Source organism: Tenacibaculum finnmarkense genomovar ulcerans, assembly GCF_900239495.1.
In the GTDB taxonomy this organism is placed as follows: domain Bacteria; phylum Bacteroidota; class Bacteroidia; order Flavobacteriales; family Flavobacteriaceae; genus Polaribacter; species Polaribacter ulcerans.
On record NZ_OENE01000004.1, the window covers coordinates 129,842 to 187,512 of the forward strand.

General features: G+C 32.2%; 48 protein-coding genes (1 of these 48 cut by a window edge). 22 read left to right on the forward strand and 26 right to left on the reverse strand.

Annotation, left to right across the window (positions count from 1 at the left end; genetic code table 11):
• The first annotated feature begins 866 nt into the window (after positions 1-866).
• The 5 genes from DPIF8902391_RS01470 (at position 867) to DPIF8902391_RS01490 (ending at position 8,769) form a co-directional block, all read left to right on the forward strand.
• The gene (locus DPIF8902391_RS01470; RefSeq protein WP_172504830.1) at positions 867-2,063 is read left to right on the forward strand and encodes a hypothetical protein; all 1,197 of its coding nucleotides are present in this window, start codon (positions 867-869) and stop codon (positions 2,061-2,063) included.
• Between the two features lie 29 nt (positions 2,064-2,092).
• Positions 2,093-2,791: a hypothetical protein gene (locus tag DPIF8902391_RS01475; RefSeq protein ID WP_172504831.1), complete on the forward strand. Its 699-nt coding sequence runs from the start codon at positions 2,093-2,095 to the stop codon at positions 2,789-2,791.
• Between the two features lie 227 nt (positions 2,792-3,018).
• Positions 3,019-4,200: a hypothetical protein gene (locus DPIF8902391_RS01480; RefSeq protein WP_172504832.1), complete on the forward strand. Its 1,182-nt coding sequence runs from the start codon at positions 3,019-3,021 to the stop codon at positions 4,198-4,200.
• A gap of 220 nt (positions 4,201-4,420) precedes the next feature.
• Positions 4,421-7,591: a hypothetical protein gene (locus tag DPIF8902391_RS01485; RefSeq protein WP_172504833.1), complete on the forward strand. Its 3,171-nt coding sequence runs from the start codon at positions 4,421-4,423 to the stop codon at positions 7,589-7,591.
• 20 nt (positions 7,592-7,611) lie between these two features.
• Positions 7,612-8,769: a gliding motility-associated C-terminal domain-containing protein gene (locus DPIF8902391_RS01490; protein WP_172504834.1), complete on the forward strand. Its 1,158-nt coding sequence runs from the start codon at positions 7,612-7,614 to the stop codon at positions 8,767-8,769.
• A gap of 106 nt (positions 8,770-8,875) precedes the next feature.
• Here DPIF8902391_RS01490 and DPIF8902391_RS01495 read toward each other — a convergent pair whose 3' ends face one another.
• From DPIF8902391_RS01495 to DPIF8902391_RS01520, 6 genes are all read right to left on the reverse strand, one after another.
• On the reverse strand, positions 8,876-11,101 hold the full coding sequence (locus DPIF8902391_RS01495; RefSeq protein WP_172504835.1) for an NADP-dependent isocitrate dehydrogenase: 2,226 nt from the start codon (positions 11,099-11,101) through the stop codon (positions 8,876-8,878).
• A gap of 269 nt (positions 11,102-11,370) precedes the next feature.
• Positions 11,371-11,718 carry a 50S ribosomal protein L19 gene (rplS, locus tag DPIF8902391_RS01500; protein WP_058886240.1) on the reverse strand — a complete coding sequence of 116 codons (348 nt, stop codon included), beginning with the start codon at positions 11,716-11,718 and terminating at the stop codon, positions 11,371-11,373.
• A gap of 221 nt (positions 11,719-11,939) precedes the next feature.
• The gene (gene trmD, locus DPIF8902391_RS01505; protein ID WP_058884741.1) at positions 11,940-12,617 is read right to left on the reverse strand and encodes a tRNA (guanosine(37)-N1)-methyltransferase TrmD; all 678 of its coding nucleotides are present in this window, start codon (positions 12,615-12,617) and stop codon (positions 11,940-11,942) included.
• The gene (locus DPIF8902391_RS01510; protein WP_172504836.1) at positions 12,608-13,480 is read right to left on the reverse strand and encodes an RluA family pseudouridine synthase; all 873 of its coding nucleotides are present in this window, start codon (positions 13,478-13,480) and stop codon (positions 12,608-12,610) included. Before DPIF8902391_RS01510 ends, trmD begins: the two co-directional genes overlap by 10 nt.
• A 39-nt stretch (positions 13,481-13,519) precedes the next feature.
• Entirely contained in the window at positions 13,520-14,119 is a 600-nt protein-coding gene (locus DPIF8902391_RS01515; protein WP_172504837.1) for an acyl carrier protein phosphodiesterase, read from the reverse strand.
• 64 nt (positions 14,120-14,183) lie between these two features.
• Positions 14,184-15,647, reverse strand: coding sequence for an aminoacyl-histidine dipeptidase (locus tag DPIF8902391_RS01520; RefSeq protein WP_058884744.1), 1,464 nt, complete (start codon positions 15,645-15,647; stop codon positions 14,184-14,186).
• Positions 15,648-15,739: 92 nt separating this feature from the next.
• Here DPIF8902391_RS01520 and recR point away from each other — a divergent pair, with 92 nt between their 5' ends.
• Positions 15,740-16,357: a recombination mediator RecR gene (gene recR / locus DPIF8902391_RS01525; protein ID WP_058884745.1), complete on the forward strand. Its 618-nt coding sequence runs from the start codon at positions 15,740-15,742 to the stop codon at positions 16,355-16,357.
• Positions 16,358-16,426: 69 nt separating this feature from the next.
• On the opposite strand, the gene DPIF8902391_RS01530 is transcribed toward recR, so the two are convergent.
• The 6 genes from DPIF8902391_RS01530 to DPIF8902391_RS01555 form a co-directional block, all read right to left on the reverse strand.
• Positions 16,427-16,843 carry a putative periplasmic lipoprotein gene (locus DPIF8902391_RS01530; protein WP_172504838.1) on the reverse strand — a complete coding sequence of 139 codons (417 nt, stop codon included), beginning with the start codon at positions 16,841-16,843 and terminating at the stop codon, positions 16,427-16,429.
• A gap of 69 nt (positions 16,844-16,912) precedes the next feature.
• Positions 16,913-17,494: a CopD family protein gene (locus tag DPIF8902391_RS01535; RefSeq protein WP_101915468.1), complete on the reverse strand. Its 582-nt coding sequence runs from the start codon at positions 17,492-17,494 to the stop codon at positions 16,913-16,915.
• A 70-nt stretch (positions 17,495-17,564) separates the two neighbouring features.
• Positions 17,565-18,254 (reverse strand): Lipl32 family lipoprotein, encoded by a 690-nt coding sequence (locus DPIF8902391_RS01540; protein WP_172504839.1) that lies wholly within the window; start codon positions 18,252-18,254, stop codon positions 17,565-17,567.
• Between the two features lie 55 nt (positions 18,255-18,309).
• Complete coding sequence (gene hemH / locus DPIF8902391_RS01545) at positions 18,310-19,323, reverse strand: ferrochelatase (protein ID WP_172504840.1); 1,014 nt, start codon at positions 19,321-19,323, stop codon at positions 18,310-18,312.
• Between the two features lie 63 nt (positions 19,324-19,386).
• Complete coding sequence (locus DPIF8902391_RS01550) at positions 19,387-19,896, reverse strand: TrmH family RNA methyltransferase (protein WP_172504841.1); 510 nt, start codon at positions 19,894-19,896, stop codon at positions 19,387-19,389.
• A 5-nt stretch (positions 19,897-19,901) separates the two neighbouring features.
• The gene (locus DPIF8902391_RS01555) at positions 19,902-20,795 is read right to left on the reverse strand and encodes a helix-turn-helix transcriptional regulator (RefSeq protein ID WP_172504842.1); all 894 of its coding nucleotides are present in this window, start codon (positions 20,793-20,795) and stop codon (positions 19,902-19,904) included.
• Positions 20,796-21,004: 209 nt separating this feature from the next.
• Here DPIF8902391_RS01555 and hemA point away from each other — a divergent pair, with 209 nt between their 5' ends.
• From hemA to DPIF8902391_RS01600, 9 genes are all read left to right on the forward strand, one after another.
• Positions 21,005-22,273, forward strand: a complete 1,269-nt coding sequence (gene hemA / locus DPIF8902391_RS01560; RefSeq protein ID WP_172504843.1) for a glutamyl-tRNA reductase — start codon at positions 21,005-21,007, stop codon at positions 22,271-22,273.
• Positions 22,257-23,843, forward strand: coding sequence for a hydroxymethylbilane synthase (gene hemC / locus DPIF8902391_RS01565; protein WP_172504844.1), 1,587 nt, complete (start codon positions 22,257-22,259; stop codon positions 23,841-23,843). Before hemA ends, hemC begins: the two co-directional genes overlap by 17 nt.
• 73 nt (positions 23,844-23,916) lie before the next feature.
• The gene (gene hemB, locus DPIF8902391_RS01570) at positions 23,917-24,882 is read left to right on the forward strand and encodes a porphobilinogen synthase (RefSeq protein WP_058884753.1); all 966 of its coding nucleotides are present in this window, start codon (positions 23,917-23,919) and stop codon (positions 24,880-24,882) included.
• A 140-nt stretch (positions 24,883-25,022) separates the two neighbouring features.
• A complete protein-coding gene (gene hemL, locus DPIF8902391_RS01575; RefSeq protein ID WP_172504845.1) occupies positions 25,023-26,312 on the forward strand; it encodes a glutamate-1-semialdehyde 2,1-aminomutase in 1,290 nt (429 codons plus the stop codon).
• A gap of 74 nt (positions 26,313-26,386) precedes the next feature.
• Positions 26,387-27,412 (forward strand): uroporphyrinogen decarboxylase, encoded by a 1,026-nt coding sequence (hemE, locus tag DPIF8902391_RS01580; RefSeq protein ID WP_172504846.1) that lies wholly within the window; start codon positions 26,387-26,389, stop codon positions 27,410-27,412.
• A gap of 29 nt (positions 27,413-27,441) precedes the next feature.
• A complete protein-coding gene (locus tag DPIF8902391_RS01585) occupies positions 27,442-28,059 on the forward strand; it encodes a TlpA family protein disulfide reductase (protein ID WP_058884756.1) in 618 nt (205 codons plus the stop codon).
• Between the two features lie 104 nt (positions 28,060-28,163).
• The gene (locus DPIF8902391_RS01590) at positions 28,164-28,910 is read left to right on the forward strand and encodes an EI24 domain-containing protein (protein ID WP_058884757.1); all 747 of its coding nucleotides are present in this window, start codon (positions 28,164-28,166) and stop codon (positions 28,908-28,910) included.
• A 59-nt stretch (positions 28,911-28,969) separates the two neighbouring features.
• Positions 28,970-29,872, forward strand: coding sequence for an oxygen-dependent coproporphyrinogen oxidase (hemF, locus tag DPIF8902391_RS01595; protein WP_172504847.1), 903 nt, complete (start codon positions 28,970-28,972; stop codon positions 29,870-29,872).
• Between the two features lie 213 nt (positions 29,873-30,085).
• The gene (locus tag DPIF8902391_RS01600) at positions 30,086-31,402 is read left to right on the forward strand and encodes a dihydrolipoamide acetyltransferase family protein (protein WP_058884759.1); all 1,317 of its coding nucleotides are present in this window, start codon (positions 30,086-30,088) and stop codon (positions 31,400-31,402) included.
• 70 nt (positions 31,403-31,472) lie between these two features.
• Here the strand turns inward: DPIF8902391_RS01600 and DPIF8902391_RS01605 are convergent, their stop codons facing one another.
• From DPIF8902391_RS01605 to DPIF8902391_RS01625, 5 genes are all read right to left on the reverse strand, one after another.
• Positions 31,473-32,366, reverse strand: a complete 894-nt coding sequence (locus tag DPIF8902391_RS01605) for a TIGR01777 family oxidoreductase (RefSeq protein ID WP_172504848.1) — start codon at positions 32,364-32,366, stop codon at positions 31,473-31,475.
• A 572-nt stretch (positions 32,367-32,938) separates the two neighbouring features.
• Positions 32,939-34,747 carry a DUF885 domain-containing protein gene (locus DPIF8902391_RS01610; protein WP_172504849.1) on the reverse strand — a complete coding sequence of 603 codons (1,809 nt, stop codon included), beginning with the start codon at positions 34,745-34,747 and terminating at the stop codon, positions 32,939-32,941.
• 13 nt (positions 34,748-34,760) lie between these two features.
• A complete protein-coding gene (locus tag DPIF8902391_RS01615) occupies positions 34,761-35,531 on the reverse strand; it encodes a phospholipase D family protein (protein ID WP_172504850.1) in 771 nt (256 codons plus the stop codon).
• An 85-nt stretch (positions 35,532-35,616) separates the two neighbouring features.
• Positions 35,617-35,961: a tRNA-binding protein gene (locus DPIF8902391_RS01620; protein ID WP_172504851.1), complete on the reverse strand. Its 345-nt coding sequence runs from the start codon at positions 35,959-35,961 to the stop codon at positions 35,617-35,619.
• A 192-nt stretch (positions 35,962-36,153) separates the two neighbouring features.
• A complete protein-coding gene (locus DPIF8902391_RS01625) occupies positions 36,154-36,801 on the reverse strand; it encodes a DUF2459 domain-containing protein (RefSeq protein ID WP_172504852.1) in 648 nt (215 codons plus the stop codon).
• 282 nt (positions 36,802-37,083) lie between these two features.
• Here DPIF8902391_RS01625 and cysS point away from each other — a divergent pair, with 282 nt between their 5' ends.
• Genes cysS through lgt form a run of 3 tightly spaced genes read left to right on the forward strand, consistent with a single transcriptional unit; the run spans position 37,084 to position 39,713 of the window.
• The gene (cysS, locus tag DPIF8902391_RS01630; protein WP_172504853.1) at positions 37,084-38,565 is read left to right on the forward strand and encodes a cysteine--tRNA ligase; all 1,482 of its coding nucleotides are present in this window, start codon (positions 37,084-37,086) and stop codon (positions 38,563-38,565) included.
• A gap of 6 nt (positions 38,566-38,571) precedes the next feature.
• Complete coding sequence (gene yidD / locus DPIF8902391_RS01635) at positions 38,572-38,823, forward strand: membrane protein insertion efficiency factor YidD (protein WP_172504854.1); 252 nt, start codon at positions 38,572-38,574, stop codon at positions 38,821-38,823.
• Between the two features lie 38 nt (positions 38,824-38,861).
• Positions 38,862-39,713, forward strand: coding sequence for a prolipoprotein diacylglyceryl transferase (gene lgt / locus DPIF8902391_RS01640; RefSeq protein ID WP_172504855.1), 852 nt, complete (start codon positions 38,862-38,864; stop codon positions 39,711-39,713).
• A gap of 196 nt (positions 39,714-39,909) precedes the next feature.
• On the opposite strand, the gene pip is transcribed toward lgt, so the two are convergent.
• From pip to fumC, 4 genes are all read right to left on the reverse strand, one after another.
• A complete protein-coding gene (gene pip / locus DPIF8902391_RS01645; protein ID WP_172504856.1) occupies positions 39,910-40,836 on the reverse strand; it encodes a prolyl aminopeptidase in 927 nt (308 codons plus the stop codon).
• Between the two features lie 422 nt (positions 40,837-41,258).
• Positions 41,259-41,732: a nucleoside deaminase gene (locus DPIF8902391_RS01650; protein ID WP_058884769.1), complete on the reverse strand. Its 474-nt coding sequence runs from the start codon at positions 41,730-41,732 to the stop codon at positions 41,259-41,261.
• A gap of 88 nt (positions 41,733-41,820) precedes the next feature.
• The gene (locus DPIF8902391_RS01655; protein ID WP_172504857.1) at positions 41,821-42,687 is read right to left on the reverse strand and encodes a YkgJ family cysteine cluster protein; all 867 of its coding nucleotides are present in this window, start codon (positions 42,685-42,687) and stop codon (positions 41,821-41,823) included.
• Between the two features lie 146 nt (positions 42,688-42,833).
• Positions 42,834-44,234: a class II fumarate hydratase gene (gene fumC, locus DPIF8902391_RS01660; RefSeq protein ID WP_172504858.1), complete on the reverse strand. Its 1,401-nt coding sequence runs from the start codon at positions 44,232-44,234 to the stop codon at positions 42,834-42,836.
• A 147-nt stretch (positions 44,235-44,381) separates the two neighbouring features.
• Here fumC and DPIF8902391_RS01665 point away from each other — a divergent pair, with 147 nt between their 5' ends.
• Positions 44,382-44,555 carry a hypothetical protein gene (locus DPIF8902391_RS01665; RefSeq protein ID WP_058884772.1) on the forward strand — a complete coding sequence of 58 codons (174 nt, stop codon included), beginning with the start codon at positions 44,382-44,384 and terminating at the stop codon, positions 44,553-44,555.
• A 738-nt stretch (positions 44,556-45,293) separates the two neighbouring features.
• On the opposite strand, the gene DPIF8902391_RS01670 is transcribed toward DPIF8902391_RS01665, so the two are convergent.
• From DPIF8902391_RS01670 to DPIF8902391_RS01680, 3 genes are all read right to left on the reverse strand, one after another.
• Positions 45,294-47,753: a TonB-dependent receptor domain-containing protein gene (locus DPIF8902391_RS01670; RefSeq protein ID WP_172504859.1), complete on the reverse strand. Its 2,460-nt coding sequence runs from the start codon at positions 47,751-47,753 to the stop codon at positions 45,294-45,296.
• A 304-nt stretch (positions 47,754-48,057) separates the two neighbouring features.
• Positions 48,058-49,938, reverse strand: coding sequence for a membrane protein insertase YidC (yidC, locus tag DPIF8902391_RS01675; RefSeq protein ID WP_172504860.1), 1,881 nt, complete (start codon positions 49,936-49,938; stop codon positions 48,058-48,060).
• A 210-nt stretch (positions 49,939-50,148) separates the two neighbouring features.
• Positions 50,149-51,762 carry a CTP synthase gene (locus DPIF8902391_RS01680; protein WP_172504861.1) on the reverse strand — a complete coding sequence of 538 codons (1,614 nt, stop codon included), beginning with the start codon at positions 51,760-51,762 and terminating at the stop codon, positions 50,149-50,151.
• A gap of 228 nt (positions 51,763-51,990) precedes the next feature.
• On the opposite strand from DPIF8902391_RS01680, the gene rpmH reads away from it, so the two are divergent.
• Positions 51,991-52,152 (forward strand): 50S ribosomal protein L34, encoded by a 162-nt coding sequence (gene rpmH, locus DPIF8902391_RS01685; RefSeq protein WP_058884776.1) that lies wholly within the window; start codon positions 51,991-51,993, stop codon positions 52,150-52,152.
• 119 nt (positions 52,153-52,271) lie between these two features.
• Positions 52,272-55,124, forward strand: coding sequence for a carbamoyl-phosphate synthase large subunit (carB, locus tag DPIF8902391_RS01690; protein WP_058884777.1), 2,853 nt, complete (start codon positions 52,272-52,274; stop codon positions 55,122-55,124).
• Between the two features lie 328 nt (positions 55,125-55,452).
• Here the strand turns inward: carB and DPIF8902391_RS01695 are convergent, their stop codons facing one another.
• Entirely contained in the window at positions 55,453-56,022 is a 570-nt protein-coding gene (locus tag DPIF8902391_RS01695) for an acyl-CoA thioesterase (protein ID WP_058884779.1), read from the reverse strand.
• Between the two features lie 11 nt (positions 56,023-56,033).
• Complete coding sequence (locus DPIF8902391_RS01700; protein WP_058884780.1) at positions 56,034-56,432, reverse strand: hypothetical protein; 399 nt, start codon at positions 56,430-56,432, stop codon at positions 56,034-56,036.
• Positions 56,433-56,531: 99 nt separating this feature from the next.
• Between DPIF8902391_RS01700 and DPIF8902391_RS01705 the strand changes: the two genes are divergently transcribed.
• Positions 56,532-57,671, forward strand: partial view of a GlmU family protein gene (locus tag DPIF8902391_RS01705; RefSeq protein ID WP_058884781.1) — the 5' portion only. The gene runs 36 nt beyond the window's last position; 1,140 of the gene's 1,176 nt are visible here — the first part of the coding sequence; it begins with the start codon at positions 56,532-56,534; the stop codon falls past the right edge of the window.

Sequence of the window (57,671 nt, forward strand, 5' to 3'; positions counted from 1 at the left end):
TAGTATCAACAAAAAACAATTCAAATTCTCGATACTATTTTAATTTCTTTCAGTCATTAAAATCACTCGAATTGACAAGGGTTATCAAAATAACTGTCAGTTCGAGTGTTTTTTTCCTTCAAAAAAATGTATCGAGAACTTTTTTAGTATCAAAAGAAAACAATTCAAATTCTCGATACAATTTTAATTTCTTTCAGTCATTAAAATCACTCGAATTGACAAGAATTATCAAAATAACTGTCAGTTCGAGTGTTTTTTTCCTTCAAAAAAATATATCGAGAACTTTTTTATCATCAACAGAAAACAATTCAAATTCTCGATACAATTTTAATTTCTTTTAGTCATTAAAATCACTCGAATTAACAAGAATTATCAAAATAACTGTCAGTTCGAGTGTTTTTTCCTTCAAAAAATGTATCGAGAACTTTTTTAGTATCAACAAAAAACAATTCAAATTCTCGATACTATTTTAATTCCTTTCAGTCATTAAAATCACTCGAGTTGATACTATTTTAGCAAATAAAGATACTAAATTGAATTAATTTTTTTTGAGTGATACTGTTTCTTATTTTTCTGTTACAAAACTTTTTTTAGCTAAAATTTAAACAGGTGCTATGAGTCATAAAATTTTTTATCTTTTTACCTTAGAGTGTTTTAACGTTAAGTTAACAAAGATGTGCCTGCTTGTATATAATTTTTTCAACAAAGATGAATAGCTTCTTTTTATGTGAAAAAACAGGCATGATTATTGTTATTTCTTTTATATATAAACACTTAACGTGTTTATATTGAAAAAAAAATATACAAGAAATTTGTTTCATTTTATTTAAATAAAGATTAATATTGTAAAAAATTAACACAAAAGTATGAGATTAAAAATTTCTTTAATACTTGTTTTACTAACGAATATCACTCTTTTTGCGCAGGTAAAAATTGGCGATAATCCTAGTGATATCAACCCGACTTCTATTTTAGAGCTAGAAAGCACTGATAAGGTTTTCGTTTTAACTCGTATGGATAATGCGGTAATGCAAAGCTTGCTTTTAAATCCCGATCCTAATAAACGTCCTTTACAAGGTGCGTTGGTTTATAATACGACTGATAAATGTGTTTTTATGTATAACGGTGCTGCATGGGTTAGTTTATGTAATTTAGCGACGAGTTCTATAAAAGTAACACCAGCTCCTACTGCTCCTACATTAAATAATAATTTAGGAGATTTCTGGATTAACACAACAACCAATCAAACAAGTCTTTTTGACGGTACGAATTGGGTTTTATTAAACTCGACAACGAATACAGGAAGTTCTGTAAAGATTACAACAGATCCTACTGCTCCTACAAATCCTAATAATGGAGATTTTTGGGTTACAAATAACGAAACAAAAATTTGGGACGCTACAACTTCATCTTGGGTTTTATTAAACTCGACAACGAATACAGGAAGTTCTGTAAATATTACAACAGATCCTACTGCTCCTACAAATCCTAATAATGGAGATTTTTGGGTTACAAATAACGAAACAAAAATTTGGGACGCTACAACTTCAACTTGGGTTTTATTAAATCCGACAACGAATACAACGAGTACTGTTGAAATTACAAAGCAACCTGCTGCTCCTGCAAATCCAAATAAAGGAGATTTTTGGATTAACACAACAACCAATCAAACGAATATTTATAATGGTACATCTTGGGTTTTATTAAATGAAAATCCGAAGAAAGGAACTGGAGTACCTACTAATATAACAGCTCCAAATTCAGTTGCTGGTGATATTTATGTAGATACCGCAACAGGAACAATTTATGCCCATAACGGAACAGCTTGGGTTACACAAACAAGCACAAGTACAGGAATTAAGCAAGAGGAAACGGTATTAACAGCTGCGACACTAAATCAAGTAGAGTTTTTAGTAACTTTAAAAACCGAAGATAAAATAAACGTTTATAGAAACGGTGTTCGTGTAGGTTTTACGGTAAACGCTGCTAAAACTGGTATTACATTAGAGCCTGATGCAAAATGTTATACAGGCGATCAAATAAGAATAGTACAAATTTATTAAATAAAGAACCCCAATTAAAACCAAAAATGATGAAAAAAACAAACTCGTTCAAATTAGCAATGGTTGCTGTAGGAATGTTAACTATCGGAACTGTTAGCGCACAGGTAACAACTACTACTGATGCACTTTTAGACAAAAATTTAGATGCAACTAAAGTTGTGAAATCTGTAGACAACAAAGGTACAATTAAGTACATACAAGGTGCTAATGGTATTACTACTGTTACTTCTACAAATGCAGGTAACGAAACTGTTACAACTTTCCAATTAGGTGGTGAATTAATTTCTGCTACTGCTATTAAAACAACTGCAACTAATACTTTTGCTGTTGAAGGAATTCAAAAGATCGATATAACTGATTTAGCTGATCCCAAAAACAAGCTTGCAGCAACTTATGACGGTGCTGGTTTCTCTATTCTTGTAAGAGATGAAATTTCTGGAGAAGTTAAAAAAATATTAGCTGACGACCTTTCTAAGTTTGTAGTAGCTATTAGAGCAGAAGATACTATTGCTGCTAGTGTTACTGCTGGTACAGATCATTCTATAACTGTAGCTAACTTACCTATTATTACTCCATTAAACTCAGGTAAATTATTCGTTTACAGAAATGGTGTAAAATTACGTTTTAATACTGATTTTACTGCTGCTGTTGCTGGTACAGTTGTAATAAACAATACTGATTTACCTTTATATAAAGATGATATTATTGAAATTCAATTTACTAGATAATATTACTGCTTAAAAGCAACAATATATTTTTAACCTTAGGCATTGGTTTTATAATTAAAACCAATGTTTAACGGTTATTTTTAAGATATTACAATTACTTTTTCTGTTTTTAGCCCCAAAACCACCTTCTACTACAAGGGTTTAAATTTTAAGATATACTTACTCTTCTATAAATAGCTTATAAATTAGTAATGATTATAATAAAATATAAAATAAATTTATACCGTATGATAAATTATAAATTACTTTTTGTTTTTAGCCTTTTTTTTATCTCTTTAAAAATAAATGCACAACAATTTAAAGTTGTTGATAATAAAGGAACTATAAATACGGTAAATAATAACACAGTTACTTCGGCTACAACTGCTCCTTTAAATCCTTTAGAAGGAGATATTTGGATTGATACAAATTCGCCAAATGATGTTATTAATATTTATGATGCTTTACCTACACCTGTTTGGAAACAATTTTCTAATCAAAATATTTATACAGAAAATGGAACTATTACTACCGATAGGGATGTAAATGGAAATGGAAAAAGTTTACGGTTTTATGGTTTAGGTTCATTTCATATTTATGACGTTTTTGATGTGCAATTGAATTCTACTGCTTATTTCCAGATAAATAGCCCAATATCTCTTGCACTTACAAGCGCTAATATTTCATTAAGAGGTAATATCACAGCTGATAATGACTTTTATTTAAAGGGAGCTTTTAAAGATGCCACTAATAATACCGGTACAACAGGGCAAGTTTTATCATCAACAGGAGCAGTTACTAATTGGGTTGATAATACAGCAGTAAGCACTTGGCTTGCTTTAGATGATAATTTAACTGCGGATAAAAACGACACTGAAATATATAAAAACGATAATGTTGGTATTGGCGATTTTTCAGGAACAACTATTGATGCGAAATTACACGTAAAAAGCACCGATGTTCCTTTTAAAATTCAACCAAACACCACTACGCCTACAGGAACAAGTGGCGGACAGATGTTTGTTGATAGCACAAATGGTATTTTATATATCTATGACGGCACAAGAGCGAAATGGCTTAGTGTTGATCGTACTATGGTTGGCTGGGGTGTAAATAATGCTAATACTGGTAATGAATATTTAAGGCAATTTAATGGTGCACAGTCTAATAGAAATGGTTGGCGAATGATTAGAAATGCTACTATTACAGCAATAAGTGCCCAAACAGACATAAACCAAACCTGGACCTTAGAAATTCGTAAAAATGATGGTACAACAGCAATAGCATCATTAACAATAACGAATCAGCAAGGAAACCATAATAATACTCTTAATATTGATGTTAACGAAGGTGATTTTATACAAGCATATTGTAATGGTACTAATGTTAGTCATCCTGAAACTTTAATAGAAATTGCTTGGCGAAAATAATTTGGTAATACTATTTAGTAATAAGTGGAATACCTGTAAAAAATCAGTTAAAAAACCTTTAAATAGTAGTGTTTTATAGTTGAAAATGCTTAGCAACAAATGAATTAATATATTTTAGAATGTTTTATTCTCAAATATATTTCAATTATCTTTACGCAAAAAATTGATATAAGGCTATTTGATAAAAATAGTGTTACTTTTATTGCTAATTGTTAAACAAATGAGAAACTATAAACAGCGTTTATTTACCTTAATTATTACTTTTATTTTAACCTCTTTAAATACAAATGCACAAGAATTTAAAGTTGTTGATAATAAAGGAACTATAAACACGGTATTTAAAAATAACGTGACTACAACGACAACATCAACCCCACCTTTAAATCCCGTAGAGGGCGATGTTTGGTTTAATGATGTTGATAGCGAAATTAAAATTTATGATGGTGCTATTTGGAAAAAATTATCAGATACCAATAACCTTACTACAAATTTTTACAATGCAAATGGAGCCTTAACTTCTCATAGGGTTTTAACAGGAAGCACAGGTCTTGGCGGAAAATACGACCTTTCTTTTAACGATATTGGAAACTTTACCGTACATACTGATGTAACTGAAATACTTAGTTCAGGCAAAACAAAAATTGGTTCTAGTGCAGGTGATGTAACAATTACATCCTTTGGAAAGATACTATTAGATAACAACACGAGTATTGCTAAAAATCTTACTGTAGATGAAAATTTTCAAGTAAAAAAACAATTTATAGACGCTAGTAACAATGCAGGTGCAAATGGGCAAGTTTTATCATCAACAGGAACAACTACAAAATGGGTTGATAATATCAAAAACAAGGTAACTGCTACTGCAACATCAATTGAGCCTAGTAATTCAATAGAAGGCGATGTTTGGTTTGATACCGTAAATAATGAAATAAAAATTTACGATGCCGATGAGCCTATAGTTGCTAATCAATGGAAAAAACTTTCTGATATTACCGCTGCTGCCAATAATATTTATACTACAAATGGAACTATTACTTCTGATAGAACCATATCGGGGAGTAATACGAATAGATTTGATATTGGTTATTTTAAAGGTTTTATGGTTTCCAATACTGAATTTATAACTTTTGATGCCACTAGATCTATTAATTTACAAGCAACTGATGGTGTTAATTTACGTAGTAATACCATTGCTGATGAAAGTTTTCAAGTAAAAAAACAGTTTATAGACGCTAGTGACAATGCAGGTACAGCAGGGCAAGTTTTATCATCAACAGGAACAACTACAAAATGGGTTGATAATGCCGGACACACAGGAACACCAGGTTCTATATTTTTTGCAGGAACAGATGGGAAGCCAACAGAAAACAACATACAATTAACCTGGGATAACACAGCTCTTAAGCTTTATGTAGGAACTCCTTTTAACACTACAGACACTAATAAATTAACTGTAAATGGAACAGCAAGAGCTACCCGTTTTAGGAGTTCTAATGGTACCGTAGGAGATCCTGCATTTAAATTTTCAAATGATAATAATACAGGAATGTACCGTATTGCTGCCGATCAATTAGGTTTTACAACGGGTGGAGTAAATGCTTTATTAATAGATAATACACAGAATATTAGTATTCCTAAAAACTTATCATTAACAGGTACTTTTGCTGATACAACGGGTAATGTTGGTACAACAGGGCAAGTTTTATCATCAACAGGAACAGGAACTAATTGGGTAGATGCTACTGCTTTAGGTAATAGGGGGTCTGTTGATAATATGTATACCGAAAATGGAATTTTAACTTCTAATAGAGAGGTAAATGGAAATGGAAAAGATTTGCATTTTAGAGATTTAGCTAATTTTTATATAGATGATACCAATTATATAGCACTACAATCTACAGGTTATTTAGATTTAAGAGCTGCTAGTGGAATTAACGTAGTTGACCACGCACGTTTTGTAGAAAATATTACTGTAGAGAAAGGTTACAAAGATAGTACGGGAAGCTTTGGTGGAGATGGGCAAATTTTATCATCAACAGGTACAGCTACAAATAAAAAGACTAAATGGGTTGATAATTCTGCTGCATACACAGGAACTACGGGTTCTTTATTTTTTGCAGGAGCAGATGGAAAACCAACAGAAAATAATGATCATTTATTTTGGGATAATACAAATAATCAGTTACGAATAGGGCTTACACCAAATGGAACAAATAAACTTTCTATTGGAGGCACAATAAGAATGAGTGGTTTAAATAATTCTAACGGAGCAGTAGGGGAACCTTCTTATAGGTTTTCTAGTGATTCGAATACAGGAATGTACCGTATCGCTGCCAATCAATTAGGCTTTTCAACAGATGGAGTAAATGCTTTATCAATAGATGCTGCACAAAATATTAGTATTCCTAAAAATTTATCGGTAAGAGGTACTTTTGCTGATACAACGGGTGATGTTGGTACAGCAGGGCAAATTTTAACATCAACAGCAACAGGTACTAATTGGATTGATAACCCTGCATTAAATAATTGGTTAACCACAGGAAACTCAGGAACAACAACAGTTAACTTTTTAGGAACTACCGATGATAAAAAAATGCAAATGCGCTCAAATAACATTCCGATGTTAGAATTTGGTCGTAGGCAAACATTAGGCTTAACTCAATCATACCCAGATTATACTGATGTTGATCAATCTGTAGTGCATGTTAGAGGTGCTAATGGCGTTTCGGCTTTACAATTTCAGGCAAGTGGTACTACGTTTTATAAACCCATGTTTTTTACTACAGCAAACGGAAGTTTTAGACTGAAAGGAAGTGCTGGAAAAACAGATTTTTTCGAAATAGGTTCTGCAGGACCTAATAATCAAGGTCGTTTAGAGTTTATAGTTGGTGATGATGGCGATGAACCAATGATTTTTAAAAGATATGATTATAGAGGTGCTAAATTTCATAGAGAATTATTTCGTGTTCAAGGTAGTGATGCTACACGAAATGCGAAAACAAGGTTTGGTATTAATTTAAATCCACAAGAAGTAGTTATTGCGGATAATTTAGATAGCAATGCTAATGACGCTTCTTTTAAAAAGGCAAACTCTACCTTTCAAGTAGCTGGTTCTATTTCAAAATCTATTATTAAATCTTATACTGATTTTACTTTAACCGAAGACCATTATACTTTTATTGCTAAAGATGAGTCAAATACCCGAATCATAAACTTACCTGCTGCGAGTAGTGTTACAGGGCGTATTTATATTATAAAAACAAATTGGTATCGAGGGGTAAACTTGAATATTCGTTATATAACAAGAACAACTAATACGGCTAATTCTATACCAAAGCAAAGTACAGTTCAGTTACAATCTGACGGAACTGATTGGCAGCAAATAAATTAATTTTCACATATATTAATAGTATGAAAAACTTACTTTTTATCATTTTATCCACTACAGTAACCTTTGCCCAAACGGCATTTAAAAACATGGGGACTATTCAGTTACATGATGATGCAAATATTGCTTTTCATACCAATTTAATTAATGATGGCGATTTTAGAAACAGTAAAGGAACAGCGGGTTTTTATAGTGAGACTGAAACACTAACAGTTTCAGGAGCTAAAAAAGCGACTTTTTATAATCTTGATATCGCTGTTACAAATAATTTGGTCTTAGAAACCTCATTAGCCCTTACCAACGATTTAAGTTTTATGTATGGTGATGTTATTACAGATAAAAGCAATCTAGCTATTTCTTTAGAATTTAATAAACATCGTTTTCATGTAGGTGAAGATGACGATAAGCACATTAACGGTTATGTAATGCTAAGAGATACAGGAACTGATGAATTTAGATTTCCCATTGGAGATGGCGATAATCTGCGCCCAATGATATTACCTATTCAAAACAAGCAAAACACTTTTTTAGGTGCTTATTTTTATGAAAATCCTAATACTGCTTCTACATTTGGTCAATTTGGTCAATCTTTTTTAACAGACCAAAAACAAGTCTTTATTGATAATGTTAGTACAACAGAATTTTGGGATTTAAACGGTGGATCAAAAACAAGCGTTACCTTAACTTGGAATGACCGTAGCGATATAGCTACACTTTCAAAAAACAGCCTTGAAAAACTAAGAGTTGTAGGTTGGAGTAACGACAATGACCAATGGGAAGACCTTGGTGCAACAGAAATAACAGGAAATTTAACCGAAGGAACGGTAACCTCAAGCAGTTTTATTCCTGATAAATATCAAATTATAACCCTAGCATCGGGCTTTGCTGATTCAAACAACATAAACCTTTTAATATCACCAAATGGCGATACAAAAAACGAAACATTAGTCTTTAAAAACTTAACAAAATACGATAGTAATAGTTTAGAGATTTTTAACCGTTGGGGTAATCTTGTTTACAATACAGAGAATTACAAAAATGATTGGACAGGAGAATCTACTGGTAGGTTTGTAGTAAATTCGAAAGATAAATTACCTGCAGGTACGTATTTTTACATTTTAAACTATGTAATTCACGGAGTATCTAAAACACAAAAAGGATGGGTTTATATCAATAGATAGATATATTTTTATTCTAATTTGTGTAGTCAATAAATTAAAAAAGCAGATGAATATTCATCTGCTTTTTTTTATGTTTAAACTATGTAAAAACTTGTGAAAACGATTCTTAAATAGCGTTTAAAATACTATTTAAAGCCTCACTAGGTTTCATAACAACATCAGTTAAAGCATCATTTGGTTGGTAATACCCACCAATGTTAACAGCTTCTCCTTGAATTTTATTTAATTCATTTACAATTACCGCTTCATTTGCGGCTAACTTTTCAGCAATAGGAGCAAACTGTGCTTTTAATGCTGCTTCTTTATTTTGAGCTGCTAAAGCCTCTGCCCAATACATTGCGATATAAAAATGAGAACCTCTATTATCTAACTCACCAGTTTTTCTAGAAGGTCCTTTTTTGTTATCTAATAATTTATCAGTAGCCTGGTCTAAAGTTTCAGCTAAAACGTTCGCTTTACTATTATTGTTGCTAGTTCCTAAGTGTTCTAAAGAAACCGCTAAGGCTAAAAATTCTCCTAATGAATCCCAACGTAAATGATTTTCGTTTACTAATTGATCAACATGTTTAGGGGCAGAACCACCAGCACCAGTTTCAAACAAACCACCACCATTCATTAACGGAACAATAGATAACATTTTTGCAGAAGTTCCTAATTCTAAAATCGGGAATAAATCGGTTAAATAATCACGTAATACATTTCCTGTAACAGAAATCGTATCTTTTCCGTCTTTTACTCTTTCTAAAGTATATTTAGTCGCTTCAACTTGCGATAAAATTTGAATATCTAAACCAGCAGTATCGTGGTTTTGTAAATATTTTTCTACTTTTTTGATAACTTCAGCATCATGCGCTCTTTCTTTTCCTAACCAGAAAATAGCAGGCATTTTTGAAGCTCTAGCACGAGTAACGGCTAATTTTACCCAATCTTGAACAGGCGCATCTTTTGTTTGACACATTCTCCAGATATCGCCTTGTTCCACTTCGTGGGATATTAAAACAGTTCCGTTTGAATCAATTACATTAACAGTTCCGTTTTCAGAAATTTCAAAAGTTTTATCGTGCGAACCATATTCTTCTGCCTTTTGCGCCATTAAACCAACATTAGGAACAGTTCCCATTGTTGTAGGGTCAAAAGCGCCATTCTTTTTACAGAAATCGATAGTTTCTTGATATAAACCAGCATATGAACTATCAGGAATTACTGCTTTGGTATCTTGAAGTTTTCCTTCTTTATTCCACATTTGCCCCGAAGTACGAATCATTGCAGGCATTGAAGCATCAATAATTACATCCGAAGGAACGTGTAAATTGGTAATTCCTTTATCAGAATTAACCATTGCTACATCTGCATTATTTGCATAAATAGCTTCAATATCAGCTAAAATTGCTGCTTTTTTATCGGCAGATACTTCTTCTAAATTACTAAGTAAGTTTCCGAATCCGTTATTTACATCAACACCAATTTCTTCAAAAGTAGCGCTATGTTTTGCGAATAAATCTTTAAAGAAAACACGAACGGCATGCCCAAAAATAATTGGGTCAGAAACCTTCATCATCGTTGCTTTCATGTGTAAAGAAAATAATAATCCTTTTTCTTTAGTATCGGCTAATTCTTCAGATAAAAAAGCCAATAATGCTTTTTTACTCATTACTGAACCATCAATAATTTCGCCATCTAATAACGATACTTTTTCCTTTAAGGTAGTTGCTGTTCCGTTTGCGCTTGTATGTACAATTTTTACATCGGTAGCATCTTTTAGAGTAACAGATTTTTCGGTATGTGCAAAATCACCATCATTCATTGTAGCAACATGAGTTTCAGAAGTTGAAGCCCAAGCACCCATTGAATGCGGGTTTTTCCTTGCGTAATTTTTCACTGCTTTCGGAGCTCTACGGTCAGAATTTCCTTCACGTAAAACTGGGTTTACAGCCGATCCTTTTACTTTATTATAACGTGCTAAAATAGCTTTTTCGTCCGCCGTATTTGCTTCCTCAGGAAAATCAGGTAAAGCATACCCTAATGATTGTAATTCTTTAATTGCCGCTTTTAGTTGAGGTACAGAAGCAGAAATATTTGGTAGTTTAATAATATTTGCTTCTGGTTTTTTAGCCAATTCACCTAAAAAAGCCAAGGCATCTTCAACTTGTTGTTCTTTAGTTAAGAAATCTGAAAAATTAGCAAGAATACGTGCTGCAAGAGAAATATCTTTGGTTTCTATTGCTATATCAGATGATTTTGTAAAAGCTTTTACAATAGGTAAAAACGAACGAGTAGCTAACGCAGGAGCTTCATCCGTTTTCGTGTACATAATTTTTGCTATTTTGCTCATATATCAGTTTTTTAACGCGGTGTTGTTAAAACACGCACAGTTATTATTAAATTTATTGAAGTATTGCAAATTTAAGAATTAGAAATGATTTTTTTGATGCAAAACTGTTAATAGTTAGGGTGTTTTATTATTGATATGATAAAATTAAATCCGCAAAATATGGGTATATCCGCCGATTTATCGCGTCTTTTTTTACGTGTTTATAAATCAAAAAAAAGCATTGTGAATAATCACAATGCTTTTTTATAAATTGAATAAAGATGTTAATCTTAACTTCTTCTTTCTTTAATTCTTGCTTTCTTACCAGTAAGGTCTCTAAAGTAAAAGATACGTGCTCTACGTACTTTACCTTGTTTATTTACTTCAATTTTTTGAATAGCAGGTAAGTTAATAGGGAAGATACGCTCAACACCTACAGTACCAGACATTTTTCTGATTGTAAAAGTTTCAGAAGCTCCAACTCCTCTTTTTTGAATAACTACTCCTCTAAAAAACTGAGTACGAGTTTTACTTCCTTCTTTAATTTCGTAGTACACAGTAATAGTGTCTCCTGCTGCAAATTGAGGTAATTCGTTTCTGGTTACAAATTCGTCTTGAACAAACTTTACTAAATCCATCGTAATAATATTTATTTTTGTTTTATAAAACAACATACACGATTATCGTCAGAGGTTAATTTATTGCTGCAAAATTAATCAAAATATTATAAAATACGAACTTATTTTTAAATAATATTTATTGATTTACACTGTTGATTATCAGTTTATTTAATCGATTATTTTTTTAATACATATAGCCAATAGTTTCAAATAAAATAGGTAGCTAAAGTATAAAACGATTATTCATCTAATAAATCGGGCCTTATATTTTTGGTGTGTTCGTAGGCTTTTTCTTCTCGCCACTTGTCAATTTTAGGGAAATTACCTGACAATAATATTTCAGGAACTTTCATTCCGTCATATTCTGCGGGTCTTGTGTAAACGGGTGGCGATAATAAATTATCTTGAAAAGAATCTGTTAAAGCAGATTGTTCATCGCCTAAAACTCCAGGGATTAAACGCACAACAGCATCGCATAAAATAGCAGCTGCTAATTCTCCGCCTGTTAAAACGTAATCGCCAATAGAAACCTCTTTGGTAATAAATTTATCACGCACACGTTGGTCTACTCCTTTATAATGCCCTGTTAAAATAATGATATTTTCTTTTAAAGAAAGCGTATTTGCTATTGATTGATTCAATGTTTTCGCATCAGGGGTCATATAAATAATTTCGTCATATGTTCTTTCAGCTTGTAATTTAGAAATACAAGCATCAATAGGCTCAATCATTAAAACCATTCCTGCGCCACCACCAAATTGGGTGTCGTCTAGTTTTTTGTAAGAGCCAAGCCCATAATCACGTAAATTATGAAAATGAATTTCGGCTAAACCTTTGTCAATAGCGCGTTTCATCATTGAATGTTCAAACGGGCTTTTTAATAAATCGGGTGCTAGGGTAATAATGTCTATTCGCATGTTGGCAAAGATATAATTTTTTTAAATTTCTTAGGAAGCTCTTTTGTAATAAACAGCTCTTTTTTTGTAAAAGGATGCTCAAATTGTAGGCTAGAGGCGTGTAAATACAATCCTTTTCCGTTTAAAACAAAGCCGTCTAAAAAATGTTCTTTATCGCCTAAAATAGGGCTGTTTATAGCTAATAAATGTTTTCTTAACTGATGTTTACGCCCTGTTTTTGGTGTTAATTCAACAAGATTTAACATTTTGAATCGTTCAGAAATAACTGTTTTTATCAGTTTATAAGATGTTTCAGCTTTTTTATCATCAATAGGAAAATCAATAATTCCGTTATTTTCTATTTCCCCGATAGTTATTGCATGATATGTTTTTTGAATTTTTTTATCCTCAAATAATTTATTTAAAGCGATAATACTCGAACTTGTTTTTCCAACCAATAAAAGTCCACTTGTTGGATAATCTAATCGATGTACAGGTCGAGGGCGAACAGCATCTTCTAAATGGCTTTTTTTGATATTTTGCAAGAGTGCATTATCAATAGTTGCAAACGAATTTCCACTAACTAAAATACCAGCAGGTTTATAAATAACAGCTAAATAAGCATCTTCAAAAAGAATTTCTAACGGAAAATCAAAGTGTTTAAAAGTAGTGTCTTCGCCAATTTTATACAATTCTATTTTTTCATTTCCAGTGATAAATAGGGCGGAAGTGGCAATTTTTTTATCAACAAAAATCAAGTTTTTTTTAAGCGCTTTTTTAATACCCGATTTTGTTGGAATGGTTTTAAAAATTCCAACACCGTATTCTTGCAATCGAATGGGGTTTTCTAGTAACGGCACTTTATGAGTTTCAGATAGGGTCATTTAATATATAAAAATAGATTCTCGTATTTGGTTTTGTATTTATTTTTCTTCTTCTTTAATTTCAGTAATTTTTACGCTGCAAAAAGAGCGTAAATCTTCAAAAAAGAGCGTAAAATCTTCTTCAAATAAGCGGTAATGGTTTTCTAAATCTTCCGAAGCCAGATTCATTTGAGATTTTCCTTGTGTACGTTTATTAATGCCGTTTAATACTTCTTGAATTCCGTTGGTAAATTGATAATTATACAACCAATTATACTGTATCATATTTGGCAATAATTTTTGTGTTTTTTCAGGAAGAATCTGTTTGTTTTCTTCTAATAATTGATACACAGAATTTACGTAAATATCTAAAGGGATTTCTGAATAAATAGCCCAGTTTTTAGCTAAAAAATGATCGAAAAAAATGTCAATAATTACGCCGTCGTAATGTCTGTAGCGTTCGTGTAAACGTCTTTTACTTTTTCGAACAATTTTATGTGCATCGGTATAGGTATCAATTTGGCGGTGTAAAAGAATACCTTTTTGAATTTGTGGGTTAAAATGAGTTATTTTGTTGCCTTTAATATGATCGGCAATAAAATTTCCAATCATTAATTGCGTGTCATTTCCTGATAAATATAAGTGTGATAACAAATTCATAGCGTAAATGTAAACAAAAAAACCACAACAGTTAGGTTGTGGTTTTTAAGATGTTATTTACTGTTTAGTTTTTACTAGGGATATTTTTTAAAATTTCTAATAAAAATTTCCAATATTTTTGTGTTGATGAAATTTGAGCACATTCGTCAGGTGAGTGTGGTCCTCTAATATTTGGTCCGAAAGAAACCATGTCCATATCAGGGTAATTTTGCCCTAAAAGTCCACATTCTAAACCTGCATGACAAGCAGCTACATTAGGTTGCTCGTTATGTAATTCTACATATAATTTTTCAACAACTTTTAATATTTCAGAATTTAAATTAGGCAACCATCCAGGATACGAACCTGAAAATTCAACATCAAAACCTGCTAATTCAAAAGCCGAACGCATTGCGTTTGCTAAATCCCATTTATTACTTTCTGAAGAAGAACGAGTTAAACAAGCGATTCTTATTTTTCCGTCTTTTACAGTAACACGAGCGATATTGTTAGAGGTTTCTACTAATCCTTCAATATCTGGGCTCATACGATATACACCATTTAAAGCCGTGTACATTGATTTTATAAATCCTTCTTGAATACCTAAATCCATTACGTGTTTAGGAGTTTCAACTTGTTCTAATTCAATTGATAAATTAACTTCTAATAAAGCAAATTCTGCTTTAATCGTATTTATTAATTGTTGAGTTTCAAATAAGAAAGGTTCTTTTGATACAGTATCAACAACAACTGTTGAAAAACTTTCACGAGGAATAGCATTACGTAAACTTCCTCCGTTTATATGGGCAACACGTAAACCAAAGTTTGTAAAACCATCAAATAATAAACGATTCATTATTTTATTGGCATTTCCCAAACCTTTAATAATATCCATTCCTGAATGACCTCCTTTTAAACCTGTAATAGAAATTTTAAAAGCAGTTGTATTTTCGGGAGTAGCTTCTTGAGTATAAGTTCTTGTAGCGGTAACATCGACACCACCTGCACAACCCATGCTAATTTCGTCATCATCTTCGGTATCTAAATTTAATAAGATTTCTCCTTTTAAAATACCACCTTCTAAGCCCATTGCACCAGTCATACCAGTTTCTTCATCAATAGTAAACAAAGCTTCAATAGCAGGATGTGCAATTTCTGAAGATTCTAAAATAGCCATAATTGAGGCAACTCCTAAGCCGTTATCGGCACCCAAAGTAGTTCCCTTAGCTCTTACCCAATCACCATCAACAAACATTTTAATTCCTTCTGTATCAAAATCGAAAACAGTGTCAGCATTTTTTTGATGTACCATGTCTAAATGACTTTGAAGTACAATGGCTTTACGGTTTTCCATTCCTAAAGAAGCTGGCTTGCGAATAATTACGTTTCCAACCTTATCGACCATCGTTTCTAATTGCAAGTTTTTACCAAAATCAACCATAAATTGGATAACTTTTTCTTCTTTTTTAGATGGACGAGGTACGGCATTTAAGTCGGCAAAATTCTTCCAAACAGCTTTAGGCTCTAAGTTTCTTATTTCTGAATTCATTGTAAATTGTTTGTTTAAATGTAAGCAACAAAGATACTTTTTTAAACTGATATATTTTAGCGATGCTATTTGAAAAATTGTAAATTTGCGGCATGGATTTTTCTTCAAAATTACTAGAAAAAGCAGTCGATGAGGTAAGTCGATTGCCAGGAATAGGCAAGCGAACGGCGCTTCGTTTGGTCTTACATTTATTAAAACAACCTACTGAAAACACCACTTATTTAACAAGTGCTTTAACGCAGTTACGAAACGATGTAAAAGCCTGTAAAAAATGTCATAATATTTCAGATACCGTTGTATGTGAAATTTGCAATAACCCGAATAGAAACGCCAGTACTGTATGTGTTGTTGAAGACCTTCGAGATGTAATGGCTATTGAAAACACGGCACAATTTAGAGGGATGTATCATGTTTTGGGCGGTAAAATTTCGCCTATTGAAGGAATTGGTCCTCAAAATTTAGAAATAGCATCTTTGGTAACTAAGGTTAAAAAAGGCGAAATAAAAGAATTGATTTTTGCCTTGAGTGCAACGATGGAAGGCGACACCACGAATTTTTATATTTACAAGCAAATAGAAGATTGCAATATAACAACCTCTACCATTGCCCGAGGAATTTCGGTAGGCGATGAGTTAGAATATGCCGACCAAATTACCTTAGGTAGGTCTATTGTAAACCGTATTCCTTTTGAGCAGTCAATAAAAGTGTGATAAAAGAGAAGTGATATAAAAAGTGTATAAAAAAATCCGAAATTTTTAAAATTTCGGATTTTTTATGAATTACTGTCTTTTGTAAGTTAAACCATTACTAGGAAAGGTAAATTCTTGTTTATCTTCAGAGAAAGTAATGTTTAAATCGGCACCATTACCTGTATATCCGTGTTTTTTAAAGTTATAAGTATTGTTTTTGTTATTTTTCCAATAGCCTTTATAAGATGATTTTTCATCCTTAGCGCATAAATTATTGGTATTATTATAATCATTAAAAATATAATAACCATTATTAACAAAGGTATAGCTGTCTTTTTTTTGGCAAGCATCAGTTATAACTGTGGTGTTTTTGTGGGTTAATTTCCAAATACCAACAAGAGGATCTTTGGTTTCTATTAGTTCTTCAGGGGTTGGTATTTCATCACTTTTAGAAGCACATGAACTAAGTAAAATAAGGCTAATAAATACTAAAAATATTTTTTTCATACTGTTGTTTTAAGATTGTTTTTTAAGGTGTTTTTAATTTTTTTTGATGTCAAAATAAAAATTAACGGATTATTTATCCTGTTTTTTAAGCAATTCACTATCTTGTTTGTCCCAAGATTTTTTAGCTCTTAATTTTTTGTAAAACTGAATTCCAAGCATTAATAATACACCAAAAAGAATAATTCCTGCAACTCCCCAAACCCAACTAATCGTGTTTTTTAAAACCACTAAAAAAACGACGGCAAACAAAATTATAGTTGGTGCTTCGTTAAATATTCTTAGTTTTGTAGGGCTGTAATTTATTTCATCTCGCTGTAATTCTTTATATATTTTATGACAAAATCCGTGGTAAAAATATAAGGCTAAAACAAAGGCTAATTTAACGTGCATCCAAGGCAATTCTAAATAAATAGGATTTTCGATAAGCATCCAAATAGCAAAAAAACTCGCTAAAAATAACGATGGCCAGGTAATAATATACCACAAACGCTTGGTCATTAATTTGTACTGCGTTTGTAAAATTGTTTTGGCAGGTTCTTCTTTTTTTTCGGCTTCTACATGATAAATAAATAAGCGCCCAACATAAAATAAACCCGCAAACCAAGTAACTACAAAAATAATATGTAGTGCTTTTATATATAAAAAATCCATAATAAAAAAAATGAGGTCTTAAAACAATATTGTTTTAAGACCTCAAATTTAATGATTTTAATGTAATTAATTACATTTGCTTTTTTAATTCAGCAATAGATTTAGCAACAACAACTCCTGGTAATTTTATAGGTGCTGCAATTTGAGCTAAAAATGTACCTTTTACTTCTCCTTTTTTATAGGTCGTAAATCCAATTCTGTACAAACCAGTAGTAATGGCTTTTAAAGGATTTCCTATTTCACTTTTATACCTTAATAATGAATTATATCTAGATCCACTAGGTAATTTAGGCATTTCGCTACTATCATCATTTTTAGCAAGTGTATGCCAATTTGCGTTTTTAACTTTACTTTCGGTAATAGAACCTTTTGTAAAAATATCTGAACGCTCTAAAGTAATATAGGTGTCAAAATAATCTTTAGATTTTTTGTTTGCTTCAAAATCAGCAGATACAATGGCATTTTTCGGTTTATTTTTTCCTATAGGAGAAACCATTCTTACACCTAATTCAGGAGCAACAGCAGGAACCCAAACATATAAATAATAGAATTTTTTTCCATCTTTAACTTCATCTTCATTACCTGATTTTACAAAACCTTTGTAAGAAATAACATCGGTGTATGGAAGTCTTATTTTTTTAAACCCAAGATTTTTTTGAGTTAAACCTCCGAAAGTACCAACTTTCTTTTGAGCACTAATACTTCCTACAGATACCACAGCAATAGCAAGTCCTGCAGCAATTTTTTTTAAATTTTTCATTGTTTTTTATATCTAATTTAGAGCGAATATAGATAATAAAATTAGAATAACGCACTTATTTTAAGTTATTAATCCAGTCAGCTAAAACACTGACCCATTGCTTATTGTCGTTAATACAAGGCACTGTATGGAATTCTTCACCACCGGATTCTAAAAACTCTTCTTTTCCTTCCATGGCAATTTCTTCTAAAGTTTCTAAACAATCAGAAACAAAAGCAGGTGTTACAATTGCTAGTTTTTTAATACCATCTTTTTCGGCTTTTTTTACAATAGTTCTATCAGTATAAGGTTGTAACCAAGGATCAACTCCTAAACGAGATTGAAAAGAAGTAGAAACCATATTTTCATCTAAATCTAATGCTGATATTACATTTTTTGTAGTTTCAAAACATTGATGACGGTAACAAAATTCATGCGCTTTTGATGGTGTATTACAACAGCTTCCGTCTATTTTACAATGGCTTTTTGTAATGTCAGATTTGCGAATATGACGCTCAGGAACTCCATGGTAAGAAAATAAGATATGGTCGTATTCTTTATCGGCTAAATACTCTTTAATACTGTTCGATAAAGCGCTGATGTATTCCGGTTTTTTATAAAAAGCAGGAACATCGGTAATTTTCATCTCTGGGAAAAACTCCTTTCTAATTTCTTCAGCTAACACCACAATAGTTTCAGTTGTTGCCATCGCAAATTGAGGATATAAAGGAATTAATAATACTTCGGTAACACCTTTATCATGTAATTCTTGCAATCCTTTTTTAATGGTCATTGTACCGTATCGCATTGCCAAAGCAACAGGATATTCAGTTTTTTCTTGCACCTTTTTTTGTAATCTTTCTGATAAAACAATTAAAGGAGAACCGTCTTTCCACCAAATTTTTTTATAAGCCGCTGCTGATTGTTTCGGGCGGGTGTTTAAAATAATTCCTTTTACTAAAAATGAACGAAACCAATACGGAACATCAATTACGCGTTCGTCCATTAAAAACTCTCCTAAATATTTTTTTACATCCTTTGGATCTGTGCTTTCAGGTGATCCTAAGTTGACTAATAAAGCTCCTTTCATCTTTTTATTTATTTGGTCATTATTATAGTGATTTTTTTTTATTAAAAGATTAAATCACACTATTTATAAAACTTTTTTTAATTGATTTGTTGTTTCGTATAAAGCAATGCTTAAACTATGAATTACATTCATTGAAGAGTTGCGTCCGTACATTGGTATAGCAACAGTGGCATCAACACTATTAATATTTTCAATACCGTTTCTTTCACTTCCTAAAAGTAGTACTATTTTTTCTTCGGATGTAAAATCGAAATTTTGAAGCGCTACGCTTTTATCGGCAACTTCAATACCTATAATGGTATTTCCTTCGGCTTTTAATCGCTTAATAACTTGGTTGAAATCATCATAAATTTCATGTTCAATTTGCGCAATAGTATTTCTAGCGGTGCGTTTTACGTTTCTATTTTGAATAGAAGGAGAACTTTGGTGTAAAAATATTTTTTGAACCCCAAAACTCTCGGCAATACGAAAACACATACCGATGTTTTCAGGAGTTCGTATGGCATCGCAAACAATGGTTATTGGAAATGTTTGTTGCTTGTTTTCTATGTCGTAATGCGTAAGTTGTTTCATCTTTTTTACTTTTTATTGGCTTGTAAAGAAATTACATATTGTTTTGGAGTGGTGCCAAATTTCTTTTTAAAAGCGGCTATAAAATGGCTAGAAGTACTGTAACCAAGTTGTAAACCAACTTCGTTTACGTTAAATTGATTGCTTTCTAAAAGTTTGCGCGCGTGCTCCATTTTGTAATCAAAAAGAAAACTGTAAACCGTGTCGCCATATATTTGTTTAAAGCCTTCTTTTAATTTTTTTAAATTTAACCCCACTTCGGTAGCAAGTTCTTGTAGGGTAGGCGGCTCACTCATTTTAGCAATAATAATATCTTTTGCATGTCTTATTTTTTGAATTTCTCGATCATCTACTAAAAAAGGACAGTATTCATTTTCGGTATTTTCGCCAGTATCAAAATGAAGGCTTAATAATTCGTATGTTTTCCCTTTTATGTAAAGATCTTTCATCGAACTATGGTTTTTTGCCGTTAAAATTTGCTGTAAAACCATTAAGGCATTTGGGCTAATTTGAGTATCGTCATAATATTTTTTATGCTTATTATCATCGCTTAAAAAAGGAATATAACTGGCTTCTTTTGAAAATAAAGCATGAAATTTTTCAATAGAAATTAAAAGAGACACCAAAGATGTTTTCGGTAAAATCTCTAAGTTTATTGGAAGGTTTTGCTGTGGGTTATATAAAAAGATAACATGCTTGTCTAACACGTTAAATGTGTAGCTGGTATTGTTAAAATGAAATTTACAATTCCCTTTAACACAGTAATGTAACTGTATATAGGAGTTGTCAATATCTCTTTTGTAAAATTCAGTTTCGTTGGTGTTATTTTGAAATTTTAAAACAAAAAAACCTTTTTCTAGGATGATTTCTCTAAACGTACTTTCTGCGATGTTTTTTGACATAGTCTAAAATATAATTAAAAACAATCTATTTAGAATGACTCTAAATTGAACTAGCTTCCATAGCTGATTTCACTGCAAAAATACACTTTATAAGTGTTTTAGAGATGTTTTTATACTAAAAAACAGCAAGCGACATTAAAAGTTCTTTGAGCGACATTTTTTTTTATTTAATCTTTATATTTTTGTCACTCCTTACTGAAGAAGACTGAATGGCAACAGATAAACATAACAAGAATTTATACAATATAGGTGTTAGCTATAAAAAAGCTGATGCAACTATTCGAGGTAAATTTAGTATTTCGAAAGAAAACCAAGTAGCACTTTTAGAAGATGCAAAACAAAGCGGGATTGATGGCATTTTTGTGTTGTCAACCTGTAACAGAACCGAAATCACAGGTTTTGCAGTGCATCCTTTTCAGTTAATAAGCCTATTGTGTAAATATTCTAACGGAGCAATTGAAGAATTTGCGGAAGTATCAAACGTTTATAAGAATAACGAAGCAATTCGCCACCTCTTTAGAATGGGAACAGGTTTAGATAGCCAAATACTAGGCGATTATGAAATTGTTGGGCAGTTACGTCAGGCTTTTAAATTAGCAAAAGAAATAGGAACGGTAAATGCGTATTTTGAGCGTTTATTAAACCACGTAATGCAGGCTAGTAAGCGTGTAAAAAACGAAACAAAACTAAGTTCAGGGACTACATCGGTTTCTTATGCGGCAGTTCAGTATCTTATTAAAAATTTACCGAGTTATAACGCTAAAAACATGTTGGTTTTTGGCTTGGGTAAAATGGGAAAACATACCTGTAAAAATTTAGCAGAATATACACAAAATAAATCAGTACGTTTAGTTAATAGAACCGAAGAAAAAGCCATTGAATTTGTAAAAGAGCATCCGGCTATTCAAAATGCGAAATTCGAAAACTTAAACAAAGAAATCGCAAATACCGATGTGCTAATCGTATCAACAGGTGCGGCTCAGGCAACCATTAAAAGAGAGCATGTTTTAACAAAAAACCCGCTTTTAATTTTAGATTTATCAATGCCTGCAAACGTATCGAAAGAAGTTGCCGATTTACCAAATGTTACGCTAATAAACGTTGATGAATTATCAAAAATAACAGATGAAACATTGGCTATTCGTCAGCAAGAAGTGCCTGCAGCAGAAAAAATTATAGAAATCTATAAAAATGAGTTCAAAGAGTGGTTAAATCATCGTAAATTTACACCCGCAATTACGGCGTTAAAAGAATCGTTAAAAACTATTCAACAAGATGAAATCGCTTTTCATAAGAAAAAAATAAAAGATTTTGACGAATCGCAAGCAGAAGTAATTACATCAAGATTTATTCAAAAAATAACCACACAATTTGTGAAACACTTAAAAACCGAAGAAACTTCTGTCAGTAATAGTATAGAAGTAATGGCAAAAGTGTTTGGGGCAAATTTAGAAACTATCCATGCAGAAGACAATTAAAATAGGTACACGAGATAGCCAATTGGCTATGTGGCAAGCAAACAAAGTTCGTAAAGAATTAGAAGAATTAGGGTACGAATGTGAAATAGTTCCAATAAAATCAACAGGGGATCTTGATTTAGATACACCGTTACACGAATTAGGAATTACAGGTGTTTTTACTAAAAATTTAGACCTTGCTATGTTAGCTGGTGATATTGATATTGCCGTGCATTCATTAAAAGATGTTCCAACAGTTTTACCTGAAGGAATTATTCAGGCAGCTGTTTTAAAACGTGCAAATTACAACGATATTTTACTATTAAAAGATAACGAAGAGTTTTTTGGGCAACCAAATGCTGTTATTGCAACGGGTAGTTTACGTAGAAGAGCACAGTGGTTAAATCGTTACCCTACGCATGAAGTAGTTGGTTTAAGAGGAAATGTAAACACACGTTTACAAAAATTAGAAGATAACCAATGGGATGGCGCTATTTTTGCTGCCGCAGGATTAGAGCGTTTAGGAAAGCGTCCAGAAGGAGCAATTAACTTATCTTGGATGATTCCTGCACCAGCACAAGGTGCTATTATGATTACTGTTTCAAGTAATGATGAATTTTCTAAAGATGCTTGTGAGCAATTAAATCATTATGAAACACAACTTTGTGTAGGTATTGAACGTGAGTTTTTAAACTTGTTAGAAGGCGGTTGTACAGCTCCAATAGGTGCTATAGCTTATGTTGACCCTAAAACGGAAGAAATAAACTTTAAAGGTTTATTATTAAGTAAAGATGGTAAAAAGAAAATATCAGTAACTAAAAATGCTAAAGTTGGGCGTCATCGTTTTTTAGCGAAAGATTGTGCTGATTATGTAATTAATAGAGGTGGTAAAGAATTAATGGAAGATGATGTTGTTGAAAACAAAGACTTCGCTATTTATTCTACTAAAAAATTATCTGAAATTCAAAAAGAATTAGTTGATTCATCTATTGATGTTCAAGATAGTGATTTTATTAAAATTCGTTTTAATAGAATCGCTCCTAAAGTAGTTAAAGATGAAATTGAAAATGTAATTATCACCAGTCAAAATGGGGTAGAAGCAATTGCAAATTCATTTACTTCGGATGAATTAAATTTCAAAAATATTTATTGCGTTGGGCGTAGAACCAAAAAATTAATTGAGCAAAGAATCGGAAAAGTAGTAAAATCTGAAAGAAATGCTTCAAAATTAGCTGCTTATTTAGCAACTGAAATAAAAGGACAATCTGCAACTTATTTTTGTAGTGATTTACGTTTAGATACCTTACCAAATACGTTAAAAGAAAACGGAATTACGGTAAACGAAGTAGAGGCGTATAAAACGACACTTAGTTCATCTAAAGTTGACGATGCTGTAAACGGTGTGTTATTTTATAGCCCATCAACCGTTGAAAGTTATATGCAAGAAAATACGGCAGATAAAATAGCCTTCTGTATTGGTGAAAGTACTGCAAAAGAAGCTCGTAAATATTTCGAAAATGTACAAGTTGCTAAATTACCAACCGTAGAAAGTGTTGTTGAATTGGTAAATGCACATTTTATAAAAGAATAAAAAAGTAAAATTAAGTGCAGTTAAGGTTTTTTAGAAATGTTTACTGCGCTTAATTTTATCAAAATATATTGTTATGTTTCGTACAAGAAGACTTAGAAAAACCGAAGGAATTAGAAGATTAGTTAGAGAAACAAAAGTATCTGTTGATGATTTTGTATATCCTTTATTTATTGAAGAAGGTGAAAATATTGAAACAGAAATAAGTTCTATGCCTGGTATCAAACGTTTTTCTTTGGATAGAATTTCTAAAGAATTGGATGAGGTTGTTGAATTAAATATTCCTGCTGTTTTATTGTTCGGAATTCCTGCTAAAAAGGATGACCAAGGAACTGAAACATGGAATGATAACGGAATTATGCAACAAGCAATCCGTTTTATCAAAAAGAATTATCCTGATTTATATGTAATTACTGATGTTTGTTTTTGCGAATATACATCGCACGGTCATTGTGGCGTTATTCATAATAACGATGTTGATAATGATGCAACTTTAGTAAATATAGCAAAACAAACTGTTTCGCACGCAAGAGCAGGAGCAGATATGGTTGCGCCTTCAGGAATGATGGACGGAACAATTGCCATGATGAGAGAATCTCTTGATAATACTGGCTTTGCAAACTTGCCAATTATGGGGTATTCTGTAAAATATGCATCAGCATTTTACGGGCCTTTTAGAGAAGCGGTAGATTCAGCACCTTCTTTTGGTGATAGAAGAACGTATCAAATGGATGCTGCGAATAGAGATGAAGGAATGCGTGAAGCAACTTTTGATGATCAAGAAGGAGCAGATATTTTAATGGTAAAACCAGCGTTATCTTATTTAGATATCATTAGAGATTTAAAAAATAATTTTGACCGACCAATTGCATGTTATAATGTAAGTGGAGAATATTCAATGGTAAAAGCAGCAGCCGAAAAAGGTTGGATTGATGGCGAAAAAGTGATGATGGAAAGCTTACTGTCAATGAAAAGAGCAGGAGCCGATATTATTATTACTTATTTTGCTAAAGAAGCGGCAAAAGTTTTGAATAGAAAATAAAACGAAATACGAATTGTCATATCTAGTAAATTTTTAAAGAAATAATAAATTTGTATCAAAGAGGTTAATTTTAAGCCTTTTCGATACATTTTTATTTCATATAAAATCCTAGAAAATATGATTCTAAAAAAACTATAAAAATGGAATTCAAAAAATCACAAAAACTATATAAAAAAGGATTGGTAAACCTTGTTGGAGCTGTAAATTCGCCAGTAAGAGCGTTTTCATCAGTAGGCGGTAATCCATTGTTTATCAAAAAAGCAAAAGGAAGTCAAATTGTAGATGTCGATAATAATAAATTTGTCGATTTAGTACTTTCTTATGGTCCGATGATTTTAGGGCATCGTCATAAAAAAGTAGAAAAAGCGATTACAAAAGCCTTAACAAATGGCTATACTTTTGGAGCATCTACAGAAAATGAAATTAAATTAGCCAAAATAGTATGTGATGCTTTTCCAGGAATGGATAAAGTTCGTTTTGTAAATTCAGGTACTGAAGCTGTTTTAAGTGGAATCCGTTTGGCAAGAGCGTTTACAGGAAAAGATAAAATTATAAAATTTGCAGGTTGTTATCATGGGCATCAAGATGCTTTATTAGTAGCAGCAGGTTCTGGTTTGGCGACTTTAAGTTTACCAGGAAGTAAAGGAGTGCCAGATGGTGCAGTAAAAAACACATTAATTGCTACTTATAACGATTTAGAAAGTGTAAAAGCACATTTTGAAGCGCATGACGATATTGCAGGGGTTATTTTAGAGCCTATTGCAGGTAACATGGGTGTTGTATTGCCTTCGGATAACTTTTTGACAGACTTAAAAACCTATTTAGAATCAAAAGGAGCTTTGTTAATTGTTGATGAGGTTATGACAGGTTTTCGTTCTAAATTTGGTGGTGCACAAGAATTGTTGGGTGTAGAAGCTGATATTACGTGTTTAGGAAAAGTAATCGGTGGAGGTTTCCCTGTGGGAGCTTACGGAGCGCGTAACGAAATTATGCAAGAAGTTGCACCCTTAGGAGGAATGTATCAAGCAGGAACACTAAGTGGAAATCCAATTGCGATGGCATCAGGAATTGCAACTTTAACCGAATTAAAGAAGCAAAATCCGTACGATAAATTTAATGAAACTGCGCAAGCGATTGAAACGTTTTTATTAAATTCGGCACAAAAATACGGCGTAGAAATAACAGTAAATAGGTTTGGTTCTATGGTAAACCCATTTTTTACCAATGTTAGGGTAACTAATTTTGAACAGGCACAAACATCAGATACAAAGAAATTTGCAACCTTCTTTTGGGCAATGATCAAAAATGGCGTGTTTTTACCACCATCACAATTTGAAGCTTGGTTTTTATCTTCAGCTTTAACAAAAAAAGACATTAAAAAGATTTCAAAAGCCATTGATAAAGCAATGGAAGCGGTTTCTAAAATATAAATAATAAAATAGCTGTCTGTTCATTTTTACATTTTAAACGAATTAAAAATGAACAGCTAGTAAAAAAGTATAAAATGATAAAAAACGATTTATTTTTAAGAGCATTAAAAGGAGAAACTGTAGATCGTCCACCAGTTTGGATGATGCGTCAAGCTGGGCGTTATTTACCAGAATTTCAAGAAATAAAAAAGAAATACGACTTTTTTACGCGTTGTAGAACTCCTGAATTAGCTTCAGAAATTACCGTACAACCTATTCGTAGGTATGGAATGGATGCTGCTATTTTATTTTCAGATATTTTAGTGATTCCACAGGCGATGAATATTGAGGTGCAAATGAAACCTGATTTTGGTCCTTATTTACCAAACCCGATTAGAGATCAAAAAGGATTAGATACCGTGGTTGTTCCTGATGTAAACATAGAATTAGACTATGTAATGCAGGCGATAAAAGCAACTAAAGAAAAATTAAATGATGAAGTTCCTTTAATTGGTTTTGCAGGTTCACCATGGACTATTTTATGTTATGTTGTACAAGGGCAAGGATCAAAGAATTTTGACAAAGCAAAAGAATTTTGTTTTACAAAACCAGTTTTGGCACACCAATTGCTTAGTAAGATAACAGAGACTACGATTGCTTATTTAAAAGCAAAAGTAAAAGCAGGTGTAGATGCTGTTCAAATTTTTGACTCATGGGGTGGAATGTTATCTCCAACTGATTATCATGAATTTTCATGGCAATATATCAACGAAATAATTGAAGCATTAAAAGACGATGCACCAGTTATTGCTTTTGGAAAAGGATGTTGGTTTGCTTTAGATAAAATGGCAAACTCAAATGCTTCAGCCTTAGGTATTGACTGGACATGTTCACCTAGAAATGCCCGTTATTTAACAGGAGGAAATATTACATTACAAGGTAATTTTGACCCTTCTAGATTGTTATCGCCACCAGCTGAAATTAAAAAAATGGTACACCAAATGATAAATGAGTTTGGTAAAGACAAATATATTGTTAACTTAGGGCACGGAATTTTACCTAATATTCCGCTTGAAAATGCAAAGGCATTTGTCGACGCGGTAAAAGAGTATAAGGTTTAAAAATGTAACCCCCTTTTAAATTATTAAAAATGAATAAAATAGTACTTATATTAACTTTATTACTAGCAACGCAAGGTTTTTCTCAAAAGAGAATTTATTACAAAGATATTGTTGATCAGTGTATTTCTACAGCAAGTAATGACGCTGCAATGTTAGACGATGTAGTGTATAATTGTATTAAAGATAAATATATTTCTAATTATAATTTTACATCAATTAAAGGAGAAACCATAAGTACTGAGGCTATTGATATTCCTATTGTTTTATTAGCTGCTGCCACATGGTGTGCACCTTGTTGGGGCGAAATTCCTGCATTGAATAAAATGGTAGAAAAGTATGACGGTAAAGTAAAATTTATCATGCTTTTTTCAGATTTAGAAAAAGGTGTTGCTAGAATGGCAGAAAAACTTGACAAAAGAATATTCTTAGTTCCTTCTACCGAAAAATTAGAAAATAGATCTTCTTTAAATGTAGCTGGTTTTATTCATAAGTTAGATTATCCGTCGGCATATTTAATTACCGATAAAAAACGAATTTTAGACTTTAAAAGAGGTGCTTTATCGCCAACCAAAAAGATGGGATGGGATGAAGTTAATAAAATTAACGAACAAGAATTAGATAATTTTATTAAAGCGGTAATCAAATAAATGCTGATTTGACTTTAATAACACATTGAAAATATAGTGAAAATACTTCAAAACCTCTTTCTTTTATCGGAAAGAGGTTTTTTAATTTAGTTAAAATAATAAAAATGATAAAAAATATACTACAAGCAATAAAAGCTTATTTCGGGGCTTTTCAATTAATATCGAAACTAAAATTATGGAACTATTTTATAATTCCGATATTAATAAGTGTTTTTACCGCTATTATAATTGCAAGTTCAGCTTATACTTTTTCAGATGATGTAGGGCATTATATCGCTAATTTTTGGAAATGGGATTTTGGCAAACAAACCTTTGAGGTAATCAGTACTTTTTTAAGCGGATTATCAATTTTACTTATCGGATTAATACTTTACAAACATATTGTTATGGCATTATCGGCACCGTTTATGAGCCCTGTATCAGAAAAAATTGAAGCGTATTTAACTGGCGGAAATCACAGCCACCGAAAAACATCTTTTCAAGAGCAGTTAATAAGAGGAATTCGAATAAATACTCGAAATTTACTGCGTGAATTACTTGTAACGATTCCTGTTTTATTGCTAAGTTTAATACCTGTAATAGGATTGTTTTCAACCGCGTTATTATTTTTGATACAAGCCTATTATGCAGGTTTTGGTAATATGGATTACACCTTAGAACGTCATTTTAAATACAAAGAAAGTGTTGAGTTTGTAAAAGAAAATAAAGGAACAGCGGTAGGAAACGGGTTGGTATTTATCTTATTTTTATTAGTGCCGTTTATAGGTGTATTATTAGTTTTACCACTATCGGTAACTGCTGCAACAACAGAAACTATTAAAAAAATTCAATTAAAAAAAGTATCAGAATAGGTATTTTTGCAGGAGGATTTACCAAATAGATAAGAATTAAGAGAAGAAATAATTAAAACATGAAAGATCAGTTTTACGCATATATACAAGAATTACAAGACACGATAACCTCAAAACTAGAACAAGTTGATGGAAGTGTAAAGTTTCAAGAAGATACTTGGAAACGTGCCGAAGGTGGTGGTGGAAGAACCCGTGTTATCGAAAATGGCGCTATTTTTGAAAAAGGCGGTGTTAATATTTCAAAAGTTTTTGGCGAGTTACCAGAAGCATTACGCAAACAATTTGGCGTTGAAAATGGTGATTTTTTTGCCTGCGGATTAAGCTTAGTTTTACATCCGAACAACCCATTAGTGCCAACAGTACACGCAAATTGGCGTTATTTTGAAATGTATGATGAAAAAGGAAATATCGTTACGCAATGGTTTGGCGGTGGTCAAGATTTAACACCGTATTATTTATTTGAACAAGATGCAACGCATTTTCATAGCGTTTGTAAAACAGCCTGCGATAAACATCACCCTGATTTTTATCCGAAGTTTAAGCAAACCTGCGATACTTATTTTTGGAACACTCACCGAGAAGAAGCTCGTGGAATTGGTGGTTTATTTTTTGATTATTTAAAAGAAACTCCTGAGTTTTCAATTGAAGATAGATACAACTTTGTAACTGAAGTTGGAAATAGCTTTTTAGAATCATATGTGCCAATTGTTGAAAAAAGAAAAGATATCGCCTATAATAAACAGCAGAAAGATTGGCAAGAGGTACGAAGAGGACGCTATGTAGAATTTAATTTAGTACACGATAGAGGAACTTTATTCGGGCTAAAAACAAACGGACGTATTGAAAGTATTTTAATGAGTTTACCGCCGGTTGTTCAGTGGAAATATAACCATCACCCAGAACAAGGAAGCGAAGAAGCTAAATTATTAGCAGTTTTAGCGACTCCTAAAAATTGGGTATAAGCCAGCTATTGTTTTAAATAGAAATAGCTTATTTTGTGAAAAACTCAGTTAAATGTTGTTTTTGGTTAATTTTATTCAACCTAAATTGTTTTATAGCGTTATAATTAGGAATTATTTAATTACTTAGGAGTCTTGCTGTTTTTTAAATGACGAAAATCATAAAAAAATGCTCGATTTTTAGTAACTTTGCACACCTTAAAAAAAACTTATACTATGGCTAGATACGAATTGAAATTACCTAAAATGGGCGAAAGTGTTGCAGAGGCAACTATTACATCTTGGGTTAAAGAAATTGGAGATACTATTGATATTGATGATACGGTTGTTGAAGTAGCTACAGATAAAGTAGATAGCGAAGTGCCTAGTGAGGTTGAAGGAACTTTGGTTGAAATTTTATTTGACAAAGACACTGTTATTCAAGTAGGGCAAACAATTGCGATTATTGAAACAGCAGGAGATGATAGTGAGCAAGCACCTAAAACGGATGCTGTAAAAGCCGCTGTTGTAGCTGTTGAAAAAACAATTGAAGAGGCTTCATCAATTAAAAATGAAGTATCGGGCGTAATTGATACATCGTCAAGCGATCGTTTTTATTCTCCATTAGTTAAAAACATTGCAAAAGAAGAAGGGATTTCTTTTGAAGAATTAGAAACCGTTAAAGGAACAGGAAAAGAAGGACGCGTTACAAAAGCGGATATCTTATTATATATAAAAAATCGTAAAAATAAACCAGAAATTACTACTGCACCTGTTGCCGCTGCCGTTGTTAAGGTTGAAAAACCAAAAGCCGCAGTGAAATCGGCACCAATTACTTTGTCGGGTCAAGATGAAATTATTGATATGACTCGCATGGGTAAATTAGTAGCAAAACACATGGTTGATTCGGTAAAAACATCGGCACATGTACAGTCGTTTATTGAAATAGATGTAACAAATATTGTTACTTGGAGAAATAAAGTTAAAAACGCATATCAAAAAAGAGAGGGTGAAAAATTAACATTTACGCCAATTTTTATGCAAGCGGTAGCGCAAACAATTAAGAAACATCCGATGATAAATATTGCTGTTGATGGCGATAAAATTATCAAAAGAGGAAATATTAACTTAGGAATGGCAGCAGCCTTGCCTGACGGAAATTTAATTGTGCCAGTTATTAAAAACGCCGACCAATTAAGTTTAGTAGGTATTACCAAACAGGTAAACGATTTGGCGGTTAGAGCTCGTGGAAACAAGTTAAAACCAGACGATATTCAGGGCGGAACTTACACGGTTACAAACGTAGGAAGTTTTGGAAGCATTACCGGAACACCAATTATTAATCAGCCACAAGTAGCAATTTTAGCCTTAGGAGCGATTGTTAAAAAACCTGCAGTTATTGAAACTCCAGAAGGCGATTTTATTGGAATTCGTCAAAAAATGATTGTGTGTCATTCGTACGATCACCGAGTTGTAAACGGAGCTTTAGGAGGAATGTTTATTAAAACGCTAAAAGAAATTTTAGAATCTTGGGATGTAAATCAAGATTTTTAGAAATAACTTATCAACCTAAATATTAATGTAGAGACGCGATTTATCGCGTCTTTATTTGTTTAAAAATAATCTATTTATTTTTTTGATAAATAGCTAACAGAGCCGATTTTAAATCAGGATATTTAAATACATATTTTTCAGCTGTTTTTTTAGCAGAAACTCGGCTTCCTTTTAATAAAATACATGCCATTTCGCCTAAAATAAATTTCAATACAAAAGCAGGAGCATTTAAAAATAACATCGGTTTTTTAATGGTTTTACCAAGTGTTTTTGTAAAACTTTTATTGGTTTGATGTTCGGGAGCTACGGCATTATAAATACCTGTAAACTCATTTTTTTGTGTCGCTTTTACATATAAATTACATAAATCATCTATGTGAATCCATGGCATATATTGGGTGCCACTTCCTAAAGACGCTAAAAATAAAGGGGTATTTATTTTTGGTAAAGCACCACCAAATTTACTAAGTACTACGCCAGTTCTTAAAATAGTTACAGGAATGTTTAATGCTTTAAATTGATTTGCCGATTTTTCCCAAGCAACACAAACTTTTGATATAAAATCGTTTTGAGGAACATCGGTTTCTGTAAAAATTTGCCCTGAAGTAACAGCACCATAATACCCAATTCCTGAAGCTGAAATAAAACCTTTTAGCGGAATATTTAATTCTTTAATTTTATCAAAAAGTAAATTAGCAGCTGCTACTCGGCTGTTCATTATTATTTCTTTTCGTTGGGCTGTCCAGCGTTTATCGGCAATTCCTGCGCCTGCCAAATGAATAATATGCGTAACGTTTTCAAAAGCTTTTTTATCGATATATTTTTTTGAAATATCCCATTTAAATTCATTTTTTTTCTTCGGATTTCGGCTAAGTATTGCCACATCAATATTAAGTTCTTTAAAAACCTGTTGCAGTTTTTTGCCTACCAAACCTGTGCCTCCTGTAATTAATACTTTTGTCATAATTTTTTTAAATGAATGAACTAAGAGCCTGTTTAAAAATTAAAGAAACTGTCAGTTCGAGTGATTTTTTTCCTTCAAAAAAATTGTATCGAGAACTTTTTTGTATAAAATTCATCAATATAAAATAATTCAAATTCTCGATACAATTTTAATTCCTTTTAGTCATTAAAATCACTCGAATTGACAAGAATCATCAAAAAAAAGGGAATAACTACGGCAAATCAGGATGTGAAACTGAACTAAATTCAGTTTGACGGATTCGATTTCTTATTTTTATGTTACAAAACTTTTTTAGATGAAATTTAAACAGGCTCTAATATAATTAATTTTTATAAGCTTTTTTAGCTATTGTAAAAAAACAACGAATTGCTAAAGTAGTTGTCTTAAAATTTTAAATATTAGCAGAAATTTCTAGCCCCGATTGTAGCAATTGTTTGAGCTCCTTTTTATTTTTTCTTTTAAAAAAATAAAAAGAGCGAGTGCGGAAAGCGGGAAATAGCTCCAAAAAAAACCTCTTCATAATATAGATGAAGAGGTTTAGATTTTGAATAAAAAAGGAGGTAATTACGCTTTTATTTAGTGGCAATAATCCATTTGTTAATTTTATTTTCAAGTAGTGCCAACGGAATACAACCCGTTTCTAAAACTTGATTATGAAACTCACGAATATCAAATTTAGCACCCAATTCTTGCTTTGCTTTAGCTCTTAATTCTCTGATTTTTAACTGCCCAATTTTATACGATAACGCTTGCCCCGGGTTTGCCATATAGCGCTCAATTTCTGAAATAATACTCGCTTCGCCTTCGGCTTCGTTATCTAATGAATATTGAATTGCTTTTTCACGACTCCAGCCTTTGGTGTGCATTCCGGTGTCAACAACCAAGCGAATTGCTCGGTGCATTTCCATGCCCAACATCCCAAAATATTGATAAGGATCGGTATATAAACCAAGCTCTTTTCCTAGGTTTTCGGTGTATAAAGCCCAGCCTTCACCGTAGGCGCTGTACCATAAGGTTTTTCTGAACTCGGGCAAATCTTGGTTTTCTTGGGTCAATGAAATTTGATAATGATGCCCAGGAATTGCCTCGTGTAAAAATAAAGCTTCGTCTGAAAATACGTTGTATTTTGTAGCGTCAGGAATGGGTGTGTAAAAAACGCCAGGACGTGTTCCGTCTAAAGATCCTGCGTTATATTCGGCACTTGCTGATGCTTCTCTGAATTTTTCGGTTTGTTTTACAACAAATGGTGTTTTAGGTTTGTTACCAAATAATTTTTTTAATTGCGGTTTCATTTTGGCATGAATGGCATTAAAATTATCGATAATTTGTTTTGGCGTTGTGTAGGGCATTAATTTTTTATTGCTACGAACGTCATCAAAAAATTCTTTTAAACTTCCTTTAAAACCGACTTGTTCTTTAACTTTTTCCATTTCAGATAAAATACGGGCAACTTCGCTTAAACCTAATTGATGAATTTGATCGGCGGTCATTTGTGTGGTCGTATAATTTTTTATGGCGTGGGCATAGTAAGCTTTTCCGTTAGGAATAGCATCAATTCCGCTTGTTTTTCTACCTGCTTTTAAATAATCGGTTTGTAAAAAAGTGTGCATTAATTTGAAGGAAGGAATTAATTTAGCCTCCAACATATTTGTGTACGATTTGGTTAGCATTTTTTTATCAGCATCCGAAAAATCCGAAGGAAAATTGCTTATAGGCGTATAAAATAAATGCTCGGTTGTTGTTGCTTGGGCTAATGTTTTAAACTGCGGAATTACTTTTTTAATTAAAGACCCTGGCAATACATAGCCTTCTTTAATTCCTTGCTGCATGTTTTTAATTGCCGTTTCTAGCCAGTTGTAATAACCGTCTAATCTGCCTAACCAATTTTGATAATCTTTAACGGTTTTAAAAGGCTGTGCACCGCTACCACTACCAAAAGTCCCCATGGTTAAGTTAATAGTCCACATTTGGTTTATGGGCATTAAGGCATCGTTTTTAAAGCTGTTTTGTACTAGTGCCATATCGCAATCCCAGGCTAAAACAGCCTTACTCATTTGCTCACTTTCAGATAAATCAGCATCTTTAAAATGAGTTAATTTTGTTTTAAATTTGCTATAAAAAGCCGTGTTTTTTTGTTGATATGCTTCCGATAAGGTATTTGGAAATTGGTCATTAAAACGATTATCGCCTGCATTTGTAGCGTTAATTGGGTTTAATTTTAATTTTCCTTCATTATATTGGTTTAATAATGTGTTAAACGCAGTGTTTTTTACATTTGCTGTTTTTTGCTGATTTACTGCTTGCGTATTTGCTTGTTTTTCTTCTTTACAAGAACTTAGCAATGTAGCGGCGGCTACTAGGGATAAAAATATTTTTTTCATAAGTATTGGTTATTTAAGCTGTTTTTTTAGGATTGTTTTTAGTCGTTTTATTTTCATATAATTCGGCACCCCAAAGTTGAATGTCTTTTTCGTGTAAATTAGCATGATGAAATAACTGATTAAATTCTTTTTTAATTTCTTTGATAGCGCCAGAATCTTTGGTTCGAACACTTGTTTCGTAGTTGTTTTTTAAACCACTAACAGTAAAATTTAACGAACCTACATAGGCTATTTTATCATCAATTATATAAATTTTACTATGGATGAAAGAATCGCTTAATTTTGATTTATAAGGCGATATATACACTTTAAAAGGGAACAATTGTGAGTAGCGATACGTGTTTTTTGGCGCTATTTTTTTGCTAAAAGATCTGTAAACAAAACAGAGTATTATTACGGGAATAAAACCAATTGAAATTAGGGGGTTTTCGGTTTCATAAAAGGCAAAGAGCATGGTCATTAGTACCCCAATAATACTGAATATTATTATTTGAGAAATTGCCTGCCATCTTTTGGCTGAAAGGCCTTTTTTCTTTTTGTTTTGAACAATTAATTTACGGATGTTTTTATCGGAATCATTTTTAAAGTCTTCAATATTATCGGAGGTAATTAATTCAATATTTAGTTTTTTAGCTTTTAATTTGATGAGCTCTTTTACTAAAGAAGCAGATAAATAAGGGGAAACAATTTTTATAGATTTTTTGGCATTTTGAATATCACTAATTAAGTGTTTTCCTGCGGCTTTACCTATATAAATATCACATTTGGCATTGTTAATAAACATTTTGAATTCGTTGTTGTGATTAGTAATTATTTTAAATAAGTAACAGTATTATTTAAAATTTAGGGGGTAATCGAGAATGTATAATTTATCCGATTCGTGTGCCGTTTTTAATGTTTTTATCAGCAGAAATAAGCGTTACTTCTTTGTTATCGCCAATAGCACCTAGCACTAAACATTGGCTCATAATATTGGCTATTTGTTTTTCAGGGAAGTTGGTAACCGCCACAATTTGATTTCCTATTAATTCTTCTGGGCTGTATAATTTGGTTATTTGTGCCGATGTTTTTTTGATGCCGAATTCACCGAAATCAATGTGCATTTTATAGGCGGGGTTTTTTACTTCTTTAAATATTTCAGCAGAAATAATAGTACCAATACGCATTTCTACTTTGGTAAAATCATCCCAAGTTAATGATGTGTTTTTTTGCATTTATATTCATTTTTGTTAAGTGTTTGGTGTTTTTATGTTGGTAATTTTCGATTGATTAAAAAACCTGCTTTTATGCAAAGAGTAGCTTTTTTTATCGTTGTTATTTAAGCTTAGTTACATTGTTTAAGCATTGATTTTCCTAAATAAATTAAAACTAACAATTGATTTTATAGCGTGTTAGCAAATCGTATTTTATTGATACTTGTTTAGTAGCCCAAAATCAAAAGGTGTCCATAAACAAGATTTTAATCCAGTTTCTTTAAATCCAATATTTACCCAACTGTTACAGGTTTTAAAACAGGAATAACTTCCTTTTGATTTATAAAAATTATCTCTTGATGAATACCCTTTGTTTTCAAGAATCATTTTCATACCGTTTTCATTAATTTCAAATGTATTGAGTAAATAACTGTTTAGTTTTTGTAATTCAGAGTAATTTACTTTTATTTGAATCCAATCTGAACGTTTCTGTTTATAGCGAGTTACGTGCATTAATGTTGAACTTTTTAAAAATAATGCTCTAAAAGCATTGCTAAAAGTTAAATCGCTCAAAGTTGGTGTGTTGATATAAAAATTTCCATCTCCCCAACCAAAAGATAAATATTTTTCACTTTTTTCGTGTTTTATTCCTGATAACACTAAGCTATCAACGTTTTCTATTGGAATTACAATGTCTAAATGAACTCCATTTGTATTTAAATAAATCAGTTTTTCAGCACTTTCATTATTCAAAATTCTGTCAACTGTTATTGAAGATAGAATTAAAGAAATAATTATATATGTTGTTGGAATTAATAAAAAAGATAAAATCCATTTAATTATTTTCTTTCCTAGTTTCATATAGTTTGGTTCATCTGTTTGCTAACAATTATATAAAGTAAAAACGAAATAGGAGCGTAAAATTACATATAAATACAAAGCAAAATACACGGAAGTTAAAAAAGTATCATATTTAAGATAATAAAAAAAATGTTAGAAAATTTATCAGATTCATTCAATGAATAACTTCATTAAAATAGGTTTTATTTTTTAACGTAAATGTCACTAAAATTCCAATTCATTATTTTTAATAAGATAGCTATCTTTTACTTATCTTTAGCGTTTATTAATAGTCATTTTTGTATGAAATTATATCAAGAAAACCAATTAAAAGTATATAACTCTTTATCAAAAAGTAAAGAGCTTTTTAAAACTGTAAACGACGGATATGTAGGTATGTATGTGTGTGGACCTACGGTTTATAGCAACGCCCATTTAGGAAATGTACGAACGTTTATGTTTTTCGATGTGGTGTATCGTTATTTATTGCATTTGGGATATAAAGTGCGTTATGTACGTAATATTACCGATGCAGGGCATTTAGAAAATGATGCCGATGAGGGTGAAGATAGAATTTCTAAAAAAGCACGTTTAGAAGAAATTGAACCGATGGAAGTGGTTCAAAAGTACACCGTTGATTTTCATAATGTTCTAAATAATTACAATTTTTTACCACCAAGTATTGAGCCAACGGCAACGGGGCATATTGTAGAGCAAATTGAAATGATTAAGGAAATTATCGAAAAAGGTTTTGCTTATGAAATAAATGGTTCGGTGTATTTTGATGTGTTAAAATATAATGAAACGGGTAATTACGGAATCCTTTCAGGACGAAATATTGAAGATGCCATTCATAATACCCGTGTTTTAGATGGGCAGTCTGATAAAAAAAATCCACAAGATTTTGCACTTTGGAAAAAAGCCGATGAGCGCCATATAATGCGTTGGCCTTCGCCTTGGAGCGATGGTTTTCCAGGTTGGCATTTAGAATGTTCGGTAATGAGTACCAAGTATTTAGGTGAAAAATTTGATATTCACGGTGGTGGAATGGACTTAAAATTCCCACATCATGAATGTGAAATAGCACAATCGCAAACTTGTAGCGGAGTTTCGCCTGTAAATTATTGGATGCATACCAATATGTTGTTGTTAAATAGCCAGAAAATGGCAAAATCAACAGGTAATTTTATTTTACCTAACGAAATTTTAACAGGAGAAAACGACGTTTTACCAAAGGCATTTTCGGCAAGTGTGGTTCGTTTTTTTAACATGCAAGCCAATTACAGAAGTATCCTAGATTTTTCAGGGGAAGCCTTAGAAGCATCAGAAAAAGGACATTCAAAATTAATGGAAGCGGTAAACTTCTTAGAAAAAATTGAAGCAGGAAGTTCTTCTACTTTTGATGTTCAGAAATGGAAAAAAGACTGTTATAATGCCATGAATGACGATTTTAATACGCCTGTATTAATTTCTCATTTATTTGAAGCGGTAAAAACAATCAATCAAATAAAAGAAAATAATGCTAGTTTAACCCAGGCTGATTTATTAGAATTTACAACCACTCTAAACGCTTTTGTTTTTGATGTTTTAGGATTGATGAATCAAGTAACACAAGGAGCTTCTTCGGATAAAGTAAACGGCGTTGTCGAATTGTTAATTAAGCTACGAAAAGAAGCACGTGAAAACAAAGATTGGGCATTATCTGACCAAATTCGTGATGAATTATTAGCTTTAGGTGTTCAGCTAAAAGACGGAAAAGACGGAACAAGTTTTTCTATTAATTAATAAAAGTTGAAAAAAATTTTAACATATCCGTTTATACTTTTGGTGCGGTTTTATCAAACAGCAATTTCACCATTTACACCAGCGAGTTGCCGATATTCGCCAACTTGTTCGGGTTACGCCATTGAAGCCTTGCGAAAACACGGCGTATTTTATGGCGGTTGGTTGGCTTTTAAAAGAATTTTTAGCTGTCATCCGTGGGGTGGAAGCGGGTATGATCCGGTGCCTGAAAAGCCTGTATCAAAGAAAGAAAATAAATAATAGTCATTTTAATGTAATGACATAAAATAAAATAATACATGAATTTTTTATCCATCGTATGGGATTTAGATCCTGAAATTATAAAAATCGGTAGCTTCGGTATTCGTTGGTACAGCTTAATGTTTGTAGCGGTTTTTATATTAGGGCTTCATTTAATGAAGAAAATCTTTATAAATGATAATATTGCTGTCGAAAAATTAGATCCATTATTTATGTATGTTTTCATTTCGATGTTGGTCGGAATGCGTTTGGGTGATGTGTTTTTTTATAGCTGGGATTATTATCAAAACCATTTATTAGAGATATTTTTACCGATGAAAGAGCAAGAAGGCGCTTCTACATTATTTGGATTGATTAAAGGATGGAAATTTACAGGTTTCACAGGTTTTGCAAGTCATGGCGCGGCCATTGGTATTCCGATAGCCTTGTATTTTTATGCTAAAAAACATTTGCAAAAATCTTGGTTATTTATCTTAGATAGATTAGGAATTATTGTTGCTTTGGCAGGTTTTTTCATTCGATTAGGGAACTTTTTTAATTCGGAAATTTACGGAAAACCAACAGGAAGCACTTTCGGCGTTATTTTTAAAAGAGCAGGTGAAACTGTGGCGTGTCATCCAACGCAATTATATGAAGCGTTTAGTTATTTAGCCTTGTTTTTTGCTTTGTGGCATTTTTATTGGAAAACAGATAAAAAGAAGCAAGAAGGATTTTTATTCGGATTGTTTATGGTTGTTTTATGGTCGCTACGTTTCTTTATCGAATTTTTGAAAAAAGCACAAGTTGATAGCCGAGAAGATTGGGTTTTAAACTCGTTAAACACAGGGCAAGTATTAAGTATTCCACTTGTTTTAATCGGTTTTTGGTTGATGTTTCGCAAATCAAAATAATCAAAAATAAATTTAATTTATAAAAAAACCTCCAATTTAATTGGAGGTTTTTTTGTTTTTGTCAATTCGAGTGATTTTAATAACTAAAAGGAATTAAAATTGTATCGATAATTATTTTATTATTTTGATGTTCAAAAAGTTCTCGATACAATTTTTTTGAAGGAAAAAAATCACTCGAACTGACAGTTTTTTAACTTTAAGAAGTAATTCTTTTCAATTCAGAAATTAACGCAATTTTATTTTCTTCATCTGAAGAAGAATGCCCTGCGTTTTCAATATTTAATGTTGCATTGTTTAAACTTTCGTGCAATCTGAAAGCTTGAATTGGCGTACAAATAAAATCATATCTTCCGTGAACAATTGCTGTTTTAATATCTTTTATTTTATCGATATTATTCATGATAAAATCTTCCGAAATAAAACAATTATTTTTGATATAATGTGCTTCTAAAATTGCCATTGATTTGTACGAAAAAGTTTTTAAAACCTCTTCGGTATCGGTAATTTTGTTAATTGTATAAAAAGACATTTCGTAATATGCCCATTCATAAGCATATTTATTACTGATTTCTTCATCATCGCAGGTCATCATTTTTAAATAATAATCCACAGGATTTTCGCCTTTAGGAACTAATTTATTAAAACGATTCCAAACATCAGGGAAAAACTCTTTAATTCCACCGCCAATATAATGGTCAAAAGCGTATTTATTTGCCAACCAAATTCCTCTAATAATCAATCCTAAAACGCGCTGAGGATGATGAATTGCATAGACAAGCGAAAGCGTGCTTCCCCAAGAACCGCCAAAAACATAGACTTTATCAAAATTTACATAATCTAACAAAGCATTAATATCTTGTAAAAGAAGTTGTGTTGTATTGTTTTCGATGCTTCCAAAAGGCTTACTTTTTGAAGTTCCTCGTTGGTCGAAAAAAAGTACATTATAGCGTTCTGGGTCAAAAAATTGCTTGTCTTTTTCGCCAAAACCAGCTCCTGGACCACCGTGTAAAAAAATTACAGGAATCCCTTTTGGGTTTCCATATAATTCAAAATAAAGTTCGTGTCCGTGAGAAACAGGGAAATATCCTGATTTATAAGACGCTATGTTTTTTTCTGATGCCATAATATATTTTACTTGAAAGTTTGCGTTTAAAAAGATAAAGATACGGGTTTTGCTAGTTTTTATGATAGTCTAAATATCAGAATAATTTGTAAGAAAAAAGGAGTTGAAACGTTAGTCAGACCTCACAGGTTTCTAAAACCTGTGAGGTCTAAATATATAATACGGTATCGGCTTAGAGCTTGTTAAAAAATCAAATAAAAACTAAATTTCAATTTTTCTGCTATAAAACGTTTTTTAGGTGAAATTTAAACAGACTCTTAATTAAAAACTTACTAAAAATAATGAAATAAGCAAAAACCCCTAGCCCCGATTGAAGCTTTGTTTGAGCTCCTTTTTGTTTTTTTCAAACAAAAAGAGCGAGTGCGGAAAGCGGGAAATAGCTTCAAAAAAAAATCCTAAGCTATAAACTTAGGATTTTGATATTAATATTCAACTTTATCTTGTTTTTCTGTCCATTTTTCAAACGGCTCTAAAGCAATTTTTTGCCCTATTTGTTCAAAAGAAATGCTACGCTTTTCGTAAGGTAATGCAATTTCTTTGTAAATAAAAGCATCGTCAAAACCAATATTTGCGGCATCTTGTTGGTCACATCCGTAGTACACTTTATCAGGTCTTGCCCAGTAAATTGCGCCTAAACACATCGGGCAAGGCTCGCAAGAAGTGTAAATAATACAACCGTCTAACTGAAAAGAACCAAGGTTTTTACAGGCATCTCTAATTGCCGTAACTTCGGCGTGCGCTGTTGGGTCGTTGGTCGAAGTAACCTTATTATTTCCGCTACCAATAACCACACCGTCTTTTACTACGATACAGCCAAAAGGACCACCTTCATTGTTACTCATTCCTTTTAAAGCCGCTTTAACAGCTTCACTCATATGTTTTTCGTGTTCGTTCATTGTTTTTGGTTTTAGGGGGCAAAAATCACTGCCTAATTTAAGTGATTTAGCATATTTAATTAATAAAAAAAAGTAAAATATTTAAGTATTATTCTTTAGCACCATGTTTCTTAGCAGTTTCAATCCAGTGTTCTGAAAGTCCTTTAGTATCGGCTCTTAAACCTCTTGATAAATGCAACGCAACGGCAATTATTAAAACCGAAGCTTGGTGAAGTTCTTCAAATGTTTGTAAGCTTCCAAACTCTTCTTGTGCTTTTAAAAGTAGAAAATCGTTGTGTTTTTGAGCGAAAGTAACAGGGTTATTATCGTGGTCGCTTATGTTTGGAATCATTAAATAATCCAACCATTTTTTACCGATTCTTTCTGATAAAACTTGTGGTGATTCTTTTCCGATTTTTCGCCATTGCGTCAGTGTTTTGGTATCGCCAGAGGCTGATAATCCAGAGTCTAAAAGCAATTCAAAACCAATATCAGCAATGTTTTGCATCACCATTAAATAGGCATCTAAAGCTTTTTCATATTGATGCGCTTCTTGTCCTTTTAAGTAATCGCCTACGCTAAGTTTTGGTAAATCTAACACTTCGGAACAATCTGTTAGGCACGGGAAAGCGTTTCCTTCGTAAATATATTCGGCTTTTTCAAACTGAATTTGACGACCTAACGGATACAAACGGCAGGCTAGAGGTCGCCCAAGATGTACGCTACAACCAGCGTTATCTAAATATTGGCTACATGATTTCTGTCCTTTTTTATCGGTTTTTCCATCAAAAAGTAATTGAATACCGCCAAATTCACTATAAAGATCCCGAAATTCTCTAGTACTAATTTTTTTCTCTTGACTAAAACTAAATAATTCCCAGGGATTCAGCATTACATCTTTTCCAAAACAACACGAGCCTGAACGTGAGCAGGTAAGCGGTAATGTACTTTCAGAATTTAGTTTTGTTACTTGCATTTTGTATGTTTTATTTTAAAAATGAATCGTTGAAAATGAGTACTAGCTGTTTTTATAGCGAGGGCAAAAATAAGATTTTAAAAACAAAAATCCCTACAATTATAAATTGCAGGGATTTTTAAATTATATAAATGATAAAAAGAAGATTATTTTAATCCACCAATCATTTCTTCAGGTTTTACCCACTGGTCATATTGCGCTTCGGTAACATAGCCTAAACGAACCGCTTCTACTTTTAACGTAGTTCCGTTTGCATGTGCCGTGTTTGCAATTTCAGCAGCTTTATAATAACCGATTTTTGTATTTAACGCAGTAACTAACATTAAAGAATTATTTACTAATTCAGTAATTCTAGTATGATTTGGCTCAATACCAGCCGCACAATTTACATCGAAAGATACACAAGCATCTCCAATTAATTGAGCAGATTGTAATACGTTTGCCGCCATCATCGGTTTAAAAACGTTTAATTCGTAATGTCCTTGCGTACCACCAACAGTAACCGCAACATCATTCCCCATCACTTGCGCACAAACCATCGTAATTGCTTCTGCTTGCGTAGGATTTACTTTTCCTGGCATAATAGAAGAACCTGGCTCGTTTGCAGGAATAATTAATTCACCAATACCAGAACGAGGACCAGAAGCCATCATACGAATATCGTTGGCTATTTTATTTAAAGAAACCGCTAATTGCTTTAAAGATCCGTGCGTTTCAACAAAAGCATCGTGAGCTGCTAAAGCTTCAAACTTGTTCTCAGCAGTAATAAAAGGTAATCCTGTAAATTCAGCAATATATTTAGCCACTAAAACATCGTAACCAGCAGGCGTATTTAATCCTGTACCAACAGCAGTTCCACCTAAAGCTAATTGCGATAAATGTTCTAAAGAATTTTTTAAAGCTTTTAATCCGAAGTTTAATTGTGCAACATAACCAGAAAATTCCTGCCCTAAGGTTAGGGGAGTAGCATCCATTAAATGCGTACGTCCAATTTTTACAACGTCTTTAAACGCTTCCGATTTAGCTTGTAAAGTATCACGTAATTGCTCAACTCCAGGAATGGTAACTTCTACAATTTTCTTGTAAGCTGCAATATGCATTCCTGTAGGAAAAGTATCGTTTGATGATTGCGATTTGTTCACATCATCATTTGGTTGAATCGTTTTTTCACCTTCACCGATAATTTTACCTGCAATTTCGTGCGCTCTGTTGGCAATTACCTCGTTACAGTTCATGTTCGATTGTGTTCCTGAACCTGTTTGCCAGATTACTAACGGAAACTGATCGTTGTGTTTACCTGCTAAAATTTCATCACAAACTTGTGCAATTAAATCTCTTTTTTCGGTAGCTAAAACACCTAATTCTGCATTTGTGTAAGCGGCTGCTTTTTTAAGATATGCAAAACCATATACAATCTCTAAAGGCATTGAGCCAGCAGGACCTATTTTAAAGTTGTTACGAGAACGCTCTGTTTGCGCTCCCCAATATTTATCCGCAGGAACTTCAACATTTCCCATGGTATCTTTTTCAATTCTGTACTTTGCCATTTTAAAATTATTTAAAAGAATATAATTTAACTTACCTCCAAATTTACAAATTCTTATAGGTTTTAGTCGTGATTTTTATCATATTTTATTGGATAAAAAGAAAATTAGTTCTAATTTTGCCTTGTAACAATTATTCACAGAAAACAAATGTTAGATTTTTCACAATTTTCAGGATTAGTATTATTCATGTTTATTTTTACAACTGGTTTTTGGTTGTTAATTTTCTTATTAACATTTGTTGTTCCTTATTGGATTGGTGGAACAATTTTAGAAAACTTGAAATTAAAAAGAGACGCTAAAAAAGCCGCTCAAGGTAACTAGACTTTTATAAAAGTATATAAAAAAAGCTCGTTCATTTATTTGAACGAGCTTTTTGTTGTGCGTAGTGGTTTTATTTTTATTTGAAGCAATTTCCCGCTTTCCGCACTCGCTTTTTTTGTTTTTTTGAAGAAAAAAAACAAAAAAGAGCTCAAACAAAGCTTCAATCGGGGCTAGGGGTTTTTGCTTATTTTATATAGTTTACTATTATTTTTTAGAGCCTGTTTAAGTCAATAAAATTTTACTACAAAAATTCATAAATAAACTGTCAGTTCGAGTGATTTTTTTTCTTCAAAAAAATTGTATCGAGAACTTTTTTGTATAAAATTCATCAACATAAAACAATTCAAATTCTCGATACAATTTTAATTCCTTTTAGTCATTAAAATCACTCGAATTGACAAGAATCATCAAAAAAAAGGAGAACTACTGCAAATCAGGATGCGAAACTGAAATAAATTCAGTTTGACGGATGCGGTTTTTTCTTTTTCTGTTACATTTTTTTTAAAAATGAAATTTAAACAGGCTCTAAATTTTTTAAGCAGATAATTTATTTGAATGTTTAGACCTCACAGGTTTTAGAAACCTGTGAGGTCTGTCCTTGAATTGAGAAAAATCATCAAAAAAAACTAAGAATTGCGTTAGGGATTGAATGGCATGTTTGAGCTCTTTTAGTTTGGTGCTTTTTTGCATCAAACTAAAAAGCGAGTAATGAAAGCCCGCTCGAACGCCCAAAAAAAATTACCCGCTAAATTCTGAGCCGCCGCCATTATTTTGATACGCAGGTTTTCCTCTTTTCTTCTTTTGATTAAAACGATAGGTAAAACTCAACGATATTTGACGTTCACGCCATTGAAAAGTTCCATCTGCTATTGTTGATGGATTTTCACGTCCGCCATAATAGGTAGTGCTTTCACGCTTGCGAGAATTGAATAAATCACTTACATTTAATACTAATGATGCTTTTTCTTTTAAAATATCTTTACTAAAAGATAGGTTCGCCATAAACATACCTTCTTGATCGCTTTGTGCATTATTTTTTGGTCCACGATACATTAATCGTGTTTGCCAAGCTATTTTTGCGGGCAATGTAATGCGAGAATTAAAACGAGCAAACCAACTATTTTCGTTTACTTCTGCTAAATTTGTAACAATTTTCGACCCATTTTGAGAAGTGTAAGTGTGTGAAAAAGCATCGATATTAAATTGATAATAATTAAAACTTGCCGATAAACGTACTTTTTTTGTAGGATTATAATTACTTGTAAATTCGAATCCGTAGCGGTTTTCATCGTTTAAATTTACTGGCTGACGAACAAAAATATTGTTTCCATTTCGTTCTTCTATAACCGATATGGGTTGAACAATATCCGTTGAATGTTGATAATATACAGAAGCTCCTAAGTTGAATTTTCTGATTTTTGTGTTGTAACCTAAATCAAAAGAATTGGTAAATGTTGGGTTTAAATCGGGGTTTCCTCTAAATACACTAGTAGCTGAACTTCGGGTTTCAAACGGATTTAAAAACCAATGACGGGGTCTTTTTAAACGTTTGCTATACCCTAAACTTAGGTTTTCATTATCGTTTAATTCGTAACCAATATTTACCGTTGGAAACCATTTGGTGTATTTTTTAGTTGATTCTTGATTGGTGGTTAATACGTTTAAATCAATATCTGTAATTTCTGAACGCAGTCCTAAAAGATAGGAGAATTGATTTATTTTACTTCCGTATTGCGAATAAAAAGCAAATACATTTTGCTTAAAAGTAATGGCATTTGATGGGTCAAAATCATTTGCTGAATTTAAAATATTGACGTTAAAATCAGAGCTTAAATCTTGATAACTTGCTTTATGTCCAATTTCGAATTGACTGTTTTCGCCAATGGGCAACACATAATCTATTTGAAGTAATTTTTCTTTTGAACTAGTTATTTGCGAATTTAATTCAGATAAAACGCTGTTTACAGTAACTGGTGAATTTTCTGTTTCTTGGCTGTCTCCATATTGTAAATCGATGGTTAGCTTTTGCCCTTTATCATTTAAATTATTGGTGTAATTTATAGAGTATTGTTTGTCAGTACCATTTTCTTGCTCATTCTCGATACGAATTTCGTTTAATAAAGGTTGCGAAGAATCATTGAATAAAAACCTGTCTGTTAAATTAGTGGCAACATCATCTGCTTTAGATTTTCGATACACAAAATTACCTGTTACAGAACTTTTTTTATTGATGTAATATTCTAAGCCAATAGAAGCATTGAAGTTATTGTTTTTTCGGTCAAAAGTTCTATCTTCTATTTGTGTGCTATCTAAAACGCCATTTTTTAAATAAGAAAAGGTGGTTTGTGAATTTCCTGGACCTTTTTGGTAAGAATAACCAAGATTAGAAAATAAATTGAATTTTTTGGTGCGATAATTTAAGTTTGGAGAAATTCGCACTAAATCAGGATGACCTGCCGTAATATTTAATGAGCCATTAAAACCTGTGATTTTTCCTTTTCTAAGGATGATATTTAAAATACCCGCAGTTCCTTCCGCATCATAACGTGCCGATGGCGAGGTGATAACTTCTATTTTTTCAATGGCATCGGCGGGTAAATTACGTAGGGCATCTGTACCTGTTAATCCGACTAAAGCAGAAGGTTTTCCATCGATTAAAATACGAACGTTTTCGTTACCACGTAAGCTAACAGCACCTTGAGCATCGACATTAACCGAGGGCACATTATCTAAAACATCCGAAGCTGTTCCGCCTTTTAGAGTCATGTCTTTACCAACGTTGTAAATCTTTTTATCTAAACGAATTTCTACGGTTGATTTTTCAGCAATAATTTCAACTTCATTTAACTTTTCTGCATCTTCGGAAAGCGTAATAATACCTAAGTTGGTGTTTTTAGTTAATCTTTTGTTGGATAAATTTTTAGTTTTAAAACCTATAAATTCTACTTTAATTAAATATTCTCCTTTAGGAATTTCAATAGAAAAGTTTCCTTTTGTATCTGTTATTCCTCCAGAAATACGTTTGCTTGGTGTGTGTGTGAGGACTAAAGTTGCATATTCTAAAGGTTGTTTAGTATTCGATTCTATAATTTTTCCTGTTAGGGTAATTTTAGGAATAGTTGCCCGATTTCTTGTGTGTTTTTGTGCAAATACTGCTACAGAAAATAAAAGAATACTTATAAGTGTAATTTTTTTCATCGAATATGTAATTGTTTTAATAATAAGTGTGATTATGAGCCTGTTTAAAAATTAAATTAAAACTAAATTCTCGTCATGCTGAATTTATTTCAGCATCGCATCAACAGGAAAAACAAGGCAAATCAGGATATGAAATTGAAAATTCCTTATTTTTTTGTGATATTTTTTTTCAGATGAAATTTAAACAGGCTCTAATAAGACTAAAATATTCTTTAAAGGTTTAATCTTTTTGTTGAAAATTTTTAAATAAAAAAAGGTCGCATTTAGCGACCTTTTTAAGTATTGAAATTATGAAAAAGAAAAATTATTTTTTATTCTTTGCGTTCTGTTGAGCTGCTTGTTGCTCTTGAGCTTGTTTCATTGCCGCATCTAAACGTTCACGGAACTTGCTTTTAGCTTTTTCAGGCTTCTTTTTGTTCTCTTGAATTTTTGCATGAATTTTAGCTTCATCAATTACAAAGTTTTTAATAACTAACATAATTGCGATAGTAAGTAAGTTTGATATAAAATAATATAAACTCAATCCACTTGCGTAACTGTTAAAGAAAAATAACATCATAAGCGGAGAGAAATAAATCATATATTTCATCATCTTTTGCATGTCAGGCATTCCTTCTTGTGTTGGCGCTTGCATGTTTGCTTGCTGACTTTGGTTCATTCTCATGTAAAAGAAAATAGCGATAGATGCTAAAATTGGGAATAAACTAATATGATCACCATAAAAAGGAATTTTAAATGGTAATTTGAAAATTTCATCATAGGCAGATAAATCATCAGCCCATAAAAAACCTTTTTGACGTAAATCAATTTCTTTGGGAAAAAACTTAAATAATGCAAAGAATACCGGCATTTGTAATAAGGCAGGAATACAACCCGACATCATGCTTACACCAGCTTTTCGCTGTATTGCCATGGTTTCTTGCTGACGTTTCATTGCATTTTCTTTCCCTGGATATTTCTTGTTGATTTCTTCCATTTCTGGACGAATCACTTTCATTTTTGCACTCGATAAATACGATTTATAAAGAACTGGCGACATAATAATACGAACAACGATGGTCATTAAAATAATGATTAATCCGAAGTTACCGATAAATCCTTTTAACATGTTAAATACAGGATAGAAAACATATTTGTTTAGCGCACCAAAAATACCCCAACCTAAATTCATGTTATCTCTTAATCCTAATTCATCGTATTTTTTTAAGATGTTATAATCGTTTGGTCCATAAAACCATGACATATTTTGGTTAATTTCACCATTTTGAACAGTTACAGGAATGTTAACATTAAATGCTTTTAAAAATTTAGTTCTTGTTGCACCGTCTTCTTCATAAGCTTCTTGCTTTAAAGTTGGTTTAGAAAAACCGTCTTTATTAATTAAAATAGAAGAGAAAAAATGTTGTTTTAAACTAATCCAAGTTGCTTTATTGGCAATTTCATCATTTGATTTTATTCCAAGACACTCCATTGAGTTGTCTTCATAATAATGAATTGCGGTATTTTGATTTTCGTAATTAAAGGCTTTTTCATTTGAAAAGGCTTTTAATTTCCAATCTAAATTAATAGGATTACTAGCATTTATTACAGTACTTAAACCTTGTGAACGTACACTAAAATCAACTAAATAATCGTCTTTTTTAATTTCGTAACGGTATTCTAAAAATTGAGTTTCTGATACTTTCAATTTCATCGAAAGTATTTGCGTATCGCCATTTTTAGTTAAAGTAGGTGCAAATAATAAATCTTTGGTATTTAGAATACGGTTATCGGTAGTTCCAAAATTAAGATTAAAAGAAGCATTTTTATCTTTTACTAAATATAAAGGAAGCGAATCGTAGGTTTTGAAGCTTTTAAGTAAAGCTTGGGTAATTTGCCCTCCTTTATTATCAATAGTTAATTTAACAAGATTGTTTTCAATAGAGGTAACGCCACTTTTTGCTGTTGAAGCGCCATAAGCAAAAGCACCTAATTTATTTTTTAAGGCGATTTTTTGTAGTGAATCGCTTAAAATTGCTGTTCCTACTGCGTTATTTTGAGCTGTTAAAGCATCTGTAACTTGTGTTGTTTGCGTTTTAGTTTCAGGAGTTACTTCAGGCTTGCGACTGTTCATCCACCAAAGTAGTATTCCTCCTAATAAAAGCATTCCGATGAATGACTTTACATCAAATTTTTTTTGTTCCATTGATATGTGTTATAAATGATGACAACTTGTCATTGTTTATTCTGATAATTTAAAAATACCAGAAAAATCAGACAAGTTTAGTAAAACCGAATCGTTTTTATGAGGTTTTACCGTTATTAATTTTAATAAGGATATTCGCTCAAAGAATGTTCCATACGTATTAAAAAAGAAAAAAAATCCTGTAATTTTTTAATTACAGGATTTTTAAATTTATTTTTTAGATTGCTGTAAAGCTGCTTTTATAAAACTCACAAATAAAGGATGTGGGTTTAATACGGTACTTTTATATTCTGGATGATATTGCACACCAACAAACCAAGGATGTGTAGGGATTTCAACAGTTTCAACTAAGCCCGTTTCAGGGTTTATACCTGTTGATTTCATTCCTGCATCTTCTAGTTGCGTTTTATAGTCGTTATTATACTCGAATCTGTGGCGGTGACGTTCGCTAATTGAACTTGTTTTATAAGCTTCAAAAACTTTAGAGTCTTCGGTAATTTCACAGTCCCAAGCTCCTAAACGCATGGTTCCACCTTTTTGGGTAACTTCTTTTTGTGCTGCCATTAAATTAATAACAGGATCTGCTGTTTTTTCATCCATTTCAGTAGAATTTGCATCCTTTAAACCTAAAACGTTGCGAGAATATTCAATAACGGCCATTTGCATTCCTAAACAAATTCCTAAAAATGGAATGTTGTTTTCACGCACATATTGTACTCCTGCAATTTTACCTTCAATTCCTCTACCACCAAAACCTGGGGCAACTAAAACACCGTTTAATCCTGCTAATTGTGAGGCAGCATTTTCAGGAGTTAATTCTTCGGAGTGAATCCAACGAACTTTTACTTTAGTTTTATTAGCGGCTCCTGCATGAATAAATGCTTCGGTAATTGATTTATATGAGTCGTGTAATTCAACATATTTACCCACTAAACCAATTTCAATAGTTGCAGTAGGGTTTTTATGACGCTCTAAAAACTGATTCCAAGCTTCTAATTTAGGCTGTGTTCTAGTAGATAATTTTAATTTATCTAAAACCACATAATCTAAACCTTCTTTAAACATTAAGTTAGGCACATCGTAAATAGTTTCTGCGTCTAACGACTGAATAACGTCTTGTTTTTTAACGTTACAAAATAAGGCTAATTTACGTTTTATAGTATCGTTAATTTCATGTTCTGATCGGCATACTAATATATCAGGACTTACACCGCTTTGCATTAGCATTTTTACAGAGTGCTGTGTTGGTTTGGTTTTTAATTCACCAGCGGCAGCTAAATAAGGAACTAAAGTTAAGTGAATAACAATAACGTTATCATCGCCTAATTCCCATTTTAATTGACGAACAGCCTCTACATAAGGCAATGATTCAATATCGCCAACAGTACCACCAATTTCGGTAAGAACGATGTCATAATCGCCCGTTTTTCCTAAAATTTGAATACGTTCTTTAATTTCATCGGTAATATGTGGTATTACCTGAACTGTTTTTCCTAAAAATTCTCCTTTACGCTCTTTGTTAATTACAGATTGATAAATTTTACCTGTAGTAACATTGTTTGCCTGAGAGGTAGGGATGTTTAAAAAACGTTCGTAATGACCTAAGTCTAAGTCTGTTTCAGCGCCGTCATCAGTTACATAGCATTCTCCATGTTCGTATGGGTTTAATGTTCCTGGGTCTATATTAATATATGGGTCTAATTTCTGGATAGTCACTGAGAAACCTCTTTGCTGTAATAATTTAGCTAAAGAAGCGGCTATAATTCCTTTTCCTAGTGATGAAGTTACGCCTCCTGTTACAAAAACGTATTTAGTGTTGCTCATGGTGTTGTTAGGTTTGGGCAAAAGTAAGAAGTCTGACTATCCGAACAAATAAAAAAGTAAAAAAAATACATAAAAAATGCGTATTTTTGTAAAGTTGAAAAATATTTCAAAAAAAACAAATGGAGTATTTGTAGGACAAAAAAACTATTGTATATTTGCGCACGCTTTTAGCAGACGGAATTTCACAAAAGCAAATTGAATTAAAGACCATTTTTAAAAACATAAATAATGCCGAAAAGAACTTACCAACCATCGAAGAGAAAAAGAAGAAACAAACACGGTTTCAGAGAAAGAATGGCATCTGCTAATGGACGTAAAGTACTAGCTAGAAGAAGAGCTAAAGGAAGAAAAAACTTAAGTGTATCTTCAGCTCCAAGACCAAAAAAATAATGATTAACAATCGTTAATATATTAGGTGTTACTATTTTTATAGTAACACCTTTTTTGTATATAAACTTTTTTTACCTTTACAGAAAACCACAACAACAACAACACAACACCTATTTAAAATGCCTAAAAATCAAAACTTTAAATCTATCTTAATAATCGGTTCAGGGCCAATTGTTATTGGACAAGCCTGTGAATTTGATTATTCTGGAACGCAAGCTTTACGCTCTTTACGTGAAGACGGAATTGAAACTGTTTTAATCAATTCAAACCCTGCAACGATCATGACAGACCCTACCATGGCTGATCATGTGTATCTTTTACCTTTAAATACTAAATCATTAGTACAAATATTAAAAGAGCATCCACAAATTGATGCAGTTTTACCAACAATGGGGGGGCAAACTGCTTTAAATTTATGTATTGAAGCTGATGAAAAAGGTATTTGGGATGATTTTGGTGTAAAAATTATTGGTGTTAATATTGATGCCATTAATATTACCGAAGACCGTGAGAAGTTTAGAAACTTGATGATAGATATTGGTATTCCAATGGCGCCTCAAGCAACGGCAACATCATTCTTAAAAGGGAAAGAAATTGCCCAAGAATTTGGTTTTCCTTTAATTATTAGAGCGTCGTTTACTTTAGGTGGAGAAGGGGCTTCTTTTGTATATAAAGAAGAAGATTTTGATGCATTGTTAACTCGCGGGTTAGAGGTTTCTCCGATTCATGAAGTAATGATTGATAAAGCACTTATCGGTTGGAAAGAGTATGAATTAGAGTTATTAAGAGATGCCAATGATAACGTAGTTATTATTTGTTCAATCGAAAATATGGATCCTATTGGAATTCATACTGGTGATTCAATCACCGTAGCTCCGGCAATGACACTTTCTGATAAAACATTCCAAAAAATGCGTGATATGGCAATCCATATGATGCGTAATATTGGTGATTTTGCAGGAGGATGTAATGTACAGTTTGCTATTTCTCCGGATGAAAAAGAAGACATCATTGCTATTGAAATTAATCCAAGAGTTTCTCGTTCATCAGCATTGGCAAGTAAAGCAACAGGATATCCTATTGCAAAAATTGCTGCTAAATTAGCCTTAGGGTATCATTTAGATGAATTAGATAATCAAATTACAAAATCGACATCAGCTTTATTTGAGCCAACTTTAGATTATGTAATTGTAAAAATTCCTAGATGGAATTTTGATAAATTTGAAGGTTCTGACAGAACGTTAGGTTTACAAATGAAATCTGTTGGTGAAGTGATGGGAATTGGACGTTCGTTTCAAGAAGCATTGCACAAAGCAACACAATCGCTTGAAATTAAACGTAACGGTTTAGGTGCCGATGCAAAAGAAAATAAAAACTACGACGAAATTATAGAGAAGTTAACAAACGCTTCTTGGGACAGAGTTTTTATTATTTATGATGCTATCAAAATGGGAATTCCGTTGAGTAAAATCCACGAAATTACGCAAATTGATATGTGGTTCTTAAAACAATATGAAGAATTACACGAAATAGAAAAAGAAATTTCTAAATATACCGTTGATACGCTTGATAGAGATTTATTACTAGAGGCAAAACAAAAAGGATATGGAGATCGTCAGATTGCTCATATGTTAAAATGTTTGGAGAGTCAGGTATATAAAAAGAGAGAAGAATTAAATATCAACAGAGTTTACAAGTTAGTTGATACTTGTGCTGCTGAATTTAAAGCAAAAACTCCGTATTATTATTCAACTTTTGAAAGTGATACTGTAACCAAAGAAGGTGTTACAGTGGTGGCTAACGAAAGTGAAGTTACCGCAAAGAAAAAAATTATTGTTTTAGGTTCAGGACCAAACCGTATTGGGCAAGGAATTGAATTTGATTACTGTTGTGTTCATGGTATTTTAGCAGCTGCAGAATGTGGTTATGAAACCATTATGATTAACTGTAATCCTGAAACAGTTTCTACAGATTTTGATACGGCGGATAAATTATATTTTGAACCTGTTTTCTGGGAACATATATATGACATTATTAAGCATGAAAAGCCAGAAGGAGTTATTGTTCAATTAGGTGGACAAACGGCTTTAAAGTTAGCGGAGAAATTAACTAAATACGGAATCAAAATTTTAGGAACTAGTTTTGAAGCCTTAGATTTAGCCGAAGATAGAGGAAGTTTTTCTGATCTTTTAATGAGAAATAAAATTCCATTTCCAGAATTTGGAATTGCTGAAACAGCCGATGAAGCCTTAGTTTTAGCCGAAAAATTAGATTTCCCAATTTTAGTTCGTCCATCGTATGTTTTAGGAGGGCAAGGAATGAAAATTGTTATCAATAAAGAAGAATTAATAGAGCATGTTGTTGATTTATTAAGAAGAATGCCTGGTAATAAATTATTATTAGACCATTATTTGGATGGCGCAATTGAAGCAGAAGCAGATGCAATTTGTGATGGTGAAAATGTGCAAATTATCGGAATTATGGAGCATATTGAACCTTGTGGAGTACACTCTGGAGATTCAAACGCAACCTTACCAGCCTTTAACTTAGGTGATTTAGTATTACAGCAGATAAAAGATCATACAAAAACCATCGCTTTAGAATTAAAAACGGTAGGTTTAATAAATGTTCAGTTTGCTATTAAAGATGACGTAGTTTATATTATTGAAGCAAACCCGAGAGCATCACGTACGGTGCCTTTTATTGCAAAAGCCTATAAACAGCCGTATGTAAATTACGCAACCAAGGTAATGTTAGGCGAAAATAAAGTTACTGATTTTGATTTCAATCCTCAGTTAAAAGGGTATGCGATAAAGCAGCCAGTATTTTCATTTAACAAATTTCCGAACGTAAATAAACAATTAGGACCTGAAATGAAATCAACAGGTGAAAGTATTTTGTTTATTGATGATTTAAAAGATGACCAATTTTACGACTTATATTCAAGACGTAAAATGTACTTAACAAAATAATTTTTTTAAGATTAAAAATTAAAAGCCTATCAGAAATGATAGGCTTTTTTTATAGGATTTTATTTTAGGTTCGCATCCTGATTTGTCGTAGTTCTTCTGTTGATGCGATGCTGAAATAAATTCAGCATGACGTTTATTGGCATTTCTGTAATAAACAGGAATATAGCACTTGATTCTAGCCCCGATTGAAGCAATTGTTTGAGCTCTTTTTTGTTTTTTTTCTTCAAAAAAATAAAAAAAGCGAGTGCGGAAAGCGGGAAATAGCTCCATAAAAAAACCTCGAAAGTTATAAAACAATCAAGGTTTTTAATTTTTTATGTATTTTAAATTAAAGCTCAATTTTAACATTATATCCTTTTAAATCTTTAGTGTAATTTTGATGTACAAAAGTTTCACTATCAAATTCTTCTTGACGTTTCTTTTTCATTTCAATACGCTTTATCGCCTTTAAAAAACGCCTGATTTCAATATCGTCATTAACAATTAAACCAGGAACTTGAACGCTTTTACCATCTTTATCTTTAGCAACCATGGTAAAATAAGACGAGTTACAATGCTTGGTAACTCCTGTTCTAATATTTTCAGCTTCCACACGAATACCAACAACCATCGAGGTTCGCCCTGTATAATTTACCGAAGATTTCATGGTAACGAGTTCGCCAACTTCAATGGGATTTAAAAAATCAACCGTATCAACCGATGCCGTTACGCAGTATTCGCCAGAGTGTTTTGAAGCACAAGCAAAGGCAATTTGGTCTAATAACGATAAAATATAACCTCCGTGAATTTTACCGCTAAAATTAGCGTGTGAAGGCAGCATTAATTCTGAAATTATAATGCCTGTTTCTTCTACGTGTTTAAATTTTCGAGTCGTTTTATTTGTTGTTTTGCTTGTCATTTTGTTAGTTATTATTCTTGTTTTTTAATTTCAGGAGTCTCTTCTAAACTTTTAAAGTGTGGTGAATTTTCTTGTTCTACATTTGTTACAAAATATTTCGTATCACCAAGCCATGAAAAAGTTTTATAAAGTTCTTTATACGTAATTTTAACATAACGTCCTTGAAATTTTTGTAAATCGGCAATAACTTTCTTCTCATTATCTTGCACTGAAAATGCAAAAATTTGAGCCCCAGAAATACCTTGGCTAATTTCACCTTCCCAGCTTTTAACAACAACTCCTTTGTAGCTTATTTTTATAAGTTCGCCAGAGCGCACACCTTTACTATAGGGTACGTAATAAATAAAAGCATAATAGGAAAAAGAAATTAATGTGATAATAAGAATAATTAAAGCGACTATTTTTTTCATGGAACATTTTAAGTTTAGGTAACAAAAGTAAGGCTAATATTTAAACTTGTAAAATGAATTGAAAGTAGTAATTTTGTGTAAGTTCAAAAAATAATAAATATGAATTATATTTTATTTGATGGTGATGTAAGAACCGCTTTATTACCATTTACATATACAAAACCTGTTGCCGATATTAGGGTCGGAATTTTAACGATTCGCGAAAAATGGGAAAAACATTTAGGATCAACCACCACAACAGTTACTGAAGAATATTTAGAAGAAAAATATCCGATGGTAGAGTTGGAAGAAAATGTGCTGTTAAATGCCTCTTTTTTACCAACAGATTCATTGGTTGATATGGTAAGAGCATTAACCAAAAATCAGGCAATTTTTAAGGGTGAAGATGTGATTGCTTTTTACACCAACGACAGCCAAGACGAAGTGAATTTTGCAAATTATGAGCAAATTGAATACCAAGAAGAACTACTTCAAATTAGAAATACTTGGGATATCTTTTCTTTAAATGATAAAGCAATTCGTGCTGATTTTGATTTAATTACCGACGGCAGAACATCTGAGCCAATTCCTGATACAGTAAATTGTATCAATAAAAAAGATATCTTTATTGAAGAAGGTGCAAAGTTAACTTTTGCAACTTTAAACGCAAGTTCAGGACCTATTTACATCGGTGAAAATGCCGAAATTATGGAAGGAGTTGTCGTGCGAGGTGCTTTAGCAATGTGTGAAAATTCGGTCTTAAAATTAGGAGCAAAAATATATGGAGCAACCACTTTAGGGCCTCATTGTAAAGTAGGAGGAGAGGTTAATAATTCGGTATTAATGGGCTATTCTAGCAAAGGACACGATGGGTTTTTAGGGAATTCTGTGCTTGGAGAATGGTGTAATATTGGTGCCGATTCTAATAATTCGAACCTAAAAAATAACTATGCTGAGGTAAAATTATGGAGTTACGATACGGGTCGTTTTGCAAAAACAGGCTTACAATTTTGTGGTTTAATGATGGGCGACCACTCTAAATGTGGCATCAATACCATGTTTAATACGGGAACTGTAGTAGGTGTTTCCGCTAATATTTTTGGTAGCGGATTTCCTCGAAATTTTGTACCTTCTTTTAGTTGGGGAGGCGCTTCTGGATTTACAGAATACAAAACCAACAAAGTTTTTGAAGTAGCCGAAATGGTGATGAAAAGACGAAATATTGAGTTTGATGAAAAAGAACAGCGAATTTTAAGTCAT

Bases quoted from the DNA above. Each gene is read 5' to 3' on its own strand.
- DPIF8902391_RS01470 (WP_172504830.1), top strand. From the start codon at position 867: ATGAGATTAAAAATTTCTTTAATACTTGTTTTACTAACGAATATCACT.
- DPIF8902391_RS01475 (WP_172504831.1), top strand. From the start codon at position 2,093: ATGAAAAAAACAAACTCGTTCAAATTAGCAATGGTTGCTGTAGGAATG.
- DPIF8902391_RS01480 (WP_172504832.1), top strand. From the start codon at position 3,019: ATGATAAATTATAAATTACTTTTTGTTTTTAGCCTTTTTTTTATCTCT.
- DPIF8902391_RS01485 (WP_172504833.1), top strand. From the start codon at position 4,421: ATGAGAAACTATAAACAGCGTTTATTTACCTTAATTATTACTTTTATT.
- DPIF8902391_RS01490 (WP_172504834.1), top strand. From the start codon at position 7,612: ATGAAAAACTTACTTTTTATCATTTTATCCACTACAGTAACCTTTGCC.
- DPIF8902391_RS01495 (WP_172504835.1), bottom strand. From the start codon at position 11,101: ATGAGCAAAATAGCAAAAATTATGTACACGAAAACGGATGAAGCTCCT.
- rplS (WP_058886240.1), bottom strand. From the start codon at position 11,718: ATGGATTTAGTAAAGTTTGTTCAAGACGAATTTGTAACCAGAAACGAA.
- trmD (WP_058884741.1), bottom strand. From the start codon at position 12,617: ATGCGAATAGACATTATTACCCTAGCACCCGATTTATTAAAAAGCCCG.
- DPIF8902391_RS01510 (WP_172504836.1), bottom strand. From the start codon at position 13,480: ATGACCCTATCTGAAACTCATAAAGTGCCGTTACTAGAAAACCCCATT.
- DPIF8902391_RS01515 (WP_172504837.1), bottom strand. From the start codon at position 14,119: ATGAATTTGTTATCACACTTATATTTATCAGGAAATGACACGCAATTA.
- DPIF8902391_RS01520 (WP_058884744.1), bottom strand. From the start codon at position 15,647: ATGAATTCAGAAATAAGAAACTTAGAGCCTAAAGCTGTTTGGAAGAAT.
- recR (WP_058884745.1), top strand. From the start codon at position 15,740: ATGGATTTTTCTTCAAAATTACTAGAAAAAGCAGTCGATGAGGTAAGT.
- DPIF8902391_RS01530 (WP_172504838.1), bottom strand. From the start codon at position 16,843: ATGAAAAAAATATTTTTAGTATTTATTAGCCTTATTTTACTTAGTTCA.
- DPIF8902391_RS01535 (WP_101915468.1), bottom strand. From the start codon at position 17,494: ATGGATTTTTTATATATAAAAGCACTACATATTATTTTTGTAGTTACT.
- DPIF8902391_RS01540 (WP_172504839.1), bottom strand. From the start codon at position 18,254: ATGAAAAATTTAAAAAAAATTGCTGCAGGACTTGCTATTGCTGTGGTA.
- hemH (WP_172504840.1), bottom strand. From the start codon at position 19,323: ATGAAAGGAGCTTTATTAGTCAACTTAGGATCACCTGAAAGCACAGAT.
- DPIF8902391_RS01550 (WP_172504841.1), bottom strand. From the start codon at position 19,896: ATGAAACAACTTACGCATTACGACATAGAAAACAAGCAACAAACATTT.
- DPIF8902391_RS01555 (WP_172504842.1), bottom strand. From the start codon at position 20,795: ATGTCAAAAAACATCGCAGAAAGTACGTTTAGAGAAATCATCCTAGAA.
- hemA (WP_172504843.1), top strand. From the start codon at position 21,005: ATGGCAACAGATAAACATAACAAGAATTTATACAATATAGGTGTTAGC.
- hemC (WP_172504844.1), top strand. From the start codon at position 22,257: ATGCAGAAGACAATTAAAATAGGTACACGAGATAGCCAATTGGCTATG.
- hemB (WP_058884753.1), top strand. From the start codon at position 23,917: ATGTTTCGTACAAGAAGACTTAGAAAAACCGAAGGAATTAGAAGATTA.
- hemL (WP_172504845.1), top strand. From the start codon at position 25,023: ATGGAATTCAAAAAATCACAAAAACTATATAAAAAAGGATTGGTAAAC.
- hemE (WP_172504846.1), top strand. From the start codon at position 26,387: ATGATAAAAAACGATTTATTTTTAAGAGCATTAAAAGGAGAAACTGTA.
- DPIF8902391_RS01585 (WP_058884756.1), top strand. From the start codon at position 27,442: ATGAATAAAATAGTACTTATATTAACTTTATTACTAGCAACGCAAGGT.
- DPIF8902391_RS01590 (WP_058884757.1), top strand. From the start codon at position 28,164: ATGATAAAAAATATACTACAAGCAATAAAAGCTTATTTCGGGGCTTTT.
- hemF (WP_172504847.1), top strand. From the start codon at position 28,970: ATGAAAGATCAGTTTTACGCATATATACAAGAATTACAAGACACGATA.
- DPIF8902391_RS01600 (WP_058884759.1), top strand. From the start codon at position 30,086: ATGGCTAGATACGAATTGAAATTACCTAAAATGGGCGAAAGTGTTGCA.
- DPIF8902391_RS01605 (WP_172504848.1), bottom strand. From the start codon at position 32,366: ATGACAAAAGTATTAATTACAGGAGGCACAGGTTTGGTAGGCAAAAAA.
- DPIF8902391_RS01610 (WP_172504849.1), bottom strand. From the start codon at position 34,747: ATGAAAAAAATATTTTTATCCCTAGTAGCCGCCGCTACATTGCTAAGT.
- DPIF8902391_RS01615 (WP_172504850.1), bottom strand. From the start codon at position 35,531: ATGTTTATTAACAATGCCAAATGTGATATTTATATAGGTAAAGCCGCA.
- DPIF8902391_RS01620 (WP_172504851.1), bottom strand. From the start codon at position 35,961: ATGCAAAAAAACACATCATTAACTTGGGATGATTTTACCAAAGTAGAA.
- DPIF8902391_RS01625 (WP_172504852.1), bottom strand. From the start codon at position 36,801: ATGAAACTAGGAAAGAAAATAATTAAATGGATTTTATCTTTTTTATTA.
- cysS (WP_172504853.1), top strand. From the start codon at position 37,084: ATGAAATTATATCAAGAAAACCAATTAAAAGTATATAACTCTTTATCA.
- lgt (WP_172504855.1), top strand. From the start codon at position 38,862: ATGAATTTTTTATCCATCGTATGGGATTTAGATCCTGAAATTATAAAA.
- pip (WP_172504856.1), bottom strand. From the start codon at position 40,836: ATGGCATCAGAAAAAAACATAGCGTCTTATAAATCAGGATATTTCCCT.
- DPIF8902391_RS01650 (WP_058884769.1), bottom strand. From the start codon at position 41,732: ATGAACGAACACGAAAAACATATGAGTGAAGCTGTTAAAGCGGCTTTA.
- DPIF8902391_RS01655 (WP_172504857.1), bottom strand. From the start codon at position 42,687: ATGCAAGTAACAAAACTAAATTCTGAAAGTACATTACCGCTTACCTGC.
- fumC (WP_172504858.1), bottom strand. From the start codon at position 44,234: ATGGCAAAGTACAGAATTGAAAAAGATACCATGGGAAATGTTGAAGTT.
- DPIF8902391_RS01665 (WP_058884772.1), top strand. From the start codon at position 44,382: ATGTTAGATTTTTCACAATTTTCAGGATTAGTATTATTCATGTTTATT.
- DPIF8902391_RS01670 (WP_172504859.1), bottom strand. From the start codon at position 47,753: ATGAAAAAAATTACACTTATAAGTATTCTTTTATTTTCTGTAGCAGTA.
- yidC (WP_172504860.1), bottom strand. From the start codon at position 49,938: ATGGAACAAAAAAAATTTGATGTAAAGTCATTCATCGGAATGCTTTTA.
- DPIF8902391_RS01680 (WP_172504861.1), bottom strand. From the start codon at position 51,762: ATGAGCAACACTAAATACGTTTTTGTAACAGGAGGCGTAACTTCATCA.
- rpmH (WP_058884776.1), top strand. From the start codon at position 51,991: ATGCCGAAAAGAACTTACCAACCATCGAAGAGAAAAAGAAGAAACAAA.
- carB (WP_058884777.1), top strand. From the start codon at position 52,272: ATGCCTAAAAATCAAAACTTTAAATCTATCTTAATAATCGGTTCAGGG.
- DPIF8902391_RS01695 (WP_058884779.1), bottom strand. From the start codon at position 56,022: ATGACAAGCAAAACAACAAATAAAACGACTCGAAAATTTAAACACGTA.
- DPIF8902391_RS01700 (WP_058884780.1), bottom strand. From the start codon at position 56,432: ATGAAAAAAATAGTCGCTTTAATTATTCTTATTATCACATTAATTTCT.